At 70.2% G+C, this 54,078-nt stretch carries 58 protein-coding genes and 3 tRNA genes (1 of these 61 only partly in view); 24 read left to right on the top strand and 37 right to left on the bottom strand.

Annotated elements, in window-relative coordinates; genetic code table 11:
- The 6 genes from efeB to AQJ46_RS27510 form a co-directional block, all read right to left on the bottom strand.
- Positions 1–281, bottom strand: the 5' portion of a protein-coding gene (gene efeB, locus AQJ46_RS27535; protein ID WP_059208137.1) for an iron uptake transporter deferrochelatase/peroxidase subunit. The gene continues 997 nt to the left of window position 1, outside the view; the window shows 281 of its 1,278 coding nt (coding positions 1–281); it begins with the start codon at positions 279–281; the stop codon falls past the left edge of the window.
- 8 nt (positions 282–289) lie between these two features.
- Positions 290–2,191, bottom strand: coding sequence for a copper resistance CopC/CopD family protein (locus tag AQJ46_RS27530; RefSeq protein WP_059208136.1), 1,902 nt, complete (start codon positions 2,189–2,191; stop codon positions 290–292).
- Positions 2,192–2,204: 13 nt separating this feature from the next.
- Complete coding sequence (locus tag AQJ46_RS27525; protein ID WP_059208135.1) at positions 2,205–2,657, bottom strand: copper chaperone PCu(A)C; 453 nt, start codon at positions 2,655–2,657, stop codon at positions 2,205–2,207.
- Complete coding sequence (locus AQJ46_RS27520; RefSeq protein ID WP_059208134.1) at positions 2,654–3,310, bottom strand: SCO family protein; 657 nt, start codon at positions 3,308–3,310, stop codon at positions 2,654–2,656. The genes AQJ46_RS27525 and AQJ46_RS27520 overlap by 4 nt, the downstream gene beginning before the upstream one ends.
- Positions 3,311–3,387: 77 nt before the next feature.
- Positions 3,388–4,134 (bottom strand): YcnI family copper-binding membrane protein, encoded by a 747-nt coding sequence (locus tag AQJ46_RS27515; protein ID WP_059208361.1) that lies wholly within the window; start codon positions 4,132–4,134, stop codon positions 3,388–3,390.
- 136 nt (positions 4,135–4,270) lie between these two features.
- Positions 4,271–5,098 (bottom strand): hypothetical protein, encoded by an 828-nt coding sequence (locus AQJ46_RS27510; protein ID WP_059208133.1) that lies wholly within the window; start codon positions 5,096–5,098, stop codon positions 4,271–4,273.
- A gap of 230 nt (positions 5,099–5,328) precedes the next feature.
- On the opposite strand from AQJ46_RS27510, the gene AQJ46_RS27505 reads away from it, so the two are divergent.
- The 3 genes from AQJ46_RS27505 to AQJ46_RS27495 all read left to right on the top strand — a co-directional run bounded on the left by AQJ46_RS27505 (position 5,329) and on the right by AQJ46_RS27495 (position 7,630).
- On the top strand, positions 5,329–5,769 hold the full coding sequence (locus tag AQJ46_RS27505) for an ATP-binding protein (RefSeq protein WP_057609202.1): 441 nt from the start codon (positions 5,329–5,331) through the stop codon (positions 5,767–5,769).
- An 88-nt stretch (positions 5,770–5,857) separates the two neighbouring features.
- Positions 5,858–6,787 (top strand): intradiol ring-cleavage dioxygenase, encoded by a 930-nt coding sequence (locus AQJ46_RS27500; RefSeq protein WP_059208132.1) that lies wholly within the window; start codon positions 5,858–5,860, stop codon positions 6,785–6,787.
- Between the two features lie 9 nt (positions 6,788–6,796).
- A complete protein-coding gene (locus AQJ46_RS27495) occupies positions 6,797–7,630 on the top strand; it encodes a triphosphoribosyl-dephospho-CoA synthase (protein ID WP_059208131.1) in 834 nt (277 codons plus the stop codon).
- Between the two features lie 6 nt (positions 7,631–7,636).
- Here AQJ46_RS27495 and AQJ46_RS27490 read toward each other — a convergent pair whose 3' ends face one another.
- From AQJ46_RS27490 to AQJ46_RS27475, 4 genes are all read right to left on the bottom strand, one after another.
- Positions 7,637–8,869 carry an MFS transporter gene (locus AQJ46_RS27490; protein ID WP_059208130.1) on the bottom strand — a complete coding sequence of 411 codons (1,233 nt, stop codon included), beginning with the start codon at positions 8,867–8,869 and terminating at the stop codon, positions 7,637–7,639.
- 43 nt (positions 8,870–8,912) lie between these two features.
- The gene (pdxR, locus tag AQJ46_RS27485) at positions 8,913–10,262 is read right to left on the bottom strand and encodes a MocR-like pyridoxine biosynthesis transcription factor PdxR (protein WP_059208360.1); all 1,350 of its coding nucleotides are present in this window, start codon (positions 10,260–10,262) and stop codon (positions 8,913–8,915) included.
- A gap of 49 nt (positions 10,263–10,311) precedes the next feature.
- Positions 10,312–11,778, bottom strand: a complete 1,467-nt coding sequence (locus AQJ46_RS27480; RefSeq protein ID WP_059208129.1) for an aminopeptidase P family protein — start codon at positions 11,776–11,778, stop codon at positions 10,312–10,314.
- A gap of 82 nt (positions 11,779–11,860) precedes the next feature.
- Entirely contained in the window at positions 11,861–13,372 is a 1,512-nt protein-coding gene (locus AQJ46_RS27475) for a PP2C family protein-serine/threonine phosphatase (protein WP_208616992.1), read from the bottom strand.
- Positions 13,373–13,824: 452 nt separating this feature from the next.
- Between AQJ46_RS27475 and AQJ46_RS27470 the strand changes: the two genes are divergently transcribed.
- Both AQJ46_RS27470 and AQJ46_RS27465 read left to right on the top strand, forming a co-directional pair.
- On the top strand, positions 13,825–14,490 hold the full coding sequence (locus tag AQJ46_RS27470) for a bifunctional DNA primase/polymerase (RefSeq protein WP_059208127.1): 666 nt from the start codon (positions 13,825–13,827) through the stop codon (positions 14,488–14,490).
- A gap of 56 nt (positions 14,491–14,546) precedes the next feature.
- Entirely contained in the window at positions 14,547–15,161 is a 615-nt protein-coding gene (locus AQJ46_RS27465; protein ID WP_059208359.1) for a hypothetical protein, read from the top strand.
- A gap of 244 nt (positions 15,162–15,405) precedes the next feature.
- On the opposite strand, the gene AQJ46_RS27460 is transcribed toward AQJ46_RS27465, so the two are convergent.
- The 3 genes from AQJ46_RS27460 to AQJ46_RS27450 all read right to left on the bottom strand — a co-directional run bounded on the left by AQJ46_RS27460 (position 15,406) and on the right by AQJ46_RS27450 (position 18,018).
- Positions 15,406–16,371 carry a DUF5926 family protein gene (locus AQJ46_RS27460; RefSeq protein ID WP_059208126.1) on the bottom strand — a complete coding sequence of 322 codons (966 nt, stop codon included), beginning with the start codon at positions 16,369–16,371 and terminating at the stop codon, positions 15,406–15,408.
- A gap of 125 nt (positions 16,372–16,496) precedes the next feature.
- Positions 16,497–17,132, bottom strand: coding sequence for an ATP-binding protein (locus AQJ46_RS27455; protein WP_059208125.1), 636 nt, complete (start codon positions 17,130–17,132; stop codon positions 16,497–16,499).
- 58 nt (positions 17,133–17,190) lie between these two features.
- Positions 17,191–18,018 (bottom strand): glycerophosphodiester phosphodiesterase, encoded by an 828-nt coding sequence (locus tag AQJ46_RS27450; RefSeq protein ID WP_057609222.1) that lies wholly within the window; start codon positions 18,016–18,018, stop codon positions 17,191–17,193.
- A gap of 257 nt (positions 18,019–18,275) precedes the next feature.
- Here AQJ46_RS27450 and AQJ46_RS27445 point away from each other — a divergent pair, with 257 nt between their 5' ends.
- On the top strand, positions 18,276–19,772 hold the full coding sequence (locus AQJ46_RS27445; RefSeq protein ID WP_059208124.1) for a S1C family serine protease: 1,497 nt from the start codon (positions 18,276–18,278) through the stop codon (positions 19,770–19,772).
- A gap of 62 nt (positions 19,773–19,834) precedes the next feature.
- Positions 19,835–19,919, top strand: a tRNA-Ser gene (locus AQJ46_RS27440).
- Positions 19,920–19,984: 65 nt separating this feature from the next.
- On the opposite strand, the gene AQJ46_RS27435 is transcribed toward AQJ46_RS27440, so the two are convergent.
- Together AQJ46_RS27435 and AQJ46_RS27430 are read right to left on the bottom strand one after the other, a co-directional pair.
- Positions 19,985–20,416 (bottom strand): hypothetical protein, encoded by a 432-nt coding sequence (locus AQJ46_RS27435; RefSeq protein ID WP_059208358.1) that lies wholly within the window; start codon positions 20,414–20,416, stop codon positions 19,985–19,987.
- A 48-nt stretch (positions 20,417–20,464) separates the two neighbouring features.
- On the bottom strand, positions 20,465–21,337 hold the full coding sequence (locus AQJ46_RS27430; protein ID WP_059208123.1) for a bifunctional DNA primase/polymerase: 873 nt from the start codon (positions 21,335–21,337) through the stop codon (positions 20,465–20,467).
- A gap of 347 nt (positions 21,338–21,684) precedes the next feature.
- Here AQJ46_RS27430 and AQJ46_RS27425 point away from each other — a divergent pair, with 347 nt between their 5' ends.
- From AQJ46_RS27425 to AQJ46_RS27400, 6 genes are all read left to right on the top strand, one after another.
- Entirely contained in the window at positions 21,685–21,999 is a 315-nt protein-coding gene (locus AQJ46_RS27425; RefSeq protein WP_057609228.1) for a hypothetical protein, read from the top strand.
- Between the two features lie 375 nt (positions 22,000–22,374).
- On the top strand, positions 22,375–23,334 hold the full coding sequence (locus AQJ46_RS27420) for a bifunctional MaoC family dehydratase N-terminal/OB-fold nucleic acid binding domain-containing protein (RefSeq protein WP_059208357.1): 960 nt from the start codon (positions 22,375–22,377) through the stop codon (positions 23,332–23,334).
- A complete protein-coding gene (locus AQJ46_RS27415) occupies positions 23,331–23,720 on the top strand; it encodes a MaoC family dehydratase (RefSeq protein ID WP_059208122.1) in 390 nt (129 codons plus the stop codon). The genes AQJ46_RS27420 and AQJ46_RS27415 overlap by 4 nt, the downstream gene beginning before the upstream one ends.
- Complete coding sequence (locus tag AQJ46_RS27410; protein ID WP_059208121.1) at positions 23,717–24,883, top strand: lipid-transfer protein; 1,167 nt, start codon at positions 23,717–23,719, stop codon at positions 24,881–24,883. The genes AQJ46_RS27415 and AQJ46_RS27410 overlap by 4 nt, the downstream gene beginning before the upstream one ends.
- A 146-nt stretch (positions 24,884–25,029) precedes the next feature.
- A complete protein-coding gene (locus tag AQJ46_RS27405) occupies positions 25,030–25,587 on the top strand; it encodes a SigE family RNA polymerase sigma factor (RefSeq protein ID WP_057609235.1) in 558 nt (185 codons plus the stop codon).
- Positions 25,588–25,708: 121 nt separating this feature from the next.
- A complete protein-coding gene (locus tag AQJ46_RS27400; RefSeq protein ID WP_063803849.1) occupies positions 25,709–27,388 on the top strand; it encodes a long-chain fatty acid--CoA ligase in 1,680 nt (559 codons plus the stop codon).
- A 79-nt stretch (positions 27,389–27,467) separates the two neighbouring features.
- On the opposite strand, the gene AQJ46_RS27395 is transcribed toward AQJ46_RS27400, so the two are convergent.
- Both AQJ46_RS27395 and AQJ46_RS27390 read right to left on the bottom strand, forming a co-directional pair.
- Positions 27,468–32,216 (bottom strand): PAS domain-containing protein, encoded by a 4,749-nt coding sequence (locus AQJ46_RS27395; RefSeq protein WP_107117342.1) that lies wholly within the window; start codon positions 32,214–32,216, stop codon positions 27,468–27,470.
- A gap of 171 nt (positions 32,217–32,387) precedes the next feature.
- Complete coding sequence (locus AQJ46_RS27390; RefSeq protein WP_059208118.1) at positions 32,388–32,816, bottom strand: SSI family serine proteinase inhibitor; 429 nt, start codon at positions 32,814–32,816, stop codon at positions 32,388–32,390.
- A gap of 153 nt (positions 32,817–32,969) precedes the next feature.
- Between AQJ46_RS27390 and AQJ46_RS27385 the strand changes: the two genes are divergently transcribed.
- Both AQJ46_RS27385 and AQJ46_RS27380 read left to right on the top strand, forming a co-directional pair.
- A tRNA-Ser gene (locus AQJ46_RS27385) sits at positions 32,970–33,060 on the top strand.
- A gap of 189 nt (positions 33,061–33,249) precedes the next feature.
- Positions 33,250–33,322 (top strand) — tRNA-Arg (locus AQJ46_RS27380).
- Between the two features lie 80 nt (positions 33,323–33,402).
- On the opposite strand, the gene AQJ46_RS27375 is transcribed toward AQJ46_RS27380, so the two are convergent.
- The 6 genes from AQJ46_RS27375 to AQJ46_RS27350 form a co-directional block, all read right to left on the bottom strand.
- The gene (locus AQJ46_RS27375) at positions 33,403–34,686 is read right to left on the bottom strand and encodes a tyrosine-type recombinase/integrase (RefSeq protein ID WP_059208117.1); all 1,284 of its coding nucleotides are present in this window, start codon (positions 34,684–34,686) and stop codon (positions 33,403–33,405) included.
- Positions 34,686–34,883 carry a helix-turn-helix domain-containing protein gene (locus AQJ46_RS27370; RefSeq protein ID WP_059208116.1) on the bottom strand — a complete coding sequence of 66 codons (198 nt, stop codon included), beginning with the start codon at positions 34,881–34,883 and terminating at the stop codon, positions 34,686–34,688. The genes AQJ46_RS27375 and AQJ46_RS27370 overlap by 1 nt, the downstream gene beginning before the upstream one ends.
- Positions 34,884–35,062: 179 nt before the next feature.
- Complete coding sequence (locus AQJ46_RS27365) at positions 35,063–36,208, bottom strand: DUF3631 domain-containing protein (protein ID WP_059208115.1); 1,146 nt, start codon at positions 36,206–36,208, stop codon at positions 35,063–35,065.
- Positions 36,205–36,561, bottom strand: coding sequence for a hypothetical protein (locus tag AQJ46_RS27360; RefSeq protein WP_059208114.1), 357 nt, complete (start codon positions 36,559–36,561; stop codon positions 36,205–36,207). The genes AQJ46_RS27365 and AQJ46_RS27360 overlap by 4 nt, the downstream gene beginning before the upstream one ends.
- Complete coding sequence (locus AQJ46_RS27355; protein ID WP_079072463.1) at positions 36,558–37,436, bottom strand: bifunctional DNA primase/polymerase; 879 nt, start codon at positions 37,434–37,436, stop codon at positions 36,558–36,560. Before AQJ46_RS27355 ends, AQJ46_RS27360 begins: the two co-directional genes overlap by 4 nt.
- A gap of 11 nt (positions 37,437–37,447) precedes the next feature.
- Entirely contained in the window at positions 37,448–38,182 is a 735-nt protein-coding gene (locus AQJ46_RS27350) for a DNA cytosine methyltransferase (protein WP_059208112.1), read from the bottom strand.
- A gap of 156 nt (positions 38,183–38,338) precedes the next feature.
- On the opposite strand from AQJ46_RS27350, the gene AQJ46_RS27345 reads away from it, so the two are divergent.
- Positions 38,339–38,845, top strand: a complete 507-nt coding sequence (locus AQJ46_RS27345) for a hypothetical protein (RefSeq protein ID WP_159064052.1) — start codon at positions 38,339–38,341, stop codon at positions 38,843–38,845.
- 36 nt (positions 38,846–38,881) lie between these two features.
- On the opposite strand, the gene AQJ46_RS27340 is transcribed toward AQJ46_RS27345, so the two are convergent.
- The 9 genes from AQJ46_RS27340 to AQJ46_RS27300 form a co-directional block, all read right to left on the bottom strand.
- Positions 38,882–39,346, bottom strand: coding sequence for a hypothetical protein (locus tag AQJ46_RS27340; protein WP_059208110.1), 465 nt, complete (start codon positions 39,344–39,346; stop codon positions 38,882–38,884).
- A 204-nt stretch (positions 39,347–39,550) separates the two neighbouring features.
- Entirely contained in the window at positions 39,551–41,668 is a 2,118-nt protein-coding gene (locus tag AQJ46_RS27335; protein WP_059208109.1) for an FtsK/SpoIIIE domain-containing protein, read from the bottom strand.
- A gap of 135 nt (positions 41,669–41,803) precedes the next feature.
- On the bottom strand, positions 41,804–41,980 hold the full coding sequence (locus tag AQJ46_RS27330) for a hypothetical protein (RefSeq protein WP_059208108.1): 177 nt from the start codon (positions 41,978–41,980) through the stop codon (positions 41,804–41,806).
- On the bottom strand, positions 41,977–42,297 hold the full coding sequence (locus AQJ46_RS27325; RefSeq protein WP_059208107.1) for a hypothetical protein: 321 nt from the start codon (positions 42,295–42,297) through the stop codon (positions 41,977–41,979). Before AQJ46_RS27325 ends, AQJ46_RS27330 begins: the two co-directional genes overlap by 4 nt.
- Before the next feature lie 2 nt (positions 42,298–42,299).
- On the bottom strand, positions 42,300–42,647 hold the full coding sequence (locus tag AQJ46_RS27320) for an RRQRL motif-containing zinc-binding protein (protein WP_059208106.1): 348 nt from the start codon (positions 42,645–42,647) through the stop codon (positions 42,300–42,302).
- Entirely contained in the window at positions 42,647–43,549 is a 903-nt protein-coding gene (locus tag AQJ46_RS27315; protein WP_059208105.1) for a DUF2637 domain-containing protein, read from the bottom strand. The genes AQJ46_RS27320 and AQJ46_RS27315 overlap by 1 nt, the downstream gene beginning before the upstream one ends.
- Positions 43,546–43,740 (bottom strand): hypothetical protein, encoded by a 195-nt coding sequence (locus tag AQJ46_RS27310; protein WP_059208104.1) that lies wholly within the window; start codon positions 43,738–43,740, stop codon positions 43,546–43,548. Before AQJ46_RS27310 ends, AQJ46_RS27315 begins: the two co-directional genes overlap by 4 nt.
- Entirely contained in the window at positions 43,737–44,183 is a 447-nt protein-coding gene (locus tag AQJ46_RS27305; protein ID WP_059208103.1) for a Pycsar system effector family protein, read from the bottom strand. The genes AQJ46_RS27310 and AQJ46_RS27305 overlap by 4 nt, the downstream gene beginning before the upstream one ends.
- Positions 44,180–44,449 (bottom strand): DUF6284 family protein, encoded by a 270-nt coding sequence (locus AQJ46_RS27300; protein ID WP_059208102.1) that lies wholly within the window; start codon positions 44,447–44,449, stop codon positions 44,180–44,182. The genes AQJ46_RS27305 and AQJ46_RS27300 overlap by 4 nt, the downstream gene beginning before the upstream one ends.
- Positions 44,450–44,888: 439 nt before the next feature.
- On the opposite strand from AQJ46_RS27300, the gene AQJ46_RS27295 reads away from it, so the two are divergent.
- The 3 genes from AQJ46_RS27295 to AQJ46_RS56580 all read left to right on the top strand — a co-directional run bounded on the left by AQJ46_RS27295 (position 44,889) and on the right by AQJ46_RS56580 (position 47,166).
- Positions 44,889–45,683, top strand: a complete 795-nt coding sequence (locus AQJ46_RS27295) for a GntR family transcriptional regulator (RefSeq protein WP_059208101.1) — start codon at positions 44,889–44,891, stop codon at positions 45,681–45,683.
- The gene (locus AQJ46_RS27290; protein ID WP_059208100.1) at positions 45,680–46,384 is read left to right on the top strand and encodes a YdcF family protein; all 705 of its coding nucleotides are present in this window, start codon (positions 45,680–45,682) and stop codon (positions 46,382–46,384) included. The genes AQJ46_RS27295 and AQJ46_RS27290 overlap by 4 nt, the downstream gene beginning before the upstream one ends.
- A 455-nt stretch (positions 46,385–46,839) precedes the next feature.
- Positions 46,840–47,166, top strand: a complete 327-nt coding sequence (locus AQJ46_RS56580) for a hypothetical protein (RefSeq protein WP_063803848.1) — start codon at positions 46,840–46,842, stop codon at positions 47,164–47,166.
- Between the two features lie 222 nt (positions 47,167–47,388).
- Here the strand turns inward: AQJ46_RS56580 and AQJ46_RS27280 are convergent, their stop codons facing one another.
- The gene (locus tag AQJ46_RS27280; protein WP_059208099.1) at positions 47,389–48,141 is read right to left on the bottom strand and encodes a TRADD-N-associated membrane domain-containing protein; all 753 of its coding nucleotides are present in this window, start codon (positions 48,139–48,141) and stop codon (positions 47,389–47,391) included.
- A 129-nt stretch (positions 48,142–48,270) separates the two neighbouring features.
- On the opposite strand from AQJ46_RS27280, the gene AQJ46_RS27275 reads away from it, so the two are divergent.
- The 3 genes from AQJ46_RS27275 to AQJ46_RS27265 all read left to right on the top strand — a co-directional run bounded on the left by AQJ46_RS27275 (position 48,271) and on the right by AQJ46_RS27265 (position 50,417).
- Positions 48,271–48,744 (top strand): hypothetical protein, encoded by a 474-nt coding sequence (locus AQJ46_RS27275; protein ID WP_159064051.1) that lies wholly within the window; start codon positions 48,271–48,273, stop codon positions 48,742–48,744.
- Positions 48,716–49,354 (top strand): hypothetical protein, encoded by a 639-nt coding sequence (locus tag AQJ46_RS27270; protein WP_059208097.1) that lies wholly within the window; start codon positions 48,716–48,718, stop codon positions 49,352–49,354. The genes AQJ46_RS27275 and AQJ46_RS27270 overlap by 29 nt, the downstream gene beginning before the upstream one ends.
- A 496-nt stretch (positions 49,355–49,850) precedes the next feature.
- A complete protein-coding gene (locus tag AQJ46_RS27265; RefSeq protein WP_059208096.1) occupies positions 49,851–50,417 on the top strand; it encodes a GNAT family N-acetyltransferase in 567 nt (188 codons plus the stop codon).
- Positions 50,418–50,443: 26 nt separating this feature from the next.
- On the opposite strand, the gene AQJ46_RS27260 is transcribed toward AQJ46_RS27265, so the two are convergent.
- Positions 50,444–50,998 carry a DUF4760 domain-containing protein gene (locus AQJ46_RS27260; protein ID WP_059208095.1) on the bottom strand — a complete coding sequence of 185 codons (555 nt, stop codon included), beginning with the start codon at positions 50,996–50,998 and terminating at the stop codon, positions 50,444–50,446.
- Between the two features lie 143 nt (positions 50,999–51,141).
- The gene (locus AQJ46_RS27255; protein WP_059208094.1) at positions 51,142–51,327 is read right to left on the bottom strand and encodes a hypothetical protein; all 186 of its coding nucleotides are present in this window, start codon (positions 51,325–51,327) and stop codon (positions 51,142–51,144) included.
- Between the two features lie 204 nt (positions 51,328–51,531).
- Between AQJ46_RS27255 and AQJ46_RS27250 the strand changes: the two genes are divergently transcribed.
- On the top strand, positions 51,532–52,017 hold the full coding sequence (locus tag AQJ46_RS27250; RefSeq protein ID WP_059208093.1) for an NUDIX hydrolase: 486 nt from the start codon (positions 51,532–51,534) through the stop codon (positions 52,015–52,017).
- 189 nt (positions 52,018–52,206) lie between these two features.
- Here the strand turns inward: AQJ46_RS27250 and AQJ46_RS27245 are convergent, their stop codons facing one another.
- Both AQJ46_RS27245 and AQJ46_RS27240 read right to left on the bottom strand, forming a co-directional pair.
- Positions 52,207–52,764 carry a GtrA domain-containing protein gene (locus tag AQJ46_RS27245; RefSeq protein ID WP_079072439.1) on the bottom strand — a complete coding sequence of 186 codons (558 nt, stop codon included), beginning with the start codon at positions 52,762–52,764 and terminating at the stop codon, positions 52,207–52,209.
- A 155-nt stretch (positions 52,765–52,919) separates the two neighbouring features.
- Positions 52,920–53,408 carry a MarR family winged helix-turn-helix transcriptional regulator gene (locus AQJ46_RS27240; protein WP_059208092.1) on the bottom strand — a complete coding sequence of 163 codons (489 nt, stop codon included), beginning with the start codon at positions 53,406–53,408 and terminating at the stop codon, positions 52,920–52,922.
- 136 nt (positions 53,409–53,544) lie between these two features.
- Here AQJ46_RS27240 and AQJ46_RS27235 point away from each other — a divergent pair, with 136 nt between their 5' ends.
- Positions 53,545–53,916 (top strand): HGxxPAAW family protein, encoded by a 372-nt coding sequence (locus tag AQJ46_RS27235; protein ID WP_059208091.1) that lies wholly within the window; start codon positions 53,545–53,547, stop codon positions 53,914–53,916.
- Positions 53,917–54,078 lie beyond the last annotated feature (162 nt).

Raw genomic sequence — 54,078 nt, 5'->3', positions numbered from 1 at the left:
GCCAGGTCGAAGGCGACGAGATGGCCGCGGGCCTGGAGGCCTTCGGTGATGCCGGGCTGATGTTTCCCGTGAAACATCACTTCGTCGCTGCCCACAGAGGTCAGCGGAGTCGCCGCGGCGGGCGCGGAGGCGTACCCCACGGCGCCGCCGGCCGCGCCCAGGACGAGTCCGGTGGCACCGGCGGTGCCGAGCAGGGCGCGGCGCGAGATGCCCTCCCGCGAAGAGGGACTCTCTTTCGCGGAGGCGCCTTCGTCGACGACGGGGAGGGACTGTTCAGCCATGGTGCGGTTCAGCCGATCTGCGCGTTCTTGGAGACGGTCGTCTGGTCGATGTCGGAGGTCCGCACGGTCACGGCGACCTTCCAGTCACCCGCCATGGGGATCTGCACGTTGCTCGCCGACCAGTGGCCCGTGGCGATGCGGTCCGGGGTGATGGCCAGCGGCCCGATCTTCTTGGCCTCCAGGGTGAGGGCGACCTTCACCTCGGGGATGTCGAAGGCGCGGCCGTTGGACCGCTGGACGTAGACGTGCATCTCGTTGCCGCCCACGCGCGCGGGGTCGAAGTCGACGGTCACGACACCCTTGCCGTCCGTGCCGCCGGTGTCGAAGGACATGTCCAGGGTCACCGCCCCGGACCCGGCCGACGCTGAGGAGGAGGACGAAGAAGAGGAAGCCGCCTTGGCCGCCTTGGCGTCCTCCTCCGTACGGCCGGGCTCGGTCTGCGTCAGCACGGTCGTGACCGCCAGCAGCACGACCGCGACACCGGCCTCGGCGAGCACCGAGCGGCGCAGCCCGAACCGGTTCGGATCGGCGTCCCGCGTCCGCTTCTGCCGCGCGGTGTCCATCGCGGCCTGCTGCCGGGCGAGTTGAGCGGCTCGCTTGGAGCCTGCGCCCTTGGACTTGCCGGAGCCGGACGCACTCGCAGCGACCCGCTCCTTCTGAGGTGCCCGCTTGTTCTGCCGTACGACGGTGTCGGCCAGCTGGGCCGTCCACCGCCGTGAGACGAACGCGACGCCGACCAGCAGCGCCACCAGCCCGATCTTGACCAGCAGAAGCTGTCCGTACCGGGTCTCGGTGAACGCCGACCAGGAGCCGAGCTGCCGCCAGGACTGGTAGACGCCGGTCGCGACCAGTGCGACCACGCTGCCGAAGGCGACCTGGGAGAACCGTCGTACGGCGGCCGACTCGATCGGCGCGTCGGAGCGGTACAGCGCGACGAGCAGCGCGGTCAGTCCGCCGAGCCAGGTGGCGACGGCCAGCAGGTGGACGACGTCGACGGGCATCGCGATGCCCGCCTGGAGCCCGACCGAGGCGTGCTCGGCCATCGCCCAGCTCGCCGCGAGTCCGGCCGCGACGACGGTCCCGCCGATGGCGAGCCCGAAGGTGAGGTCCCGCTTCTCCTCGTCCTCGCGCTTGTCGTAGGCACCGAAGAGCACGGAGATGAACAGCGCCGCTGCCGCGAGCAGCAGCAGCCGGGACACGAGGGCCGCGCCCGCCTTGGTCTGGAGCACGTTTCCGAGTAGGTCCAGGTCGAAGACGTCCCCGACCTTCCCGGAGCCCGTGTAGGAGCCGCGCAGCAGGAGCAGCAGCAGCGTGGCCGAGGTGAGCGTGAGCCAGCCGCCGACCACGAGCCGCTGCATGGGCTTCACTCCGGCGCCGCGCTGCCAGCAGCCGAGCACGAACGCGGCGCCGCCGACCAGCACGATGAAACCGGCGTACGACATGTACCGCCCGAAGCCGTACAGCCAGCCGACGACCCCGCCGCCCGCCGTCTCCCCGGAGACCGAGACAGAGGTGGTCGAGGGGGCGCCGACGGAGAAGGTGTAGGCGCCGGCGACGGGATGGCTGTCGGCGGAGACGACCTGGTAGGTGACGGTGTACGTGCCGTCGGGCAGGCCGCTGTGGAGCTTCACGCCGTACGTCGTGCCGTCGACCTCGAACGGCTTGCCCTCCTGGACGGCCTTGCCCTTGGGGTCGAGAACGCGCAGCGAGTCGTTCGACAGGGCGACCTTCTCGGAGAAGGTCAGTGAGACCTGGTCGGGCGCCTTGTCGACCACCACCCCCTGCTGGGGGTCGCTGCCGGTGAGCGCGGCGTGCGCGGAGGCAGGCCCGGCCGTGGTCAGCAGCAGGCCGCACGCGGCCAGGAGCAGCAGTACCAGGGTCCGGACGCGGGGGGCGATGGTCTGCGTCAAGGTGATCCCTCCCTCAGTGTCCGGTCTTCGGGACGTACGTCGCCGACTTCACCGGCATCTTCACGACGACGGGGTCGGACTGGGCGAAGTGCAGTTCGACGGTGACCGTCTGCCCCTGCTTCGGAGCCTGCTTCAGCTTGTCGAACATCAGATGGTTGGCGCCGCTTTTGAACACGAGTTGACCGTGGGCGGGGACGGAGAGGCGGGAGACCTCCTCCATCGCGCCGCCGTTCGTCTCGTGCATGGTGACCTCGCCGTCGTCGCTGGTGACCGAGGTCAGCTCGGCCTTCGACGAGCCGGAGTTGGAGATCGTCATGAACCCGGCGGCCATGTCGGCGGAGACGGGCTGCGGGATGTAGGCGCCGGAGACGGTGAGGCCTCCCGAGGAGTCGTCGGAATCCGAACAGCCCGCCAGCAGCAGGACCGCCCCCGTCAGTACGGCGAGCCCGGTGGGGGAACGTTTCACGGGTTCTGCCCCTTGATGAGCTTGGGCAGGTCCTTGGTGTAGTCGTCGACGGTGGCGTCCTCGCCGTACAGGACGTACCCCTCGTCGGTCTTCGGGGAGAAGGCGACGACCTGGGTGCCGTGCACCGAGACGGTCTTGCCGGTCTTCTTGTCCTTGTGGGACGGCTCGATGGAGATGCCGAGGGTGCGGGCGCTCGCCTGAATGGTGGCGAAGTCGCCGGTCAGACCCACGAACGAGGTGTCGACGCCCTTGAGCCACTTGCCGAGTTCGGCGGGGGTGTCGCGGGCCGGGTCCGTGGTGACGAACACGACGGTCAGCTTGTCCTGCTCGGACTTGGGCAGCTGCTTCTTCGCGACGGCGATGTTGTTCATCGTCAGCGGGCAGATGTCGGGGCAGTGGGTGTAGCCGAAGTAGATCAGCGTCGGCTTGCCGGCGGTCTCCTTGCGGAGGTCGTACTTCTCGCCCTTGGTGTCGGTCAGGACCAGGTCCGGCTTCTCGAACGGCTGGTCGAGGACGGTGGCGGCCTTGTCCGAGCCGGCCTCCTCCGAGACCACGGAGACGGGCGAGCTGCTGTCGTCACCGCTGCCGCAGGCGGAGAGGGTCAGGGTGGCGGCGGCGATCAGCGCGGCCGCCGCGAACGTCTTCTTGCGCATATCAAAATGTCCCAGAGGTAAGAATTTCGGTACGCGCCGGGGCTGTTCGACCCCGGCGCGCGTCCCGCGAAACAGGGTCAGGCGTCGCTGCGCCGACGGCCGGCGAGCACGCCGTAGGCCACGCCCAGGGCGCCGACGACGATGCCCACCACGCCGAGGACGCGGGCGGTGGTGTCACTGCTGTCGCCGGCGTCGGCCTCGGTGGTCGCGGCGGCGTTCTCGGTCTTCGCGTCCGCCTCCTCGGCGGCCGTCGAGCCGTGGTGCCCGTCCTCGGAGGCCGCGGACAGGGCGAGGACGGGAGCCGGCGTCTCGGGCTCCTCCGCGCCGTCCTCCTGGACCTCGATCCAGCGCACGACCTCCTTGTTGGAGTACGTCTGGATCGCCTTGAAGACCAGTTCGTCGGCGTTCTCGGGCAGGGCGCCGATCGAGACCGGGAACTTCTCGAAGTAGCCGGGCTGGATGCCGCTGTCCTTGGTGGCGGCGGTCCAGGTGACCTTGGAGACGGCCTCGGTGATCTGCTCGCCGTGCAGTTCGAGCGGCTTGGCGAGCTTGGACTTGGTGACCTCGATCTTCCAACCGGGCATCGGCTCCGGCATGACCGAGGCCAGCGGGTGGTCGGTCGGGAAGTTGACCTCGAGCTTGGTGGTGGAGGCGTTGTCGCGCTCGTTGGGGACCTTGAAGTCCACGACCGCGTAACCGCCCTTGGCGGCGGTGCCCTCGGCCTGCACGCTGACGTGCGCGAACGCGGGTGAGGACAAGACGATGACGGCGCTGACGGCGGTGGCGGCGACGGCACCGGTGGCGGCGAGACGAGAAGCCTTCATGAAGAGCACTCCGCTTCGAAAGGGGGTTCCGTGAAGAGGGATACGCGTGAGCACACGCGCGTGCCGCACGACGGCGGCCCCTCCCACACGTCCCTCGGGAATGTCCTTCAGGAAGTGGCGTGGTGATCGCGTCGCGTCAGGCGGCGAGAACGAGTCCGGCGGCGGCCGGGGGGCCGCGCCTGATCACCGTGTGCTGGAGTGCCGCGGTACGCGGCCGGGGCGGCGCGAGCGACGCCGCCAGTGGGGCGCGTGGTCCGGCCTCGGGCGCTCCCGGCAGTCCCGCACGCAGGGCGCGCACCAGCGCGAGGGCCCCCCGCAGGGACCGTACGAGCGCCCCTTCCGCGACCGAATGCGCCGAGCACGTGGACAGTTCGGCGAGCCGCAGCAGCGCCAGGTCCCCGTGCCGCAGCAGCCACCCGGCGGCGACGGCCGCGAGGACGTGCCCGAGGACCATCGGCAGGGACGGCCAGACGGAGGAGCCGGCCATGGCGTCCGCGGAATGGTGCACCGCGGTGGTGCCCGTCCCGGGCCGGAGCCGCGCGTCGGTGAGGATCTTCTGTGCCTGCGCAGGGCTGATCGCCGCGGCGGTGGTCCCGCACAGCAGCCGTGCGGCCTGCTGCACCAGCGTGGCGTCGGACGCCGACTGAGCGGACGACATGGACGACATGGACGACATGGACGACATCGCCGTCGTGCCGTGCTGCCCGAGCCCGAACAGCACATGCAGCACGGTCTGTCCGACCGCCAGCAGCGTCGCGATCCCCGCCAGTGAGCGCTCGCGCCCGGCAAGAGGTGCCACGACCAGAACGGCCCCGACGAACCCCGCAGCGAGTGTCCACCACGGCACCGTGGCACAGGAGGCGATCGAGTGACCGGCCGCGGCCAGCACGACGCAGACCGCGGCGAACACCGCGGCCCGCAGAACCCGGAGATCCCCTCCGGAGCGCGCGTGGGGGGCAGTCATGGCGGGCTCATCATCGCACTGGGCTGATGAGCGCCATACGGCAGGTCCACAAGATGACGTACGGGGGGTACGACCGGAAGGTCACTTCTGACCCGGGCTGCCCCACATACACCGGTCATTGCTCCCGGCGCATCCCCCGTATGGGCGGCATCACGTCAACGTTGTGCTTACACCGGGGCACGCGCGGCAATACGTAACGGTATGTCGAGCCGCGGCCAGGAGGCTGGAGCATGAGCATCTGGTGGTCACTCCATCTGCGGCGCGAGGCTGCGAGCGTTCCGCTCGCCCGGCGCCTGCTGCTCGGCACCATGGAGACCGCGGGCGTCGACCCGGACGTCTCCTACGATCTCTCCCTCGCCCTCAGCGAGGCCTGCGCCAACGCCGTGGAGCACGGCGGGGAGAGCGGGCTGCCGGACTCCTCGGCGGCGTACCGGGTCACCGCCTACCTCGACGGTGAGAAGTGCCGTATCGAAGTCACCGACTCCGGCCCGGGTTTCCCGCCCGTGCGGCCCCGCCCCACCCCCATGGAGGCGGAGAACGGCCGCGGTCTCTGTCTCATCCGCGAACTCGCCGACCACGTCCAGATCGGCAACAAACCGGGTCGTGGCGCCGTGGTGAGCTTCGACAAGATCCTCAAGTGGAGGGAGGACGCGCCGCTGATGGCGGTGTGAACCGGAGGCTTCAGCTTTTTCAGCATCCTCAGGTTGCGCACAGCGTCCTCTCAAGGTCCTGACGGCCAGGATTCCTACGGTCCTGGCCATGACGGGAAACCACAGGAACTCCAGCATCACCCGGCGCCGCGCCCTGGCGGTGACCGGCGGAACGGTCGCGGCGGGCGGGCTCGCCGTCACCGGGTACCAGTCGGCTTTCGCCGACACCACCGAGGCGACGGCCACCGCCTCGGCGACGAGCACCGGCGCGTGCATGACGCTCATGTCGAGCGTCACCGAAGGTCCGTACTACCTCGACGGTGCCCTGGTCAGAAAGGACATCACCGAGGGCAAGAGCGGTGTCCCGCTGACGCTGCGGCTGACCGTCGTGGACGCCACCGACGGCTGCACCCCGGTCAAGGGCGCGGCCGTGGAGATCTGGCACTGCGACGCCTGGGGCTACTACTCCGGCTACACCACCGCCAACCCCGGCGGCTCCGCGCCCGCGGAGAGCGAGGACGGCTCGACCGCGAACGACAACACCTACCTGCGCGGCTACCAGATCGCGAACGCCAACGGGGTCGTGAAGTTCGAGACGATCTTCCCGGGCTGGTACACCCCGCGCACCTGCCACATCCACGTCAAGGTGCACACCGGCGGCGAGAAGGAGGACGGCACCTACGAGGGCGGCAAGGTCAATTACACCGGCCAGCTGTTCTTCGACGACACGATCGCCGAGGAGATCTTCGCTCTGGAGCCCTACTCCCGGCACTCCGGCAGCTACACGACCCTCGACGACGACATGGTCTACGACGGCGGCGGCGCCGCGAGCGGACTGCTCACCCTCAAGGCCGTGCACAAGGCCGACCCGTCCCAGGGCTACAAGGGCTCCCTGTCCCTCGCCATCGACCCGGACGCCGAGAACACGGGCGCGGGCAGCGGCGGTGGCGGCACGCCTCCGAGCGGGGCCCCGTCGGGCGAACCGCCGAGCGGCGCTCCGTCCGAAAGTGCCAGTCCCTCGGCCTCCGCGTCCTCATAAGGTACGGCCATGAGCAGCCGCCAGGACGAGGCGCTGGCACTGGCCGCCGTGGACGCGCTGACCGGTCAGCTGGCCCTGGCTCCCAAGCCGGGCCTGCCCGATCCGCGTGACCTCGGAGCCCGCGCCACGAGCCCGGACCACTGTTCCCTGCGCTGGTCGGCCAAGGCGCTCGCGCCCGGCCTCGCGGCGATGGCCGCCGCCGCCCGTCGCACCGGCGAGCCCAGTCCCCAACTGCGTGCGGAGCTGGGCGCGATCGGCCGGTGCACCGAGCACTCGGTGGGCCTCGCCGGCGGCGGCCACCGCGGTGCCCTGTGGACCCTCGGTCTGCTGGTCGCCGCGGCCGCCCTCGACCCGGGGGCGCGGTCCAAGGACGTGGCCACGGCCGCCAAGAAGATCGCCGCGCACAGCGACAGACGGGCCCCGCGCCGGCCCTCCCGGGGCTCCTCGGTGTCCGCGAAGTACGGCGCGGCGGGCGCCCGGGGCGAGGCGCGGGCCGGATTCCCGCACGTACGGCGGGCGTTGGACGCGCTGGCCGCGTCCCGCAGGGCGGGCGCCGACGAGGCCGAGGCCCGCCTGGACGCCCTGCTGACGGTGATGTCCACCCTCCAGGACACCGAACTCCTCTACACGGCAGGCCCGTCGGGCCTGCGCCACGTCCAGGCGGGCGCCCGCGGGGTCCTCGAGGCGGGCGGTACGACGACCCACGCGGGTCGCGAGGCCCTGCTCGCCCTCGACACCGACCTCCACGCGCGCGCGTGGAGCCCCCGAGGCAGCGCGGGGCTGCTCGCGGGGGCCCTGTTCGTGGACACACTCCCGGTGCGGGCCTGTCCACGGGCGGCCTGACATCGGCTAGGCGACGAGCACAGCCCGCCCCGCGGCCGGCTCCGAAGCACGGCCCGCGGCCCTCCTGGTCGCCGGTCCCATCGCGTACGACGCCACCAGCGTCGCCCCGCCGAGCAGCAGCCACCCCGGTGTGCCCCACTCCACGAGCAGGGTGGTCAGCACCAGTGGACCGAGGGTCCGGGCCACCGTCACCCCGGTCCCGAAGAACCCCTGGTACTCGCCGACCCGCTCGGCCGGAGCCAGGTCGAAGGAGAGCTGCCAGGACCCCGCCGACTGCCCCATCTCGGCGACCACCTGCAGCACGGCCCCGACGACCAGGGCGCCCCCGGCCACCCACGGCGAAGCCCCCGCCGACAGCGCGAACACCGCGCAGGCCGCCAGCATGACCCACCCCGACCGCCGCACCGCGCGCGTGGCCGACGCGAGCCCGGTCACCCCGCGGGCCATCCGCACCTGGAACACCATCACGGCCCCGGTGTTGAGCACGAACAGCGCGGAGACCAGCCAGGTCGGAGCCGCGGTCCGCTCGGCGATCCACAGCGGAATCCCCAGGCTCAGCAAGGGCATCCGCAGCAGCAGGACGGTGTTCAGCAGGGTGATCACGGCGTACGGCCGGTCGCGCAGCACCCCCGAGCCGTGAAGTTTCTCCACCGGCACGCGAGGCGCCACCGACGGCAGCCGCAGCAACAGCCCCGCACACACCACGAAGCTCACCGCGTCCACCGCGAACACCCCGAGGTACGCAGCCCGCGTCCCGGCGTGCAACGCCAGCCCGCCGAGCCCCGCACCGACCGCGAGCCCGGCGTTGAGCGTCGCCTGGAGGTGGGCCAGCAACCCGGTCCGTTCCCCGGCGGACACCAGCCCCGCGAGCAGTGCCTGCCGGGCCGCGGCGAGCCCGGACTGCGCGGAGGCGTAGGCGCAGGCCGCCAGGACGAACGGCGCGAAGTCCCGCACCACCAGGAAGGAAGCCACCGCCAGCCCCGTGGCCAGCGCCAGCAGCACCGCCGTGCCGCGCGCTCCACGCCGGTCCGCGAGCCGCCCGAGCGGTACCCCCACCACCGACCCGACCGCCCACCCGACGGTCAGCCCGAGCCCCACGCGCGCGGGGTCGAGCCCGACGACGTGCGTGAAGTAGAGCGCCGCCGTCACGTAGTAGGCGCCGTCCCCGACGGAGTTGCTCAACTGGGCGAGCGCCAGGACGCGTTGCGGCCCCGCGGGCGGCACGAGTGAGTTCGTCATGGAAACGACACTAGAAGCGTGGTGGACCGATCGGCAGACCCAATCAGTGCCCTTGGGAGTGGCCCAATTCCAGAACCCGGACGAGCGTCTCCAACGCCTGCGGATAGGCACGCTCCCGGGGCGTCCCGTACCCCACGACGAGCCCTTCGCGCGACCCCGCCGCGTGCCAGTGCTCCCGCAGAGACCCCACCGCGAGCCCCTCGGCCGCAGCTTGCGCCAGCACCGCGGCCTCGTCCCCGACCTCGACCAGCGCGTGCAGCCCGGCCGCGATCCCCTGGACCGGCCACCGCGCCCCCAGCCGCTCCACCAGCCGGTCCCTGCGCCGCCGGTATCCGATCCGGCACGCGCGCACGTGACGGTCGTAGGCATGACTCCCGATCAGCTCGGCGAGCGCCAACTGTCCGATGGTCTCGGTGCTGTGGTCGCTGTGCAGCTTGGCGTCGGCGACGGGCCCGACGAGGTGTGGCGGCAGCACCATCCACCCGAGCCGGAGCGCGGGACCGAGCGTCTTGGACGCCGTTCCCAGGTAGACGACCTGCCCCGGCGCCATCCCCTGCAGAGCTCCGACGGGCTGCCGGTCGTACCGGAACTCCCCGTCGTAGTCGTCCTCGACGACCAACGCCCCACGCGCGCGTGCCCAGTCGGTGAGCGCCCGCCGCCGCGAGGGGTGCAGCGTCACGCCGGTCGGGTACTGATGGGCGGGAGTGACGACGACGGCGTCGGCGGACCCCAAGTCCTCCGGGCAGGCCCCCAGTTCATCGACCCGCACCGGCACCACCCGTCCCCCGCCGTGCCGTACGACGTCCCGGTGGAAGGGCAGCCCGGGGTCCTCCATGGCGACGACCCCGCCCTCCAGAACCCGGGTGAGCAGCGCGAGTCCCTGCACGGCCCCGGAGGTGACGACGATCCGTTCGGGAGGGGCGACGACCCCGCGGGCCCGCCCCAGATACTCCGCCAGGGCGGTCCGCAGTTCGATGTGCCCCAGGGGATCGCCGTAGTCGTACGCGGAGACGGGGGCGGTGGCGACGGCCCGCCGTACGGCCTTGAGCCAGGCGGCGGCGGGAAAGGAGCCGACGTCCGGACTCCCGGGCCGCAGATCGAAAAGCGGCGCACGCGCGCGTGGACCGCTTTCGGGCGGTTCGGCCTCGGCGGCGGGCAGCGGAGCGACGACCGTCCCTGATCCCTGCCGAGCGGTCAGATAGCCCTCGGCGATCAACTGGTCGTAGGCCGCCTTCACGGTCCCCCGGGACACCCCCAGCTCCTCGGCGAGCCGCCGAGTGGCGGGCAACCGGGCCCCAGGGGCGAGCCTGCCGTCCCGAACGGCGTCGCGCAGGGCCCGTTCGAGCCCGACGCGACGCCCTTCGACAGAGCCGGCTTCTAGATGGAGGTCCACGGAACCCACCCGGAGGCGCGACCGGCCACGATCCACCCGCAGCCGGGACTCAACCCTTGAGCCGGGCCATCCACGCCTCGACCTCGTCGGACTGCCGAGGCAGTCCCGACGACAGATTCCGGTTCCCGTCCTCGGTCACCAGGATGTCGTCCTCGATCCGCACGCCGATACCCCGGTACTCCTCGGGCACGGTCAGATCATCGGCCTGGAAGTAGAGGCCGGGCTCGACGGTCAGTACCATGCCCGCCTCGAGAACCCCGTCGACGTACGACTCCACCCGCGCGGCGGCGCAGTCGTGGACGTCCATGCCCAGCATGTGCCCGGTGCCGTGCAGCGTCCACCGCCGCTGGAGCCCCAGCTCCAGCACCCGCTCCACAGGCCCCTCGACCAGCCCCCACTCCACGAGCCGCGCGGCCAGCACCCGCTGGGACGCGTCATGGAAGTCCCGGTACTTGGAGCCCGGCTGCACGGCCGCGATCCCGGCCTCCTGGGCGTCGTACACGGCGTCGTAGATCTTCTTCTGGATCTCGCTGAAGCGGCCGTTGATCGGCAGGGTCCGCGTCACGTCGGCGGTGTAGTACGTGTGCGTCTCGACACCGGCGTCGAGCAGCAGCAGCTCACCCGACCGCACGGCCCCGTCGTTGCGCACCCAGTGCAGCGTGCACGCGTGCGGCCCGGCCGCGGCGATCGTGCCGTAGCCGACGTCGTTGCCCTCGACCCGCGCGCGGAGGAAGAACGTGCCCTCGATGTACCGCTCGGAGGTGGCCTCGGCCTTGTCGAGGACCTTCACCACGTCCTCGAAGCCGCGGACCGTCGAGTCGACCGCCTTCTGCAGCTCGCCGATCTCGAACGCGTCCTTGACGAGCCGCGCCTCGGACAGGAAGACCCGCAGCTCCTCGTCCCGCTCGGCGGTGACCTTGTCGGTCAGCGCGGCCTCGATGCCGGCGTCGTACCCGCGGACGACCCGCACCGGTCCGGTCGCCTCGCGCAGCGCGTCCGCGAGCTCGCGGACGTCGGAGACGGGGATGCCGTACAGCTTCTCGGACTCGGTGAGGGAGTGGCGCCGCCCGACCCACAGCTCGCCCTGCCCGGAGAGCCAGAACTCACCGTTCTCGCGGTCGGAGCGCGGCAGGAGGTAGAGCGTGGCGGTGTGGCCGCCGGCGGCGGCCGGCTCCAGGACGAGCACGCCGTCCTCGGTCTGGTTGCCGGTGAGGTAGGCGTACTCGACGGACGCCCGGAACGGATACTCCGTGTCGTTCGAGCGCGTCTTCAGGTTGCCGGACGGGATCACCAGCCGCTCGCCCGGGAACCGCGCGGAGAGCGCCGCACGGCGGGCCGCGGTCTCGGCCGCCTGCGCGATCGGCTCCAGGTCGTGCAGCTCGGTGTCGGCCCAGCCGGACTTCATGCTCTCGGCCAGCTCGTCGGAGACGCCCGGGTACAGGCCGTTCTTGCGCTTCTTGATCGGCTCTTCCGACTCTTCCGGGGTCTCCGGGGTGAGCTCGTCGGCCACGGTCATCCTCCTAGTTACGGCACTGGACCCCCTCCATCGTACGGTCGTACGGAAGGGGGCCCAGGGCGGGAAGACCCGTTACCACCTGCTACTCGAAGTGAGCCGCGAGTAGTACGACGTCCTCCTCGGAGTCCGCTTCGTCCTGCCCGTCCGGCAGCACGGTCCGCAGCACGTGGTCGGCGACGGCGCCGGGGTCGCCGCGCAGCGCCTTCGGCACCCCGGCCGCAGCCGCGTGCAGGCGTGCGAAGGCCCGGTCGGTGGCGTCGCCGGTGCGGTGCAGCAGCCCGTCGGTGTACAGCAGAACCGTCTCTCCCGGCTCGGCGCTCAGCTCCACGCTCGGCGCCTCCCAGCAGGCGAGCATGCCGAGCGGCGCGGACACGGTGGTCTCCACGAAATCGGTGCGCCGCTCGCCGATCAGCAGCGGCGGGCAGTGTCCGGCACCGGCCAGCGTGATCTTGCGCAGCGCGGGCTCGCAGTAGGCGAACAGGGCGGTGGCGGAGCGGGCCGGCTCGGTCAGCCTGAGCAGCAGCTCCAGGTCGGACAGGACCGCGACCGGGTCCTCGCCCTCCATGACGGCGTACGCCCGCAGGGAGGCTCTGAGGCGTCCCATCGCGGCGATCGCGCTCGCGCCGCTGCCGGTCACCGAACCGACCGCGAGGCCCAGCGCCGCGTCCGGCAGCGGCAGCGCGTCGTACCAGTCGCCGCCGCCGCGCGGACCGGTGCGGTGCCGGGCGGCGAGCCGCACACCGGCGACGCGGGGGAGCCGGGACGGCAGCAGTTCCTCCGCCATCGTCGCCATGCACGCGCGCGTGCGCTCGACCTCGAGGAGCCGGGACAGGTGCTCGGTGGCGTGGCGGGTGTACAGACCGACGAGGTGGCGCCGACGCTCGGACGGCTCGGCGGGCTCGTCGTAGAGCCACACGGCGGCACCGAGGCGGCCGGCGCCGGCGGTGGACAGGGGAAGCGCGTAGCTGGCCGCGTAACCGAGGCGGGCGGCCACCTCGCGGTGGCGCGGGTCGAGACCGTCCTCGGCGAGCAGGTCGGGCTGGGCGATCTCGCCGTCGCCGCCCGGTAGCCCGTCGAGGATCCTTCCGTACGACATGGAGCTGCGCGGAACGGTCTCGATGTGCCCGAGGTCGGCGCGGGCGAGTCCGAGGCCGATGGTGGTGTCGGGGCCGAGGCCGTCGTCCGGTTCGAGGACGACCAGTCCGCGCCGGGCTCCCACGAGAGCGGCTCCGGCGCGCAGGAGTTCCTGGAGAGCGTCGGACAGGGCATCCGTGCGGACGAGGCGTTCGGTGAGTTCGTGGAGGGTCGTGAGGTCGGAGACCCAGCCGGCGAGCCGGTCCTGGAGCAGGGCGCCGGGTGCGTTCGGCGAGGAGACCGAAGAGGTGGCCGGGGCGGCTGGCGCGGGCGCGACAGTGTGTGCGGGTGCGGGAACCGTTGAATCGATTCCAGCCACTTTCGGAGGGTGAGGGGCGTTCATGGCGTCCGGCTTTCCGACCGGTGCGTATTGCTCAAAAGCATCGCAAACCCCCATGTCATTCTGCGCCGCTAGCAGTGTCTCCACATCTACACGCACTCGTAAGGGGATGTCCAGCATTGTCCTGCCGGGATTCCTGGTGTCCGTGGGTGACCGGTGGAGAGTGGGTCGAAGGGCAAAGTTGGCTAAAAACCGCCTCGGGTTACGGTGTATTGAGGTCGACTGGCCTTGCTCCACAGAGCGTCACAGCGGTCGTGATGGGTACGTACTCGGTAAGGGCCAGGGGTGGCGGACAGCCACCCGGAACCTGGTGACCGACCCGGGCGTCTTAGCCACCGACGACCGAGCCCCATCCTCCCGTGGCGGAGGCGGAGAGAAATACGCGGGACGGCAAAACGCCAGACTTCGCCACCCCCCGCCACGCCCAGGCTTTTGATAGACGCAGTATGGGGTTCCCCTTGTCTCGGACAAGGGTGTGATGCGCCAACAGGTACGCACAGTGAAGTGATCGACACATGGTGTGATGTGGTCCACGGTGTTGCCAGCGGTGCAACGGAAAGGAACGAGCGCTCATGCGCGAGATCCTCGGAAGGCGACGCAGGCTCCTGTCCCAGCACAGCGACGGAAGGCCTGAATTGCTCGGCGCGGCCCTGACCTTCGCGAAGGAATGGCAGTGGCCCGTACTCCCGGGCGTGGCACCGGACCCGGAGGGCCGGGCCCGGTGCGGATGCCCCGACCCGGAGTGCACGGTCCCCGGCGCCCACCCCTTCGACCCGGGCCTGCTCGCGGCCACCACCGACGACCGCATGGTGCGCTGGTGGTGGACCAACCGCCCGGCCGCGCCGATCATCCTGGCCACCGGTGGCAAGGCCCCCTGCGCGGTCAGCCTGCCGGCCCTCCCGGCCGCCCGCGCCCTGGCCGCGCTCGACGCCGAGGGCATGCGCCTCGGCCCGGTGATCGCCTCGCCGACCCGCTGGGCGATCCTCGTCAAGCCGTACTCCATGGAGCAGCTGGGCGAACTCCTGTACGCCCAGGACCACGTCCCCGGCTCTCTCCGCTTCCACGGCGAGGGCGGCTACCTCGCCCTGCCCCCGTCCGAGACCGGCCACGGCGACATCACCTGGGAGCGGGCTCCGCTCCCAGGCTCGGCCTCTCCGTGGGTCCCCGACGTCGAGGCCGTGGTGGACGCCGTGGTCGAGGCCCTCACCCGTACGGGTGTGAGCGCACCCGAGTTGTAGGGGTGTCGGGCGCGGGCGGAACCGGGTGCCCGCGCCAGGTCGTTATCGTCCGCTTCATGAACCTTCGTCTGCTTGCCCTGTCGGGAGTCGTGGCGTGCGCGGTCGCGCTGCCGCTGGCCGTGGCCTCCGCGGGCCAGGTGGGCGACGGAGGCCGCAAGGTCGTACGCGATCTCGTGCGTCCTTCCGCGGAGCCTTCCTCGGTACGGCGTTCCGCCGCACGGCCTCCCGCGGAGCCTTCTGCTGTACGGTCTTCCGCCGCCGACGACTACAAGGCGCCGCTCGCCGATGCCGGCCGCTCCCCGCTGCTGCTCGGCCTGGGGCTGGCCACCGCCGCGCGCTGCGGTCCCGAACTGATCTCCCCCGAGGGCATCGAGGCGCAGACCTGTGTGCTCACGCAGGGCGAGGAGACCTGGGCGCGCACCTACTACCGCAATGCGACCGGCACGGTGCTGGACGCCGTGCTCAGCTTCATGGGACCCGACGGACGCACCGTGCAGATGCACTGCCCGGTCGGCGCCGGGGACGAGCCGGACAGCTGTGAGACACCCCGGGGGCGCACCCGGGGGACGCCGGCCGGCTACACGGCGGTCGCGGAGTTCGCCGCCCGGCGGGGCAGCGGACCACTGCTGCTGCGGGCCGGGAGCAACTCCGGGGAAACTACGGGCAGTTGACGCGAGGCGGCGTTCTGTAAAGGTGCCCGGACACAGAAAGACCCGGTTGCTGGCGACGGGGGATGCACCAGCAACCGGGCTATTGGAACCGTAACAAGAGATCGCCCGTTCGCAAATTCGACCGTGACGCTTCGTGGCTTATTCGGACACCGATTCGCCTTCTCCTGGGGGGAGTTGTGAGCGGACCCGGTCGTTCCGTGAAGATGCGGTGCGGCTGACCGAGCGGTCAGCCGCACCGGCTCTGTCAACTCAGCGTGACCTGGCGGTTGGTGAGGCCGCCGCGGGCGCGGCGCTCGTCGGCGGTCAGCGGTGCGTCCGTGGCCAGAGCACCTGCGAGCCGCTCGGCGAACTCGGCGGCCGGCTTCTCGACATCCTCCGCGGTGACCCCGCTCGGCAGGTCCCAGACCGGCACGGTGAGGCCGTGGGCGCGGAAGGAACCGACGAGCCGGGTGCCCTCGCCGAGGCTCGACTTCCCGGCCGCGTGCAGTCGCGCGAGCGCGTCCAGAAGTTGCTCCTCGGGGTGCGGCATGACCCAGCGCAGGTGGTTCTTGTCCGGCGTCTCGCACCAGTAGGCGGCGTCGACACCGGTCAGCCGGACGGTCGGGATGGCCGCGGCGTTGGCACGCTCCAGCGAGGCGGTCACCTCGGGCGTGGCGTTCTCCGCGTCCGGCACCCAGAACTCGAAGCCCTCGTGCACAACTGGCTCGAACGCGCCTTCGGGATCGAGCAGGTCCTGCAGCCGCGGGCCGTCGGCGGGAGCGCGCCGGCCTTCCACCGGGGTGCCCGGAGCCGCGGTGAGCGCGCGCTGGAGGGTGTCGGCGAGGTCGCGGCTGATGTCGCCGGACGCGGTGTCGTTCTGCAGGCCGAGCAGCACCGAGCCGTCGTCGCGGCGCAGGGCGGGCCAGGCCATCGGCAGGACCGTGGCCAGCGTGACCGACGGGACGCCTTCGGGCAGGCCGCTCTTGAGGGTCAGCTCGACCGTGGCGGCGGGGACCAGCTCGCGCAGGGCCACCCAGTCGCCCTCGCCCGCGAGGCTCTCGAAGGGGCGGTGCACCAGCTCGGTCGCGGCCTGTGCGGCGGCCCGGCCGTGGCAGGCCTTGTAGCGGCGGCCACTTCCGCACGGGCAGGGTTCACGGGCGCCGACGACCGGGACCTCCCCATCCGTGAGCTGCGGGCGCTTGGCCTTCGTCTGGGGTCGCTTCTTGGCCATCGTGGCTGTCTCCCGGTTACGGCTCGTCTCGTACGGGCGCGAGCCTAGCCGCTTGCGACTTGGCCGACGGGAGCCTGTGGACAACCCACCCGGGTGTCCTTCACGGACGCTCGGTCCAGGTCGCCTCAGCCGCGATCGTCGAACGCGTCCGAGAACTCCAGGTCGGGTATCGCCACCGACGGGGCCACGACCCGCGTGGCGAAGTCGTCCCGGCGGCGGCCGGCGTCCGGATCGTGAACGTCCGAGTGGACGATCACCCAGACCGTGACCTCGCCCCGGGCGTCGTCCCTGACGCCCCAGTCGTCGGCCAGCGCGGTGATGATGTTCAGCCCGCGGCCGCCGTGCGCGGTGACCGAGGGCGTGGCCGGAGCCGGTCGGGTGGGCCCGCCGCCGTCCGTCACCTCGACCGTGAGCCTGCCGCCCGTGTCCACCCGCCAGGCGGCGCGGACGTCACCGTCCCCGGCCAGGGCGTCGCCCAGCGGCCGGCCGTGTTTGCACGCGTTGCTCAAGAGTTCGGAAAGAATCAGTACGGCGTCGTCGATGACCGATTCCCTCACGCCACCCCTGCGCAGCTGCACGCGCATACGGTGTCTCGCTTCCCCCACGCCCGCAGGGCCATGGGGTACGGCCATGCTCGACGACGTGGGCACCTCCTGTGCCACCACCAACGCCACCCCCGAGACCTCCTTCGCCCCACGCCACGGTGTGGATGCCCCAATGGCCTGTACCGGAAACCGGCCAATCACGTTCCGCCGACGCATTCGTCACCATCGAACACGCACCGAACGCGCCGGGGCACACCCTGTGACGGAGGGGACGTCAGCGGCCCAGTCGGTCGAGCACCGCGCGCGGGCGATTGGTGATGATGGCGTCGACGCCCAGCTCGACGCAGAGGTCCACGTCCTCGGGCTCGTTCACCGTCCACACGTGCACCTGGTGACCCGCCCGCTTCAGGCGCTCGATGTAGCCGGGGTGGTTGCGCACGATGCGGATCGAGGGACCCGCGATCCCCACCCCCGCGGGCAGCCGGCCGTCCCGTAGCCGGGGTGAGACGAACTGCAGCAGATAGACCGTCGGAAGGGTCGGCGAGGCGGCACGCACGCGATGCAGCGACCGGGCCGAGAAGCTCATGACCCTGATCGGCGACTCGGCGGCCGAGGCGGGGGCGTCCAGGCCGAACCGCTTCAGGAGCACCAGCAGCCGCTCCTCGACCTGGCCGGCCCAGCGCGTCGGGTGCTTGGTCTCGATGGCCATCTCCACCCGTCGCCCCGCGTCGGCGACGAGTTCGAGCAGTCGCTCCAGGGTGAGGACGGAGGTGTCCTCCCGGTCCTCGGGCCGGTACACCCAGTCCGGCTCCTCGTCGCGGGTGCGCCAGAACTCCCGGGTCTTGCGGGAGCCGAAGTCCAGGGCGGCGAGGTCGGAGAGCTCGAGGGCCGAGACCGCTCCGCGGCCGTTGGACGTACGGTTGACCCGTCGGTCGTGGACGCACACGAGATGACCGTCGGCCGTGAGACGTACATCGCATTCGAGGGCGTCCGCACCGTCCTCGATCGCCTTCCGGTACGCGGCGAGAGTGTGCTCGGGAGCGTCTTCCGAGGCTCCGCGGTGGGCGACGACTTGAATCAGCTGCTGCCGTGCGTGGGTCACTGCGTCATGGTGCCACCGCTCTGGGGTACGCGTGCGAACGGAGGCATATGGATTGCGCCTCATTTGTCTTACATGGCCTATATAAAGAGCAGCCACGAACCCACAGGCACCGCTTATGGTGCCCTGACGGCCCGTGGGAAAAGCTGACGGCATACAAAAGGACATGCACAGCTGACGCACGCCGGACACCGAGCGGCACTGGCCGAGCGTGACCGAGTGCGACCGACAACCGACAGCCGTGACCGAGGAGAGAAGCTGTGAGCACCGAGAACGAGGGCACCGCGGTACCCCCGGCCCCGTCTGCACCCCCCGTGCCGGTGGACGCTCCCGCGGCTTCGACGCCTCAGGCCTCCGAGGCGGGCGCACCCACCACCCCGATCCCGCCGGTGCCGCCGCACGCCTCCGGCGGCGCACAGGGGCCGGAACTCGTGCATGCGGGACCGGCGCGGGCGTACGCCTCGGCGGAGAGTGGTGCTCAGCAGGGCGCGAGCGGCGCGCCGCAGCACCCCGGTCCGGGCCCCGAGGGCGCCTGGCCGCCGCCGCAGGCCCCGGGCACCCCGTTGTACGCCGACGGCGGCGCGGGCGGGGTGGGCGGAGCCTGGGGTTCGGGTTACCAGCAGCCCGCGCCGAAGCCGAAGAACGGCCGTGGTGGTCTCGTCGCGGCGGTCCTGGTGGCGGCGCTCGTCGCCGGCGGCGTGGGCGGCGGTCTCGGCTACACCCTGGCCAAGGACAACGACAACGGCTCCTCGACGACCCTCTCCGCCTCCGACAGCGGCGGCAGCGTCAAGCGGGACGCCGGCACCGTCGCGGGCGTGGCGCAGCGGGCCCTGCCCAGCACGGTCACCATCGAGGCCGAGTCCACCAGCGGCGAGGGCGGCACGGGCACCGGATTCGTCTTCGACACCCAGGGCCATATCGTCACCAACAACCACGTGGTGGCCGACGCGGTCGACGGCGGCAAACTGACCGCCACCTTCCCGAACGGCAAGAAGTACGACGCCGAGGTGGTCGGCCACGCGCAGGGCTACGACGTGGCCGTCATCAAGCTCAAGAACGCGCCGAGTGACCTCAAGCCCCTCACCCTGGGCAACTCCGACCAGGTGGCGGTCGGTGACTCCACGATCGCGATCGGCGCCCCCTTCGGCCTGTCGAACACCGTCACGACGGGCATCATCAGCGCGAAGGACCGCCCGGTGGCGTCGAGCGACGGCAGCGGCAGCAACGCCTCCTACATGAGCGCGTTGCAGACGGACGCGTCCATCAACCCGGGCAACTCGGGAGGCCCCCTCCTCGACGCGCAGGGCAACGTGATCGGCATCAACTCCGCGATCCAGTCCACCAGCGGCGGCGGCCTCGGCGGCACCAGCCAGTCCGGATCGATCGGCCTCGGCTTCGCCATCCCGATCAACCAGGCCAAGTACGTCGCCCAGCAGCTGATCAAGACCGGCAAGCCGGTCTACGCCAAGATCGGCGCGTCCGTCTCGCTGGAGGACTCCACGGGCGGCGCGAAGATCACCACCGAGGGCGCCGGCGGCTCGGACCCGGTCGAGGCGGGCGGTCCCGCGGCCAAGGCCGGCCTCAAGCCCGGCGACGTCATCACCAAGCTGGACGACCACGTGATCGACTCCGGCCCCACCCTGATCGGCGAGATCTGGACCCACAAGCCCGGTGACAAGGTCAAGATCACCTACGAGCGCGGCGGCCAGACCCACACGGTGGATCTCACCCTGGGCGCCCGCACGGGGGACAGCTGACCGGCACGCGCCCGTCCTGACCCGTTACTCTGGTCCCCGCGCCACGGTCACCGGCGGCGCGGGGTGGGTTGCCCGAGCGGCCTAAGGGAACGGTCTTGAAAACCGTCGTGGCGCGAGTCACCGTGGGTTCAAATCCCACACCCACCGCGGTAGTTCGTCAGTGCTGTTCAGGAAGGGTGCCCCTCGGCGAGGGGCACCCTTCCTGTTGCGGCCTACAGCTCGTAGTCCCGCGCGAGTTCCTCCCAGGCGATCTCCCTCAGCCCCTCCTGCGCGTCGCACTCGGAGGGCACGCGTGCGTGCGGCTGGAACCAGATGATCGTGAGGTGGGAGCCGTAGAGGATGGGATCGCGGGTGGGTGTCAGGGCCGTGGAGCGGAAGACGCCGACGCAGGCCACCGCCGGGAGCATCTCGACCGGGCCGAAGGCGCCCGGGTAGTGGTCCGGGTACTCGTGCGGGGGCGGTACCAGGTGCACAGGGGCGGTCGGGTAGTCGTGTTCGGCCGACCTCAGCAGGCCTTTGATCCTCAGCTCGTTGACCGGTCTGCACGGGTAGCCGTCCAGCATCCCGCCATACGTCGACGTCAGGCGCAGCTCCCCGAGGTCGACCCTGCGGCCGGAGGTCAGGACGAGCCGGGACAGGGTCATGATCGGCACTCTGTGGCGCTCCCATGGTGCTGGTGATGCTGTTCCGTTCTATGGCCGACGCCCCGACATCCGCGCCGCCGACGCGATCGTGGCTCGTGCCTCCCGTTCCGTGAGCCCCGTGGTGAGAGCCGCGTCGACCAGGGGCGCGACCAGGGCGGGGCCGATGCCGTTCTCGTAGGCGCGGCAGGCGGCCCAGAAGAGGCGGGTGTTGCGCTGGCCCTCGTGGGCGGCGAGGACGAACTGGACCAGACCCTGGCCCTGGTCGCCGGCCGAGGGGTGGGTCGCGGGGTGGGTGGGGCGCGGTGGCGGCAGGAGCAGGCGGAGCAGGGCGGGTGGGCAGGCCGCGGGGGCGAGGTGGGCGGTGCCGGGGGCGGTGGCGTAGACGCCGTGGTCGGTGCGGGAGCCGGGGCCGACGAGGTAGCCGCCGGCGCCCCGGATGTCGATGCCGGGGGCGAGGCGGCCGGCCGAGTTGGGGACGGCGGCGTCGGGCGGCCCTGTCAGCCACAGGTGGCGGCCGCCGCTCGGGGTCAGGACGACGACCGTGTCGGGGATCGTGAAGAGGTGGCGCAGGGCCAGTTCGCGCAGGGCCGCCGACGAGTCGGTGCCCGACTTGGTGTCGAGGTCCAGGCCGATCAGATGGTGGGGCGGGAGACCGCACGCGATGCCGTAGCCGGTCGCCCAGGGGGCCGCCGTGAAGAGTTCGCGGATACGGACGGGGTCGGTCGAGGCGTCGTAGACCCCGTGGCCGAACGAGCCGCACTCGCCGTGGCAGGGCGCGGCCAAGGAGCCGTCGTCGCGGTGGGGGGAGCGCAGGGCCGGGAGCTTGGTGCGGGACAGGGGGATGACGGCCAGCCCGCGCTCGGCGGCTGACAGGGCGTGTGCGAGGGCCAGCGTCGTGGCCTGCCGGTCGGTGGTGGCCATGTCTCCATGTTCGTACGTACGTTCGAAAAAGGGAAGGGGTGGCGGGGTCGGCGCGCCGGGGTCGAGGGATTGGCTGGAAAAGTGCCGGAACGCTTCCTCTGTTGTCCCACTTGGTGATTAAGCGCCCTTATCGTCCCGTTCTGCTGCCTGAAGTCGCGAAGGGGGTTTATCGACTTGTCCTCACGCTTCAGGGGGAATAACCGCTTCCGCTCTGGTTCACCGGGGCTTCGGTGGGCAACTCTGATCTCGCGACGTCGTGCACAGCACCGGGGCGGTCGGCCAACTGCCCTGGAATCAGCCTCACTTGACGTACTACCGGCAACAAGCCGGGTTCTGGAGGAAACACCATGGCAAGCATCCGTACCGCCCGCGTCATCGCCGCCGTCTCCGCGCTGCCGCTCGCCGCCGCACTCTTCACCGGCGTCGCGGCGGCGGACAACGGCGGCTTCGCGGACAACGGATCGAACGCGGGTGTCGCGAGCATCGTGGGCAGCGGTGTCGGGCACGACAACAACGGCAACTCGTCGACCACGCAGCAGAACGCCGTCGGCTCCGGTGCCTCGGCCCAGAGCAACACGGCGCAGGTCAAGGGCTCCGCGTTCACGGCCGTCAACCAGGGGAACAACAACACAACCGTCAACTTCACCCCGCTGTGGTGGTGATGCGCGAGGGCTGACGGGCCTCGACGGGGGACTTCTCGGGGGGGGCTTCATGGGGTGGGCTTCACAGGGTGGGACACGTCCGCGCGGCGGTGCTTCGGCGCCGCCGCGCAGGCGTGTTCGCGTGCGCGGCATCGGTCTTGACACCGCACTGGATCTGACGGACAGTCAGGAAATCTTGCGGACAAGGAGGTTGTCGTCATGGGCGACGATCCGGACACTCCGCCGCCTCGTCCGGACTTCTACGATCCGGACGACTCTGCGGCCCGGCCGAAGCCTCACGGTGCGAACGACTCGACGGCCCCGGGTCCCCGGGACCCTGACGCCGTGGCGGCACGGCCGCAGTCCGGCGACACGGGCGGCCCGGCAGTTCGGCCGTTGGCCGGCGACACGGACCACCAGACGCCCCGGCCCCACGCCCACCACCCGCCAGACGACCTGCTGACCCGGCTCAAGGCCTACGAAGGGCACCCCGCCGCCGTTGCCGGGGTTGGCAAGGACCCCGTCAATCTGCCCATGATCCGGCACTGGTGCGAAGCCCTGGGCGATGCCAACCCGGTCTACACCGGCCCCGGCGCCGTCGCTCCGCCCACCATGCTCCAGGCCTGGACGATGGGTGGGCTGACCGGGCACACGGGCAGGTCATCGGCGTACGACGAACTCCTCGCGCTCCTCGACGAGTCGGGCTGCACCTCGGTCGTCGCCACCGACTGCGAGCAGGAGTATCTCCAGCCCCTGCGCCCCGGTGACCGGATCACCTTCGACACCGTCATCGAGTCGGTCTCGGACCGCAAGACCACCAAGCTCGGCACCGGCCACTTCGTCACGACCCGCACCGACGTCCGCGTGGGCGAGACCCTCGTCGGCACCCATCGCTTCCGCATCCTGAAGTACGCGCCCGCACAACGGAAGAAGCCCCCCGCCCGGCCCCAACGCCCCCGCCCCGTCGTCAACCGCGACAACGCCGGCTTCTGGGAAGGCGTCGAACAGCACCGACTCCTCCTGCAGCGCTGCACCTCCTGCGCGACCCTCCGCTTCCCCTGGCTCCCGGGCTGCGCCCACTGCGGCGGCCCCGACTGGGACACGGTCGAGGCGAGCGGCGAGGGGACCGTCCACTCGTACGTCGTCATGCACCACCCGCCCTTCCCGGCCTTCGACCCTCCCTACGCCGTCGTGCTCGTCGAACTCGCGGAGGGCGTGCGGATGATCAGCAACGTGGTCGGGACGCCGTACGACAAGGTGCGGATCGGGATGCCGGTGCGGCTCGTCTTCCGGACGTACGACGGTGATCTCACCCTGCCCGTCTTCCGCGCCGCCGCCGAGGAGGCCGCCGTATGAGAAAGGGCGACGAGCTGCCACCCCTCGAGATCCCGATCACTCGCACGCTCATCGTCGCGGGCGCGATCGCCTCCCGGGACTACCAGGACGTGCACCACGACCCGGAACTGGCCCGGCAGAAGGGCTCCCCGGACATCTTCATGAACATCCTCACGACGAACGGCCTGGTGGGCCGCTACATCACCGACCACTTCGGACCACGGACCGTGCTCAGAAAGGTGGCCATCAGGCTGGGAGCGCCCAACTACCCGGGGGACACGATGGTGTTGACCGGAACCATAGAAGCTCTCGAAGACACCAGCGCCACCGTCCGGATCGTGGGGACCAACGGCATCGGCAACCATGTGACCGGGACGGTCACCTTCTCGATGAGGGACGCCGAATGACCGCACGCGCGCGTGACGCGCTCGGAGGCCGGGCCGCGATCGCCGGGATCGGGGCCACCGAGTTCTCCAAGGACTCCGGCCGCAGCGAACTGCGCCTGGCCGCCGAGGCGGTCCGCGCGGCGCTCGACGACGCGGGGCTCACGGCGGCCGACGTGGACGGCATGGTCACGTTCACGATGGACACCAGCCCGGAGATCACCGTGGCCCAGGCCTGCGGGATCGGCGAGCTGTCCTTCTTCTCCCGCGTCCACTACGGCGGCGGCGCGGCCTGTGCGACCGTCCAGCAGGCGGCACTCGCGATCGCCGCGGGCGTGGCCGAGGTCGTGGTCTGCTACCGCGCCTTCAACGAACGTTCCGGCCGCCGCTTCGGCTCCGGCGTCCAGCACCGCGAACCCTCCGCCGAGGGAGTCGCCCTCGGCTGGTCCCTCCCCTTCGGCCTGCTCACCCCGGCCTCCTGGGTGGCGATGGCGGCCCAGCGCTATCTGCATACCTACGGCCTCGACCCGGAGGCCTTCGGTCATGTGGCGGTGACCGACCGCGCGTACGCGGCCACCAACCCGGCCGCCTGGTTCCACGGCCGCCCCATCACCCTCGCCGACCACGCGGCCTCCCGCTGGATCGTCGAGCCGCTCAGGCTCCTGGACTGCTGCCAGGAGACCGACGGCGGCCAGGCGATCGTCGTCACATCCCTGGCACGCGCGCGTGCCCTCCCCCGCCGGCCCGCCGTGATCGCGGCCGCCGCCCAGGGCGCGGGCCGCGCCCAGGAACAGATGACCAGCTTCTACCGCGACGACCTCACCGGCCTCCCCGAGATGAACGTCGTCGCCCGCCAGCTGTGGCGCACCTCCGGCCTGAGTCCCCAGGACATCGACGTGGCGATCCTGTACGACCACTTCACCCCGTTCGTCCTGATGCAGCTGGAGGAGTTCGGCTTCTGTGCCCGGGGCGAGGCCGCGGACTTCGTACGCCGGGCCGAGCTCCCCCTCAACACCCACGGCGGCCAACTGGGCGAGGCCTACCTCCACGGCATGAACGGCATCGCGGAAGCCGTACGCCAACTGCGGGGGACGGCCGTGAACCAGGTGCCGGAGGCGGAGCGCGTGCTCGTGACGGCCGGGACAGGGGTACCCACGTCCGGGCTGGTGCTCGCCTCGGACGGGTAGCCCCCAGGGGTGATCCCGCAGTAGATGCGCCCCCCTCGTCCACCTTCAGGAGGTGCAGTCAGCCCCACCTCTACAACCTGAGGGGGAGTCGTCTTCGGGACCTGTGGCCGATGAGCGGGGGGTGGTCGCGAATCTAGCGTGGAGCCATGACCACACCCGTCTGCACCAGTGCTTCGAAGGCCGCCGTACCGGCGACGCAGACCCTCGCGTACCCCTCGTTCGCCTCGTACGTGAAGGCACGCCAGCCGGTGCTGCTGCGTACCGCCCGGTCGCTGACCGCGAACCCGAGCGACGCGGAGGACCTGCTGCAGACCGCCCTGACCAAGACCTATGTCGCCTGGGAGCGCATCGAGGACCACCGTGCCCTCGACGGCTACGTCCGCCGCGCCCTGCTGAACACGCGCACCTCGCAGTGGCGCAAGCGCAAGGTCGACGAGTTCGCGACCGACGAGATCCCCGAGCCCGACCCGGTGCCCGGCGACGACGACCCCGCCGAGCAGCAGGCGCTGCACGACGCGATGTGGCGGGCGATCATGAAGCTGCCGGCGCGGCAGCGGGCGATGGTCGTCCTCAGGTATTACGAGGACCTCAGCGAGGTGCAGACCGCCGAGGTGCTCGGGGTCTCGGTCGGGACCGTGAAGTCGGCGGTGTCCAGGGCGCTCGGCAAGCTCCGCGAGGACCCCGAGCTGGTGCTCGCCCGGTAGGGAACCGTGAGTGACGGTCGGCCGTTGTGAGGGCATCGTGACGTGATCGATCGCCCGGCTCTAGTGACATACCGAGCGGTATGTGCGCAGAATCGGCGCAACCCTTACTACCGCGTAGGCAATGTCGCCCCGGGAGGACGCCGTGCTGAGCACGATGCAGGACGTACCGTTGCTGATCTCCAGGATCCTGACCCACGGGTCGTCGATCCACGGCACCTCACAGGTGACCACCTGGACCGGCGAGCCGGAGCCGCACCGCCGCTCCTTCGCCGAGGTCGGCGCCCGCGCCGCCCAGTTGGCGCACGCCCTGCGCGAGGACCTCGGAGTCGCCGGGGACGAGCGGGTGGCGACCCTGATGTGGAACAACGCCGAGCATGTCGAGGCCTACTTCGCGATCCCCTCCATGGGCGCGGTCCTGCACACCCTCAACCTCCGCCTCCCGGCCGACCAGCTGACCTTCATCGTGGGCCACGCGGCCGACCGGGTCGTCATCGCCAACGGCTCGCTGCTCCCCCTGCTCGCCCCGCTGCTCCCGCACCTCAAGACGGTCGAGCACGTGGTGGTCTCCGGCCCCGGCGACCGCACGGCCCTCGAAGGCTCCCACGCGCGCGTGCACGAGTACGAGGACCTGATCGCCGGCAAGCCCACCACCTACGACTGGCCCGAGCTGGACGAGCGCCAGGCCGCCGCCATGTGCTACACCTCCGGCACCACGGGCGACCCCAAGGGCGTGGTCTACAGCCACCGTTCGATCTATCTGCACTCCATGCAGGTCAACATGGCCCAGTCGATGGGCCTGACCGACCAGGACACCTCGCTCGTGGTCGTCCCCCAGTTCCACGTCAACGCATGGGGCCTGCCGCACGCCACCTTCATGACCGGCGTCAACATGCTGATGCCGGACCGCTTCCTGCAGCCCGCGCCCCTCGCCGAGATGATCGAGCGCGAGCGGCCCACCCACGCGGCCGCGGTCCCCACCATCTGGCAGGGTCTGCTCGGCGAGCTCACCGCCAAGCCCCGTGACGTCTCCTCCCTCACCCAGGTCACCATCGGCGGCTCGGCCTGTCCGCCCTCCCTGATGGAGGCCTTCGACAAGCTGGGCATGCGGGTCTGCCACGCCTGGGGCATGACGGAGACCTCCCCGCTCGGCACCATCGCGCGCCCGCCGGCCCATGTGGCCGGCACCCCCGAGGAGTTCGCCTACCGCCTCACCCAGGGCCGCTTCCCGGCCGGCGTCGAGGCCCGCCTCAGCGGGCCCGGCGGCGAGCGCCTCCCCTGGGACGGCGAGTCCGCGGGCGAGCTGGAGGTCCGCGGCCCCTGGATCGCGGGCGCCTACTACAACGGCCCGGACGCCGAACCCCTGCGCCCCGCCGACAAGTTCAGCGAGGACGGCTGGCTGAAGACCGGCGACGTCGGCACGATCTCCGCCGACGGCTTCCTCACCCTCACCGACCGCGCCAAGGACGTCATCAAGTCCGGCGGCGAATGGATCTCCTCGGTCGAGCTGGAGAACGCCCTGATGTCCCACCCGGACGTCACCGAGGCCGCCGTCGTCGCCGTCCCCGACGACAAGTGGGGCGAGCGCCCGCTGGCCACGGTCGTCCTCAAGGAGGGCTCCACCGCGGACTTCGAGTCCCTGCGCGCCTTCCTCGCGAGTGACGTCTGCAAGATCGCCAAGTGGCAGCTCCCGGAGCGCTGGTCGATCATCGAGGCGGTCCCGAAGACGAGCGTCGGAAAGTTCGACAAGAAGGTGATCCGCAAGCGGTACGCGGAAGGGGAGCTGGACGTCACCCAGCTCTGAGACAGCGAGGGGTACGGGGAGCAGGGCCCTGCAGCCGGACCAGGGGTCCTGCTTCCCCGTACAACAACGGCGAACGGCCCTAGTTGGTGCCGATCCGCGCCAGCAGGTCCACGATCCGTGACTGCACCTCGGCGCTGGTCGACCGTTCGGCGAGGAACAGGACCGTCTCACCGGAGGCCAGCCGAGGCAGATCGGCCTGGTCCACGGCCGCGGTGTACACGACCAACGGGGTGCGATTCAGCTGCCCGTTCGCCCGCAGCCAGTCCACGATCCCGGCCCGCCGACGGTGCACCTGCATGAGGTCCATCACCACGAGGTTCGGCCTGAGCTGCCCCGCGAGCGTCACGGCATCCGTGTCACTCGCGGCCCGCGCCACCTGCATCCCCCGCCGCTCCAGCGTCGCGGTCAGCGCCAGCGCGATCTCCGCGTGCTCCTCGATCAGCAGCACGCGCGGCGGGTGCTGCTCGCTGTCCCGCGGGGCCAGCGCCTTCAGCAGTACGGCGGGATCGGCGCCGTACGCCGCCTCCCGCGAAGCCTGCCCCAGCCCGGCGGTCACCATGATCGGCACCTCGGACGCCACCGCCGCCTGCCGCAGCGACTGGAGCGCGGTCCGCGTGATCGGCCCCGTCAGCGGGTCCACGAACAGCGCGGCGGGGAACGCCGCGATCTGCGCGTCGACCTCCTCGCGCGACTGCACGATGACCGGCCGGTACCCACGGTCGCTGAGCGCCTGCTGGGTCGTCACGTCCGGCGCGGGCCACACCAGCAGCCGCCGCGGATTGTCCAGCGGCTCCGGGGGCAGTTCGTCGTCCATCGGCTGCGGCCGGGGGGTGTGCGGGATCTCGACGGCCCCGCCGGGACCGTCCAGCGGCTCGGGTCCCTCGGCGGCGTTCTCGTCGGGCGCCCCTATGGCGTACGACCGTCCGGCCGCCTCGGTGGCGTGCGCGAGCCGCGACTGCCCGGCCAGCGACGGCTGCGGTGTCTGCGCCGGTGCGGCTGCGACCTGCTCGGCCGCCGGATGCGGACGGGCCCCCTGGTCCGGGGCCGCGGGGGCAGCGGGGTCGGGCCGGGTACCGAGCTTGCGCCGCCGCCCCGAACCGCCGGGTTGCTGCGGGGGAGGCGTGGCCGTCCCCGGCTGCTGCACCTGGGCCGCCTGCCGGGTGAACGGGACCCCCTGACCAAGGGTGCGCACGCTGATCGCCCGGCCCTGGGTGGAGTTCGGGTCGACGGGTGCGGCCGCGGCTTCGGCGGGCAGCGGCTGCGCGACCCGGGCCTGCAGGGGCGTCCCGGGCGGCGGAGTGGCCTGACCGGCTTCGGGGGCCTGCGCCGGCTGGGGGGCGGGCTGGTTCGGGGGTACGGCGGTGGCGGCGCCGTTCGCCGGTACGGGTGTGGCGGCGCCGGCGGCGTCGTGGCTGGTGGGCCACGGTTGGGGAGCGGGCGTGGCCTGCGACTGGTCCGGTGCCGGGACCTGGGGCTGAGGTGTCTCGGCGGGGAGGGGCTGGTTGGGGGCGAGGCCGGGCTGGGCCGGGGCCGCCTGGAGGGGCGACGCCGGGGCGGGTGCGGTCTGCGGAACCAGGCCGACCTGTCCGGTCGCGTTCTGTACGGGGACACCCGGGAACTGGGCCGACGGCACCGCGCCCGGGGCGGCTGCTTGGACACCCTGTCCGGGCGCCTCGGCGGGCTGGGCCACGGCCCGTCGGCGACGGCCCGTCGGCGCGTTGGTGGGGTGCGGCTGCGGCGGGGTGTGGTCGTCGGCCTGGTCGTGCGGCACGGCGTCGTGCCGACCGTCGTCGGCGGGGACGGCGTGACCGGGGGCCTGGGCGAGACCGTTGGCCGGGACGGGGGAGGGGAGGGGAGCGGCCGGCGAAACGGGGGCCTGGGTCTGTCCGGGGTGCTGCATCTGACCCGGGATCTGAGCCTGCCCCGGTGCCTGGATCTGCCCGGGTACCTGTACCTGACCCGGGAGTGGTGCCGAGCCCGGGGCCTGACCTTGGCCGGGGACCTGAGTCTGACCCGGGGCCTGAACTTGCCCGGGGACCTGTGCCTGACCCGGTCCATGGATCTGGCCGGGCACCTGGCTTTGCCCAGGTACCTTCGTCTGGTCCGCGAGCTGCCCCATGCCCTGGCCCGGCAGGTGAGCGGGGGCTGCGACCTGAGCCGGGCCTGCGACCTGGTTCGGCACCTGACCCTGGCTGTGGGCCTGCGCCTGCCCCGGGATCTGAGCCTGGCCCGGAATCTGCCCCGACGCCGGCCCTGTCGTCTGTCCCTGTGCCTGCCCCGGCGCCTGGATCTGCCCGGGTACCTGCATCTGGCCCGGGAGCTGCCCCATGCCCTGGCCGGCGAGGTGAGCGGGTTCTGCGACCTGGTTCGGCATCTGACCCTGGCTGTGGGCCTGCGCCTGCCCCGGGATCTGAACCTGGCCCGGAATCTGCCCCGACCCCGGCGCCGGCGTCTGTCCCTGTCCCTGCACCGGCGTCAGTCCCGCCGCGGCCGCCTCGTCGGACGGTCGGTCCGCCTCGGCGGGCGGGAGGGCGAACACCGCGCGGGGGGCCGCTTCCTGCGCGGCCGCGCGCTCCGACGCGGCGGCGAGGGCGCGCCGTCGACGCCCGTCCTGCTGCGGGGTGCCCGTGCCGGAGGAACCCTGCCCGGCGACCTGGAGCTCCGCCTGCGCCTGGCCCGGTTCGGCGGAGCCGCCCGCGGGCAACGCCGCCGGCAGCGCGTGCTGTTCGCCGCCGTCGTTCAGCGCCCGACGCCCGGCCGGCACCGGCACGCCCTGCGGCGGCACGGTCCCGCCGAGACCGGTACCCGCGGCGGCGGACCCGGCGCCGTGCTCGCCGGCCATCACCACGGCACCCTCGGACACACCGGCCTCGGCGGGCCGAGCACGGCGCCGACCGGTACCCCCGGAGCCGTCCCCGTCGTCGCCGGAGGCCTGCGCCGGTACGGACACGGGCTGCTCCCGTTCGGCCTCGGCCCGCCGCCTGCGCCGCCCGGTGGGCGCCACGGATTCGTCGGTCTCGGCCGGGACGTCGGCGTCCAGGAAGGAGTCGGTGGAGGAACGCCGTGCCCGCCGCCGCCCGCCGCCCTCGGCAGGGGCGGTCTCCACTGGGGCGGTTTCCACGGGGGCGGCCTCCAGCGCGGCCGGACCGGGAGCCGCGACAGCCCCTGCCCCACCGCCGATGGGCACTTCGAGGACGTACGCGCTGCCGCTCATGCCCGGCACCTCGTGCGTCTGCAGCACACCGCCGTGGGCGCGCACGATCCCGCGCACGATCGGCTCGTGCACCGGGTCTCCCCCGGCGTACGGCCCGCGCACCTCGATCCGTACGCCCTCGCCGCGCTGCGCGGCCGCCACCACGACCGTGTTGTCCATGTAACCGCCCGCGGACACGGGAGAGTTCCCGGTCGCGTCGACCCCGGCCACGTCCGCGATGAGATGCGCGAGCGCGGTCGCGAGGCGCTGGGCGTCGACCTCGGCCTCGATGGGCGGTGCGTGCACGGCGAACTGGACGCGCCCCGGCCCGATGAGTTCGACCGCGCCGTCCACACCGGCGGCGACGACCGCGTCGAGCATGACGTTCGTACGGACGATGTCGTCGGTGCCGGCGTCGAGGCGCTGGTAGCCGAGGACGTTGTCGATGAGGTTGGTGATGCGGGAGTAGCCGGCCGAGAGGTGGTGCAGGACCTGGTTGGCCTCGGGCCACAGCTGGCCGGCGTCGTCGGCGGCGAGCGCGGACAGTTCGCGGCGCAGTTCGTCGAGGGGGCCGCGCAGGGAGCGGCCGAGCAGGGTGAGGAGCTGGTCGTGGCGCCCGGCGAGCGCCTCGTAGCGGTCCTTCTCGCGCTCCCCGAGCGCGGCGTACCGCTCCTCACCGGAGGCGACTTCCTCGTCGTGCTGCTCCTGGAGCTCCTCCAGTTCGGTGATGTGCTTCTGGCGCAGCGCGGTGAGTTCGGAGGCGTGCTCCTCCTCGAGCCGCTCCAGCTCCGCCGCGTGGGCCTGCTCGGCGGCGGTCTTCTCGTCGGCGAGCGAGTCGTAGGGCCGCCGGTCGGTGAAGGTGAGCACGGCGCCGACGAGCTGGTCGCCGTCGCGCACCGGCGCGGTCGTCAGGTCCACCGGGACCTTCTCGTCCTTCTTCGACCACAGCACCTGTCCGCGCACCCGGTGCTTGCGCCCGGAGCGCAGGGTGTCGGCGAGGGGGGACTCCTCGTACGGGAAGGGGGTGCCGTCGGCGCGGGAGTGCAGGATGAGGTCGTGGAGCTCGCGGCCGCCGAGGTCGCTGGCCCGGTAACCCAGTATCTGGGCGGCGGCCGGGTTGACGAGCACGATCCGCCCGTCTGTGTCGGTCCCCACGACGCCCTCCGAGGCGGCCCGCAGGATCATCTCGGTCTGCCGCTGCGACCGTGCCAGCTCTGCCTCGGTGTCCACGGTCCCGGTGAGGTCGCGTACGACGAGCATGAGCAGCTCGTCGCCGCTGTAGCCGTAACCGTCGTAGGCCTGCTGGCCGTTCTCCAGGTTGGCGCTGGTGACCTCGACGGGGAACTCGGTGCCGTCGGTCCGCCGGGCGACCATCCGGGTCGGCTTGGTGCGCCCGCGCGGGTCCATGTGATCGGGCCGCCGCATGGAGCCCGGGATGAGCCGCGAGTCGAAGTGCGGCAGCAGATCGAGCAGCCCGCGCCCGACCAGCGCGGTGCCCGGCGCCTCGAACGCCTCCAGCGCGATGGTGTTGGCGTTGACGACGGTCCCATTGGCGTTGACCAGCACCAACGCATCGGGAAGCGCGTCGAGTATGGCTGCGAGGCGAGCAGCGCCTCGGGATGGCCTGCTGCTCACGAGACGCTTCCTCCCTGTTACCGCACCTTGCCGACCGTTCGGGCCATCTTGCCAAGGGGCCCGCGACGTGTCACGCGAGGGAGTCTAAGCGCAGCCGTTGCGCGGGGGGTGCTGGATGAGAGGGAGGTCGCACGACGAAGTGAAGTAGAACGTGTGACCGCCCCTCGGTGGCTAGGTGCCCATGCTGGGGAGGAGCGGCACGAACCGGTCCCAGCGCGCGGTGTCGCACCCGTCGCTCCGGTCGAACCAGGTGTCCACGGGGCGCCCGGCCCAGGTCCCCGTGACGTGGGCGGTGGCGGGACCGCCGTAGAGCATGGTGCAGAAGCCGCCCTCGGGGACGGGGGCGAAGGTGTCCTTCCCCCACCGGGTGTTCCGCTCCAGGACGGCGCAGGCGCCGGCCGGGTCGGGGTGGGTGCCGCGGGCCGGGTGACAGTCGACCTCGAAGATCCCGTCGGCGCCGCTTCCCGCGTCCTGGACGGTGACGATGAGATGGTCGCCGCCGTCGGTGTACGCCGACGCGGGCGTGGGGGCCAGGGCGGCGAGGAACAGCGGGAGGGGACTCAACCGGACGAGCCGGCCGAGCCGGGTGACGTATGACATGCCCTGACTAACGCCGGACGGCGCCGTACGTTGCGCCGAAGCACTTTGCCCTGTGCCCCGCCCGCCTAGTACCGTGGGAACCGATTGGTGGCACGACCTCCGGCTGTGTCATCATCTGCACGCACCACTCGCGCTCGCGCGGGCGGCTGTGCGGGAGGCGTCGCCTAGTCCGGTCTATGGCGCCGCACTGCTAATGCGGTTTGGGACTTAAATCCCATCGAGGGTTCAAATCCCTCCGCCTCCGCGCAAGATCACCGAAGCCCCGGTCCGAGCGACCGGGGCTTCGTCGTTGTTCTCCCCGCCCTGATGGGTGTTTCCGCAGCTCACAAGGGCTACGGCAAACGGATTTCACATGGGAGCGGCAGTCATGTAATGTTCTTCCTGTCGCCGCGAGCGGCCCGGAAGGGCAAGGAACGGCGAGAAAACAGAACAAGCACTCGTAGCTTAACGGATAGAGCATCTGACTACGGATCAGAAGGTTGCAGGTTCGAATCCTGCCGAGTGCACACAGGTCAAAGGCCCCTTGGGATGATCCCAAGGGGCCTTTGACATCAACGGGTGACATCAACGCGGTCGGATCGGGCGCTTAGCTCTCGGAGTCCGGTTCCGTCTCGCCCTCCGAATTCTCGTCGGGCTCGTCGAGGTTCAGGGCGTCGTCCATCTGATCGGCTGCTGCCCTCAGCGTCGTGTCCATCACGTGCGCGTAGGTGTCCAGCGTCATGGTGATCGTGCTGTGCCCGAGTGTCTCCATGATCGTGCGAGCGTCGACACCTTGGGCGAGAAGGAGCGAGGCGCAGGTGTGCCGGAGGTCGTGCACCCGGACGCGGTGCACGTGGGCATCCCTGCACAGGATGGTCAGCATGCGGTTCAGGCTCCGGGGGTCCGTGACGCGACCGGTCGACGTGGTGAAGATCAGCCCGTCCGGCTGTCCCGGCGTGGACTGCCACTTCTTCCCCGCCACCATGCGTTCGCGCTCCTGCTGTTCACGGTGCTGGGTGAGTGCCCGCACGCAGTGCTTCGGCAGGGGGACCGTCCGGATCGACCGCATGGTCTTGGGGGTGCCGAAGATCAGCTCTCGCCGGATGCGCTGCACGTTCCGGCGGACACGGAGTTGACCGTTCGTGAGGTCGACGTCTGACCAGGTGAGCGCGAGAGCCTCGCCACGACGCAGGCCGGTCGATACGAGCAGCAGCCACAGGGCGTAGAGCCGGTGGGACCGCGCGGTCTTGAGCAACAGGCGGGCTTCGGCGGCGTTCAGAGGGCGCACCTCCTTGCGGGTCACGGTGGGTGTCTCCACGATCCGGGCGACGTTGCGAGCGATCAGTTCCTCGCGCATTGCCTGCTGAAGGGCGGACCGGAGTACGGCGTGGATGTACTGAACGGTGCGGGCCGACGGGCGGCGCTCGCAGCACTTGCCGATGGCGCAGCAGGAACGCTTGCCTTCCGGGCGCTCCTTGTCCGCGCCCCGGAGGCAGCACAGGCAGGAGCTCTTGAACTCCGCCAGGAAGCGGCGCACGTCCGCCGGCGTAAGGCGGTTGAGCTTCTTGCTGCCGAGTGCGGGACGGATGTACAGGCGGGTGAGTCCCTCGTAGCTGTTCAGGGTGGAGGGCTTGAGCCGTTCCGGCGCGATGGCGGCGAGCCAGTAGGTCAGGAACTCACCGAACGCCATCGTCGACGATGCGGCCGGGATGCCCTGGCGGGTCTTCTCCTGCAACTCCGTGAGCTGGTTGGCGACTTCCTCGCGGGTCTTGCCGTAGACGAACTTCCGTGTACGTGTCCCGTCGGGGCGGTAGACGTACGCGGCGGCCTGATAGCGGCCGTCCTTCCGCTTGGTGATGGTTCCCTCACCGTTGGCGCGGCGCCTCGCCATTACGCGGCCTCTTTCAGTCGGTCCTGCATGAAGTTGTGGAGCGCATCGGCGGGAATCCGGCGGGCTCGGCCGATGGTGAAGCTCTTGAGCTGGTTCGAGCGGATGAGGTCGTAGACCTTGAAGCGGCTGAGTCGCAGGGCCGTCATGACCTCGGGGACCGTCAACGCCTCATGGGTGGTGGGCAGCGCGGTGCTCATGCGGTGACTCCTCGGGGCGATCCTTCGGGGGGCCTCTCTGAGGGGCGCTACTTCCGCTACCGCCGCTACCTCGCAGGTCAGGGGCCTGTTGAAGGTAGCGGGAAGGGGTAGCGGTAGCGGATGGGTAGCGGGGCGGTAGCGGCAACCGGGGCGGGTTGCCGCTACCGCGTTGTTGCTGGTCAGGCGGCGTTTTCGGTGCCGGGTAGCGGAGGTAGCGGACTTTCCGGGGGTGGGGGGCAGTAGCGGGCCCACGCATCCCACAGATCGGCGCTGTAGTAGCCCTTGAGGACACTCCCGGCGGTCTTGATGTTGCGGGAGGCGATCGGCTCGTTGTCCGCCGTCATGTACTCGGCGAGCATCTTCGACAGGCGCCGGTTGTCGAGTGGCTTGCCGTGCAGGTCGGCCCATGGGGCGTCGTCGAGGGCGTTGAGCCGGTCGAGGATGGCGACGGTGGGAAGGCGGTCGATGCCGACCATGACGTGATCGCGGAGGTCGGTCAGCAGCCGGACACCGAGGCTGCCTTTGTCGTTGGCCTTGGACGCGGTCACCAGCGTCACGCATGCCGCCCGTGCCCGCTCAGGCCAGTCGCCCCCGATAGCGTCGGCGATGGCGAGCAGGGGTTCCCACACGTCCGCCGGCCGGTCGCTGACCCCGTCGGGCATCTCGGGCCAGGCGCCCATGACGAACCCTCGTGCGTGTTCCGCCCATTGGGCGAGCCGGTCGCGCAGTGCGTGTCCCTCGGCCTCATGCAGGCGGGCCCGGAAGGCTTCCACGCGTTCGTTGCGGGCCCGGCGGCGCATGCGGATGATGACGGAGCGGGTCATGATCGTGTCGGGCAGGTTGCCGAGTCCGGCGACCGCGACCGCGCAGTACGAGGGGAAGGCCTGCACGGTCTGGTTGCCGCCGTCGCCGATGCACCGGTAGGTGACGCCGGTCCGGCGGTGTCCGGCGTTGAGGAACCCGCGCAGTTCCTCGTTGTCGCCTGCCTTGGGGCCGAAGATCGTGTCGATCTCGTCGAACAGGATCGTCGGGCGCCCGTTGGGGTTGGACACGGAGCGGAACAGGGCGGCGGCGGACGCGTTGACGGCCGTCATCGGCGCGGGCACGAGGGTTTCGACGACTTCCAGCGCCCGTGACTTGCCCGAGCCGGGCTCCGGCGAGAGGAACGCCAGACGCGGGGTGGAGTCGAAGCAGTCGAGCAGGTGAGCGTGCGCGTCCCACAGTGCGACAGCGACGTAGGCGGCCTCGTGGGGGAAGACGTTGAAGCGGCGGTGGAAGGCTTCCACCTCGTCGAGCAGCGCGGCCCCGTTGATGGTGTCGGTCATGCGGCGGCCCTTCCTTCCTGGGGAGTGCGCAGGGGGCAGGTGTCGCGGTGGGCGGTGTGGTCGGCGATCAGGGCAAGCACCCGGCGGTTGCCGACGGCGCTGCGGTCGCGGCCGCACAGGCACGTCGACGTGGCCGTGGGCACTGCGCCGCGCGGGGCGCTGATGGTCAGCCACGCGACGGGGTAGCGCCCGTCTCCGGACTGTGGGTCAGGGCCAACAGCAGTGCGGACGCCCTTACGGGCGGCGACCTTCGGTTCGCCCACGGCCGTCGTTCCCACAGCCTGTGGAGCGGCCTGCGGGTCGGTCGGGGTGTCGGTGATGCTCTTCAGGGAGGGGCGGGAGGGGGCGCTCATGCCGCCTGCCTCCGTCCCTGGTTGTGGGTGATGGACCAGTTGAGGGCGCTGCGGAGGGTGGAGCGGCATTCGGCGACGGTGAGTCCGGCGGCCTCGCCTGCCTCCTGAAGAGCCTGCTCAACCACGTGCCGGGGGAGGTCGCCCCATGCGACGAACCGTCCCAGGGCGCGCGCGGCACGGAACAACGCGGCTTCCCGCGCCCCGAGTTGGGCCGTGGCGACGTTCCGGGCCTCAGCGGTGAGCGCTACATCCGCATATCGGTGCGATTGCCCCGATACGGCCATTGAGGGGGCCTGAGGCACCCTGGGGGCCGGTTCCAGGATGCTTTGGAGCCAGGAGGGCAGAGGGGCCGCCACGGAGCCGCACAGCGCTTCGTAGGCTCCGGCGGGGGTGCGCGACCCGGCGGCCACGACGTAGCCGCCCCAGGCCCGGGTGTCGACCAACTCGCCAATGGTGCCCGCCGTGTTGGCGAGGCGGATGCCGTCGGGGGCGGTGAAGTACAGGTGCTCACCGCCGCTCGCGGTCCGGGTCCGGTAGGTGTCGGGCACCTGCTGTCCGGCGCGCTCGCAGAGCGCTGCGAAGGTTGCCGCGCCGCTAGGCGCGTCCGAACTGCTGTTGTTCTTGGGCATGTCGAGGTCGACGACGACCAACCCGGAGGGACCGGTGGCAATGCCGACGTTGAACGGGGCCCGGGACCAAGTCGCACGGATGCGGTCGGGGTCGATGGTGGCGCGCTGCTCCCACTTGCGGTGGCCGCTCGCGCAGACTCCGGTGCGGGGGCAGGCGGCCTCGCCGTGCAGCGCGGGCCTCTTGGTACCGGGCCGCAGCGGGAAGACGTGCCAGCCACGCGCGGCGGCCTCCAGGGCGGCACGCATCAGGTCCTCGCTCACGCGGCCACTCCCCACGCAGAGATGGGAGCGGCGAGGTAGGCGCGGCCGATGAACTCTGTGAAGGCCGGCGGAATGGCTTCGGTCAGTTCCGCGCGCACGCCGGTCCAGTCGATGCCCATCGCGGCCTGAAGCTCCGGGACGGACGGCTTGCCCCCGCCATTGCCGTACGCGGCCACATACGGGCCGTCGTAGAAGCGGCCGTGACGGTAGCCGCGCACGCGGCCCCGGTGCGGGACGTGCGCGGGCTGCTCGATGGTCCAGCCGCCCAACTCGAAGTTGCGGTGGCGGATGACCCCGAGTCCGAACATCTCGCCGCATAGGGTGAGGTCTTTGCGGATCTTCGCGCGGCCGTTGGGCTGCTCGATGACGTAGGGCAGGCCGGTCGCATCCAGCAGCGCGCGGGTGGGCGCTACCAGGTCGAGGTGCGTGCCGCCCCATCCCTGGGAGGCGTTCGTGCCGACGGTGAGGGCGCATCCGTGCTGGCACGGCGGGGAGGCGTGGACGAACGCGTACCGGCGGATCTCGCCCGTCGTGATCAGGTGGGCGAGGTAGGCCAGCGCGTCACCCCAGTGGTAGGGGAAGGGGTAGTTGGGTCGGTGGGCGATGTCGCAGCCGTGCACGGTGAATCCCGCGCGGTGGTAGCCCATGGCGGCGCCGCCGGCGCAGGAGAACAGATCCAACAGGCGCGGCCGTGCGGTGCGCACTCGCCGGATGTTGGTGGGGTCGGTCATGCTGAAGGTCTCCAGTTCCTTGATGGGTTCTGGTTGGACAAGGGCGGCCCCGCTTCTTTGGCGAGACGGAGGGGCCGCCCTTGGCTTGACTGCACACGAAACGATTCGAAGGCAGGACACATGCGTGGGGTGGGAGTGGCCGTGACCGCGATAGCGGTGATGACGGCGCTGACAGGTTGCGGCGGCGGTGACAGCGTCGGCACAGCAGGCGAGCGGGCGACGACGACTGCTCGTGCGGCCGAAAAGAAGGCCAGGGACGAGCTGACCCCCGATGCCGTACGGGGCGATGTCCGGTCTGCGGCCGCTGCTGCGAGGATCGGGCACCTGGGTTTCCTCGACACGAGCAAGGCCGGCAATCCGTGCCGCGTGATCGCGTCCTTGCGGACTGGAGACGCGCCGAAGCGTGAGTCCGTGGACTCGGTGCTTGCCGTGCTCAAAGCACGGGGCTGGGGACAGGTGGAGCAGATGCTGGCCGACGACACCGACCAGGCTTGGCGCCTGAAGAAGAACGGCTGGGAGATGATCCTGGGCGCGGGGAAGGTCCCCGAGGGCGCGGGGATCGTATTCGACGCGGACGCGTCGGGAAAGGCGTGCGGGGTGCCCATGCCGTCGCGGCCCGCAGCCTCCGACATCGTGCCTCCTGAGGCGCCCGTCCTTCCCTGAGAACGCAGGAAGGGTTCTCGGAAGGGCCATTGATGGTCAGCCGTGGAAGTGGTTGCGCTTGAAGATCGCTTTGCGGATGTTGACCGTGGTCCCGCCCTGGTGGCCGTGCGGCTTGAAGACCTGCACAGCGATCCAGCCGCCGAAGATGACGGCGGCGAGGGTGATGAGCTGGGTGATGAGCGCAGTCAGGGCGGTGATGAAGGTGGTGAGCAGGAGTAGGCCGCCGCACACCGCGAGGAACCCGACGCCCCCGAGAGCGACGTTCACGGCCGCGCGGGAGACGGGCGGCTTGGCCGCGACGGGTTCGGCCTGTGCAGGGTTGATGGCGTAGCCGGTGACGACACGGCCGTCCGGCAAGACGATGCTCGCGACCGACGGCACGGCGCCCGACTGCACGGCGACCATCGGCACCGGGGTCATGACGGCGGGCGGAAGCGGGGTCGGCTGGTGGACTTCCACGGCCCGCTCAGCGGACGTATGGCGGGTGGGTTCGGGGTGCATGCGGAATCCCTTCCGAAGGTGGGCCAGGGAGGCAGAAGCACCCCCTTGAGGGGGTGCTTCTGAGGGGGCTTTCGGGGGCTGACCTGGGATGCCTCCCTGCCTCCCTGGTTGATCCTTTGTGCAGGTCAGGGCCAGGGAGGTGAGGCAGGGAGGCATTCAGGGAGTTCTCCCTGCCTCCCTGCCCCGGGCGGGTGCGCCTCCCTGCTATCCGGCGGCGGAAGCGGAACCTTCGTCGTCGCGGTTGGCGAGGGCGCGGGCGAGGCGGTCGCGGCCCACGACCATGACGCCGTCGGACTTGTAGGGCTCGGCTCCGGTGCCGTCGAGGACGCGCTTGAGGTCGATGAACGACCAGCCGCCGTATGCGTCGGCGTTGAGCGTGCCGAGCCGGGACAGGACGTCCTTCGTGCGCACCCGCTCCGCAGTGCCGACGACGGAGGCGATGTCGGCGAGCGGGTCGCGGTCCTCGCCCCGCTCGATGACGGTCAGTGTGGTGACGCCGTCGCGCAGGGCCTTGGCGCGGTCGGTGATGGCCACGGCGCCGTCGTCGTCGATGTAGTGCGTGCGCACGGTGATGGACGCCTGTCCGGCGGGGATGGCGATGCCGTCGGATGCGACGACCAGCGTTCCGCGGTCCAGGCCGGGGCGGAGCAGGTTGGGGGCGGCGCCGCCGTCGACCGCCTTGTCCCCCAGCGCCATCCGCGCCTGAGACTCCGTGCCCAGGGCGAGAGAGGCGCGAGTGTGGGCGCCCTCGCGGACCAGCTTGGGCAGGTTCTCGTTGGTGGGGTCCTGGGTGCCCTGCCACATCAGCACGTTCACGGCACGGCCCTGGTTGTGGATCTTACGGACGGCCATGTAGTAGCGGGAGTTGGCCTTGGAGCCGCCGTAGGGGCGCTTCTCGTCGTCCTTGACGGGGCACATGAACGCCACCTGTGCCTCGTCGACCAGCACGATCAGGGGCGGGAACTGCGTTCCGGGCGGGGCCATGATGCGGCGGTTCATCTCGTCGACGGCGCCTTCGACCATCTCGGTCACCTGGATCACGTGCTCATCCGTCGGCCCCTGGATGAGGGTGTCGGCGAGGCCGTCGAACATGGCCCAGTCACCCACACCCTTGAGGTCGCCCATCAGGAAGCGCACCGACTTGTCCAGCGCCAACCACAGCGCGAGGGAACGCAGCGCGACCGTCTTGCCCTGGTTGGACAGGCCGGTGATGAGCAGGTGCCGCTGATACAGCGACAGGGCCGCCGCATCACCACGCAGATCCTGACCCCAGGGGGCACGGCCCTTGGCGTAGTCGGCGGTCATCGACTCGTCGGTGACCAGCGGGGACGGGCCGATCGGCTCGTCCAGCGCCCCGGAGTCGGCAACCCACAGCCGGACCGTGCGGGCGGCCTGCGGGATCGTGATGAACACCTCGTGTTCGTGCCGGGTCAGGTTCTCCGCGAGCTTGCGGCGGCGCTGCTGCACCTCGTTCGTCGACACCCCCGAGGGAAGCGTGACGTCGACCTCGACACCGCATCCGGCGATCCGGATCGGACCCAGCATGGATGCGCCGGCGTCGCCCATCTCCGTGATCGCCTTTCGCATCGCGGGGATGCCGAGATCGCGCAGGGCCTTGATGACGATGGACGGGGTGATCGGCTCCCCCTCGCTGTTGCGGACGTTGGCGGGCATGACCCAAGCGGGGGCGGCCTGCTGCTTGCTGCCGACCGCCCACATGCCCAACAGGGCCAGGAGCGGGCCGATGGTGAGGGCGGGACCCCACACGACCTGCACGATCCTGATCAGCAGGCCGATGAACTCGATGGTGGCCGCAAGGGGGGTGATGACGTCGGTGATGTCGTGGTTGTTGATGGCCATCACGACCCCGAGCGCGACCAGCACGCCGATGCTCATGCCGACGCCGACCCCGACGCCCTTGGCAACGTCCACCGGGGAGTGGAGTAGGTCCATGCGGCGGCGGTGGCGTGCGTCGCGGAAGCGCTGGAGACGCTCCTCCCACTCCTCCGCCACCTCGTAGTTCCCGGCGGCCTCGGCGGCCCGAAGCATGCGCTCGTAGCGAGCTCCGGTCTTACCGTCCCAGGTCCGGCGGGCCACGATCCGGCCCCCGTTGACGGTGTAGAGACCGTGACGGGCGGCGGCCCGCACGACGGTCTTGGTGGTCTCGTGCGTGACGACGGTCTTGACGGCCCGTCCGGAGCGCACCCACAGCGGTATGGGCGTGGCCGGGGCCGGGTCCGGTACGACGGTCAGGGTGGTCACCGACGCGCCCTCATCAGGGGTTTCGGTGGCCTTGCGGAGGCTTACGGCGTGCTCGGTCATGCTGGAGTTCTCCTGACTGCCCCGAGCAGGGGCACACATTGCGGGAGGGTGCCGGGGCGGGCCGGGTCCGTGGCAGGGACGGCCCGTCCCGGCAGGCCGCGCATCACGCGGCGGGAAGGACGCGGGTGGGCGCGGTCACCACCAGCTCGACTTCTTCTTGGGCACGAGGTACGGGCAGCCGTTGACCATGTGGTCCACACACGGCTTGCAGTCCTCGCGCGGCTTGAGGCGGCGGTGGATGCGCTTGTTGTGGGCGTGCTCCCAGCACTGCGGGCACTCGCCCGGCGGCGTGACCAGGGCGGCCACGCTCACCACATCCAGCCGGAGGACTTCTTGGCGGCCTTGGCGGTGGCGGCCTCGTTGACGATGCGCTGACGCTCGGTCTGAAGCGCGGTCATTTCGGCGATCAGTCGGGTCTGCACCGACTGCCACATGCTCTCCAGCTTGCGTTCCGCGCGGCCCGGGTTCTTGCTGCGCAGGACGCGGTACGAACCGCCGACCAGGGCGCCCATGACCTGACGCCGTTCCGAGCTGGTCAGGGGCCACATCTCCTCGTTGCGGACCGCTTCCAGCTTGCGCTCTGTCAGCCTGATCTCTTTGTCCAGGCGACGGGTGTTGGGCTTGCTCATGGTCAAGCACTCCTCAGGGAGGGGGAGTTGTCGGGGAAGGCGCAGGTCACGCACATGCCGAGCGAGGGCGGGATGACGTATCCGGCATCCCGCCGGCACTCGGGGCAGGTGCGGCGCGCGGTGTTGGCTTTGGCCAGGGCCGCCCACCGTGCCGGGGTCATCGGGCGGACCGGTTTGGCCAGGTCGACGCGGTAGAGGTAGGCGACCAGCGGGCCCCGGCGGCGGCGCGGCCGTTCGAGCTGTGCGGCCACGTCCTGACCACCGGGGCGCAAGTCGAGCGCCCGAAGCTGTCGGCGAGTGGCGTAGCCGTCGGGTGCCAGGCGCCACCGGAACACCGGAAGCGAGCCCATCAGGTCGCGGCGCGTTCGGCGAGCAGCGTGTCACGCAGCTTGCGGGCGTTGGCCGGTGAGGTGTGGATCGCGCGGCGGATGCCCTCGCCGGTCACCTTCGCGTCCGGCCAACCAGCCGTCGCCGACCGTGCCTCAGTGAGCAACTGATCGGCGGTGCGCTTGGGCCGGGGCGATCGGGCAGCGTCGGGAACCCGACCAGTCACCCCACGCGGCGGAGTCGCATCGGCAGCGACGGTCCGCCCCGCCGGAACCTCTACAGGCGCCGGGGTCGGGGCGGGGATGGCGGGCATCGGCTTGAGCGGAAGGATCGACTTGCCCAGGTCGATCGCGACCGGTTCCGGCACCGCGAGACGGGACAGCGCCACGACTGGAGCCGGGCTCGATTCCCGCAGCTCAGCCATAGACCGTTTCGTTGTGTTCTCGGTCGATTCCTCCGCATTCATTCCTGGGGTCGGAATCGGCTCCGGGGCCGGGGCGGGGCGGTGATGAAGGACCTTGGCGACCAGGTCGGAACCGAAGTAGATCGACCCGACCGGAAGCGAGGTGGCGAGCAGGACCAGGGCCCAGTTGGCGGGGTCCCAGTCGGCGAGCCGTCCCCAGTCGACCGTGGCGCCGTGCAGGGCGGGGACCAGGCCGTGCACGTAGTTGAGGACCAGCGAGGCGGCGGTGTAGGTGCCCAGCACCCGCAGCGCGAACGTCCGGTCGCGGTCGACCAGAACGAGCGTGGCGACTAGGGCGAGCGCCATCAGTCCGTCGACCACGAACGGGTAGAGGGTGGCGGCGGTCTGGTCCGCTCCGACCGCGTTGGCGATGTCCCGCAGCGCGTTCCAAGAGACCCGGAACGCCATGCCGACCACGACCACCAGGGCCAGGACGAGAGCGATACGGCCCGTGCGGTTCATCGGGCACCACCCCTCAGGCGCCGGCCGTGCCGGACCCAGCCGAGGAACTGCGCGAAGCAACCGGCCGCGATCAGGTAGCGCCATGCCTGCTCGTGCGTGACGAACGCGGCCGTCGTACCGGCCATCGCCGCTAGCGCCCCCGCCATGACGAACAGGAGCTCCCAGCCACGCGGGGAAGGGGTCGTCGTCATGCCGCACCGCCGATCACGATCAGGAGGGCGAGGGCGAGCAGCGCGCCGCCGGTCAGGGTGAGGTCGACCGCACGGCGCAGGCCGGTGAACTTGACGACCGCCAGGCGGGACAGGCCCGCGATGTCGGCGGCGAGGTCGCCGGAGACAGCCTGGCCGATCTGCTCGGGGGTGAGCGTGGCCCACAGCGGGAAGCCATGCCGGCCGGACAGGTTGGGGCGCACGGAACGCAACAGCAGACCAGCCGCCGCGATCAGCAGCGTCATGCCGAGTCCGCCCACGGCGCAGGCGAGCGGGTTCAACGGCAGGTCGCGGGCGATCGTCCACGCCCCGGCCAGCACCGCACCGACGAACGCCAGCAACAACGCCGTCTTGTTGTCGGTCCGCGCTATCTCCGCCTTCACCTCAGCGTGCGCGGCCGTCAGGCTCTGCTCAAGGGTGCTCATGCGACACCCCCGGGCGCTGCGACGTCGCCGGTGCGGTTGACCAGGGCCAGACCCTCGACCAGCACCCGGCGCCGCGCGCGGCGGATACGGCGGGTGTCCAGCTCGGTCGGGGTGCGGTCCAGGGTGATGATCTGCGCGTCGAGCAGGTCGACGCGCGCCAGGATCAGCGGCATCTCCTGCTCGATCGCGTCCAGCTCCGCATCCGTCGGCTCCATGAAGTCGGCGAAGGCGGTAACAGCGTCCTGAACAGTGACGATGTGGTCCATTGGGTCGTGTTCCTCTCAGCGTGGAACGGCCCGAACAGCGGCCCCGGGTCTAGCCACCCGGGGCCGCGCGCCGTTGAAGTCGGTTGATCCGGCTCCCCTCAGCGCCGCTCGTACGAGACGAGCGGCGGAGGCAACCGGCCGCAGAGCCACATAGGCGCTGCGGAAGTTGAGAAACGTGCGCGAGTGAGACCGCGCGGCCGTCTTTTCGACTCGGGGAGACGGGGCCCACCTATTCAGTTCTCAAGGAACGACCAGTTCAGGGCCCCACATGGAGGCGAGCTATCCCGAACCGACATGGCCTGGAAGCAGCCCAAAGAAGACCCTTCCGACTCGCTGTCCTAGGACTGCGAGCGGCCTGAGAAGAAGATGGCACGCAGTCCTGGGACTGTCAACAGTCCTAGGACTGTGTTTCACTAGTTCGCGTCGAGAGGAGTTCTGCGTGGCACCGAAGTGGCGCGACCTGGCGGACAGGTTCGCGGAGCAGATCAAGAGCGGTGAGTATCCGCCGGGCGCCCAGTTGCCCCAGATCAGAGAGCTAGTCGAGGCAGGGGAAGGCTCAAAGGAGACCGTCCACAAGGCTTACAAGGCCCTGGAGGCTGAGGGCCTCGTGACGTCCACGCGTGGACACGGCACCGTTGTGCGGCCGCGTACTCCGCTCAAGCGGCTCGGTATCGCCCGCTACGACAAGACGAAGTGGCGCGATGGAGACGAGGTTGCGTTCATTGCGGATCGCGTCGCATCGGGCCGTGCGTACAAGCGCAACGAGCAGACGCAGACCGTGAGCCGGGTACAGGCGAACAGCCTTGTAGCGGAAGGGCTCGGCGTCCCAGTCGGCTCCGAGGTCTACGCGCGCGCCCGACTCGTGAAGGAAGGGACGCAGCCGACTCACACCCTGACCAGCTACTACAGGCCGGAACACGTCGAGGGAACCCGCATCGTTGACCCCACCCCGGGCCCCGCCGGCCGCGGCGGCGGATATCGGGTCCTGTATGACGCCGGATACGAGATCGACCACATGAGAGAAGCCCTGTTCGCCCGCATCCCGACGGCGGACGAAGTGCAGCTCCTACAGCTCCCCGTTGGTGAGCCCGTAGTTGAGCTCCACCGCACCACATACACCGCAGATGGCACGGCGGTGGAGTTCGCGGTGGGCGTTCACTCGGCTTCTCGCTTCGCGTGGGAGTACGACTTCAAGGTTCCCGACTCGGCACAGGACAGGAAGGAGCAGGAATGATCTCGGCACAGGCATGGGCTGATGCTCGGCTCCTGTGGGACTACCACTTCATGCACCACGACCCACGGCCATGCTCGGTGGCCGTGGGTCTCGGCAGTCACGACCTCGGTGTGGCCGACGTGACGGCGGAGCTGTACCACCAGGGCATGGCGCCGGTCATCGTCTTCACAGGGGCGACCAGCCCCACGACTCGTGCGCGCATGCCGCGCGGTGAAGCCGTCCACTACCGCGAGCGAGCGTTGCAGCTCGGCGTTCCCGACTCGGCTGTACTCCTGGAACCGCGTGCCACGAACACGGGGGAGAACATTGAGTTCACGAAAGCGGTGTTGGCGGACGCCGACGTCACTGTCTCGTCCGTCCTGCTCGTGAGCAAGCCGTACGAAGAGCGACGCTCGTACGCCATGATGCGGAAGCTCTGGCCTGAGGTCGAAGTCGTGTGCGCATCCACGCGGATGAGCTTGGAGGAGTACGCCGACTCCATCGGAGACGCCCGCATGGTGATCGACATGATCGTGGGCGCCCTGCAACGAGTGTTGGTCTTCCCGAGGTTGGGCCTGGCCATCGAGCAGGAGGTACCAGACACCGTTGTAGTCGCCTTTGAGCGGCTGTGCGTCGAGGGCTTCACTAGCCGACTCATGCCGGCGGATGTTGCCCCGCGCCCGACAGGGGCGACTGCCGGGGGCCTGAAGCCGGAAGCCTGACGATCATCCTCGCCTGTTTTTGGGGAAAAGCTCTCAGGATAAGGGGTGGCACTGACAACGCCGGGTGATCGGGATTTTTGATTCTTCGGTTCGGGCGAAAAACCTTCAGTATAAGGGGCGGCACTGACAACGCCAGGCGTTCATCAAACCCTAGGTGAAACGCGCATGCGGTTGTGACTTCGGTCACCAGATCCAAAATGCAAAAGTGCACGTCAGCGCATTACTGAATGGTCAGTTTGGGTGCTGAGGCGTTCATTTACCCCCGCTGATTGCTTGGAAGATTGGCGTTGGCGTGGGGCGGCGCCGATGACGGTCTGTCATGCTGCTGAGGCAACTCCCGCTCAGTGCTGGCGAGTCAGTGCCGGGCGTTAGGGTTGCAGCCGTCAGAAAACGACTGAGGTGCCCGTCCTCCCGCCAAGAAGTTGGGGCACCTCACCGATGAACCAAGGAGATCGATGAACGAAGCCGAGGCTCGGAATGCGCTCCACCTAAGCGGAGGCATGCTGTCTCGTACTGTCGCACACGGCAGTGGCAGCCGCAACCGCGATTTGATCTTGCTCGGAGTCATTCTGAGCTGCGTGATCAACGGCGACACCGTGTCCGCGATATTGCGACAGGCGACTTGGCTGGTGGTAGCCCTGATCGTTCTGATCGTGGTTCAGGTCTGGGATGGCCGACGAAGGGAGCTGCTCCCTGCCGTGCAGCATTCTTCCCGGCTACACGGCATCGAGGCGCCCGAACCGAGGTCTATCTGCTCAGGCCTCATCGTTCGCCGGCCTTAAGTAGCCGGTTGGATGGCGGCGTGGGTAAGCCTGGTTGAGGTGAACCCACGCTGCTTCCGTGGCATCGATAGCTGAATCAACGTCAGTGCATGAAGGATCTATCGGCCAACGCCTGCTACGCGCGTCCTTCGAGGGTGACGCTTTTCCGGACTCGATGAACTGGGTCGACCGAGTACCGGAAGCTCGTCCGCCAATCTCGATGTCGGCGAGGTGGAGTTTTGGCTACGCAGACGAAGGCGGCAAGGACTCTGGCGGCTGCTCCCGGTTGAAGTCCGTGAGGCCGTTCAGTGACACTTTCGACAGGTCCCCCGGGGCCACCAGACCGGACTCCCGCAACCACTTCAAGAGATCGACTCGCGTCACCACATTGCCGAGGTCAGGAAGCTCGGACCCTGAGAACTTAAGGATCAATGCCGCTTGGAGGTGGGATCTCAAGTGGTCTTCGTTGACCGTGCTAAGTAGTCGAATGGCCTGGTCCGTATCCCTCTCGGCCTTCATATCTTCACGGAGCCCCCTGCTCTGGGACTCCATATGGCGCAGGGCAGCATCAGCGCGTTTGTGGAACAAGGTGCCGATCCCAACGGTCAGTAGTCCGGCAACGCTGGAAACGACCGAAGCGTACTGATCACCGATGGTGTCGGCGTGGAAAATGGCAAGACCGATTCCGACGGTCAGAATGACACCGCCGGCGATCGACGCGAACAGGCTCACATAGAAGCTCGCCCGCGCCTGTGTGAGCCCATAGCTGTAGTACCGGATCAGCAGCTTGGTGAACTTCTCGCTGTCCTTCTCCTGAGGTGTGGGGGACGCAGGGGCAGTGTCCTCCGGCAGGAGTTCTTCGGTCAGCTCAGCTCGCTCCTGATCAACAGCCTTTGTGAACCACCTCCTCGTGGCAACCCAGGCTGAGGTCAGGGTGGCTGCGGTCCCGAGTGTTGTTCCGATGACTGCCGCTTCGGCGGGTGTAATTGCTGCCACGCGAGTCATCCTGCCAGGGGCGTGGCACCCCTGTAGGCCCTTTGTCGCGCTGAGTCGTCCGAGCGCCACCATCAGGCGGACCTAGTTGTGGAATCATGGCAACTGAGAAGAAACCTGAGGGGGTTGACCTTGGCTGACGTGCTGATCAGGCGCGGAGTTGCCGGACTGCCGAGCGTGTCCCGCTCGGATGTCCCCGGGAACTACCCGTACGAAGCGATCAGGGTGGCGAAGCTCATCCGAGCCGCCGGCTTGACCGTCGAGTTCGAGGACGAGAAGCCTGATCGCACCTACCTGACCCACGACGCCGCCGAGTTCTGGTTGCCGATCATTGAGTTCGCCAGGGACGTCGGGAAAGAGACCCTGATCGCAACGCTGACCGGCTTGATCTCCTCTTACACGACGATGAAGATCCTCAGGAGGGGCGATTCGTCCGGCGAAGAGGTGACTGTTCCGTCCCCCGTTCTGCACGTGGAGGTAACCCGGCAGGGTGACCTGACCACCAAGCTGGTGCTGGACGGCCCGGCCGACTCGGTCCTCGAAGCGATCACCAGGATCGAGAGGTGGGGTTCTGAGGATGAGCGCCGTCAGCTACCCGAGGGATGAGAACGAAGTCTTCCAGCAGTGCCAGGCCGACCTTGAGCAGGCCAAAGCTGCACGCCACCCCGATCCAGCTGCGCTAGAGATCCTGCGGCGGCTGAGAGGGGAGCTGCGGCAGGTAATGGACCGTTCCGAGGGGTACGACCTTGCCCTCTTCGACCGGGCTCATGAGCTGCTGGACGAGGTAGGCGGATTGCTGAGGCGAACCTATCCGAAGGCTTGCACCATGGCCTATCGCGACGGCGTCTACTACCGGGAGTGTCCAGTCGATCTTGGGCATCTTCGAGTCGGGTTTAGCGTGGAGACACGCGTGGACGAGCAGGAGTGCTCGATTTGCGGACTTGATCCTGACGAATGCGATCACATCCCCGGTGAGTCGTACGAAGGCCGTGAGTGCCTCGTCATCATCACGAAGGCCCAGATCCTGGCAGTGGCCCTCGTAGCTAACCCGAGGTTCCGGGATGCGCGCTTCGGCAGCCTGTCGCTCGGCACATCTACCGAGCTGCGTGCTGCTCTTGGGCCGAATTTTCGGCCGGGAGTGAGGCTCAGCTGCGATAAGTGCCTCGCGGGATGCCACGGCCTCAACCGAAACTTCGATGGGTCGACCCACGGCTGATCGACAGTAACTGGCCGGACGAGACTCGGCGCTGCCGCAGAGTCGCGCTTCCGCGTGCTGGTCGTTCTCGTGGTGCACCCACGAGCTGCTTCACCCCCGTGCCGGTGACACCAGCTCACCGCCACTTCAAGGAGACAGCCTCTAGTGGCCCAGGAGCCGGATCCGTCCCACCTAGACTCTCGGGTAAAGCCGCGTTCCGGAGCCTGTGCCTGACATCAGTGTCTGACATCAACGGGGGCGTACAACTACGCACGTTGGAACACCTGCGAGAGGTGAGGGCGACGCGAGGGACCACTAGGCGAGCGGCCATCTAGGATGGTGCACGCGCCTACGGATCAGAAGGTTGCAGGTTCGAATCCTGCCGAGTGCACACAGATCAAAGGCCCCGGATCACTCCGGGGCCTTTGTCGTCAGTTCGTGAGTCGAGCCACCGCGACTTGATCCGGTTGAACTGCGAGATCGGCGATCTGTCCGCCCGAAGCGAGAACGAGCCTCAGTGAGAATCACCTCCGCCCGACCGAGCGATGTGTCCAAGCTGCTGGCCTTCCGATCGGAGGCCGCAGCCTGGCTTTCTCGCCTCGGAACCGACCAGTGGCAACGCCCGTACCCGGCGGACAGGCTGTCGGACACCGTAGAGGGCGGGACTGTGTTCATGGTCCGGGACGGTGCGGCGACGGTGGCGACCATCACCCTGACCCCCGAGGTGGAGTCGGGCCTGTGGACGGAGCAGGAACTCTCCGAGCCGTCGATGTTCATCAGCAAACTCTCCGTCGTGCGCACGCATGCCGGACAGAACGTCGGCGGCCGTCTGCTCGACTGGGCCGGAGACCGTGCCCATCGCGCCGGGGCCACATGGCTCCGGCTCGACGCGTGGACGACCAACGAGGATCTGCAGGCGTACTACCTCCGCCGGGGGTTTGCGTACGTCCGCACCGTCTTGGAGGGGTCAGCGATCAGCGGAGGGCCTCGGGTTTCGGGTTGGCTGGCCCAGCGGCCAACGCACCCGGCCGAGCACGGCTTCGTGGACGAGACCCCGGAACCGGGACGTCTTGGTGGCGGCTAGCCCGGCATCGCCATGCCCCGGGGCCCCTACGCAACGGGTCGTCCCTGCGGGGGCAGGTTTCCGCCGGCTCCAGCGGGAGTGACGGATCGGCGTGGCGTCATTTTGCCGGCCAGCCATTCCAGGTTCTCCCAGACGCGGGGCTCGCCGTGCACCTGTCGCTGCGTCTCCATCCAGGGCCGGTAGTTGTTCCAGACGGCGATGATGAGACCTCCCCACGCCTCGTCGATGACTTCTGGGTCGAAGGCGTCCGACTGCGCGCCGACAGCCAGGAAGTTGAACATGGTGAGGTAAGCCGTGATCAGTTTCGTCGTCGGCTCGTCACCTGCCAGCGAGAGGCTGATCAGAGCTGAAATGGCCTCATGATCCCGCTCGTTGGGTATCCCCTCGTCGAACAGCACCTTTCGCCGCTCCATGTTGGCCGTGAGGTACTCCATGGTCGCCTGCTTGCGGCGCCTGTCGTGATCTTGGCCGGTGCCTCGAGCCAGCAGGAGGAGCTGCCACGCCAGTGCGCCGAAGGCAACGACGCTGACGAGCAGAGAGCTGAACGAAGCAATCAGGGACCACCGCTCATACGACGTCACGGCCGGAACCTTACGGAAGGCGCGCAGCCGGCGGGTCCGTTTCTGGCATCAATGCCTGACATCAACCCGCCCCGGACATACGAGAGGCCCTGGAGCGGGATCTCCGGGGCCTCTTGCGATGGGGGTGATGGCGTGGCATGAGGTCATGCGGCCGTCGTGGCCAAGCCGTGGAAGGCCTGGGTGGTGCGGGGGTGGGCGAGTTCGTCGAGCAGGTGGCGCCAGTCGGGGTCGGCCGCGGCGGGGTGGGCCAGGTCCCAGGCGGTGAGGAGCGGGGCCAACTCGCTCTCGGGGGAGATCTCGATCGACGGGGAGGCGAGCAGCGGGGTCATGGGAGTTCCTTCCGGCGAGGGCGAAGCACGTGAACTCGGGGGTCGGGCCCGGGGATCCGGGATCCGATGGCTTCTACGATGCCGTCGATTCCGGGGCGGCGACATGGAGCCCGCCGCCCAGTCCGGGGTGGGGGCAGCTGCACCCCCAGGGTGTCGCCAGCCTCCGACGCGGCGTTGTCGTACCCCTCTGCGATCGTGACCGTCATGGGCGAACTGGTGGAGCGGGTGGACGAGCAGGACCGGGTCATCGGGGTGGTGGACCGGGCGGAGGCCATCGAGAAGAAGTGGCTGCACCGGATCGCGACCACGGTCTGCCGTGATCCGGACGGGCGGATTCTGGTGCATCGGCGGCCGGAGAACGATTCCCGTTTCCCGGGACAGTACAACTGGCTGGTGGGCGGGGCGGCGGAGGTCGGGGAGTCGTACGAGGAGGCGGCCGCCCGTGAACTCGCCGAGGAAATGGGAGTGTTCGGGACGCCTCGCTTCCTCTTCAAGTTCCTGTGCCGCGGCGAGATCAGCCCCTACTGGCTCGGGGTGCACGAAGTCGTCGTGACCGGAGCGCTCGCGCCCGATCCGGCGGAGATCGCGTGGCACGGCTGGTTCGACGAGGGCGAGTTGCTGGAGGCGGCCGGGCGGGGGACGTTCGTGTCCGACGGGGCGGAGGCCCTACGGCGGCACCTGGCGGCCTGAACGCCCAGAGCCTCGGCAGCGCCTCCCACCAACGCGGCGCCCGTCTCCGGTCGAGAGATCTGGCGCAGGGCGTCCAGGCGGCCCAGCATCGTCGAGTCGGGGGCGGCGCCGTAGAAGGGGCCGGGCACGTTGCGCCAGTACCCGCGCACGACGGCTGCCTTCGGGGCGAGCGGCCGCGGTGACCGTACGTCAGCAGGTGGTGGCGACGGCGGCCTGGGTGAGGACGGGGCGGGGCAGGGGGAGCACCGGGCGCCGGGGCCGGAGCGGGCTCTTGCGGCCGCTCGTGAAGACGAACAGGCGCAGGACCAGGAAGCGGCCTATGCCGGCCAGACCGGAAGCGGTGAGGTAGACGGCCTGTTCCGTGAGCATGCCGGGCGCCGACTGGATGACGTGGAGGAGGAACATCGCGGCGCAGGTGACGGCGTACGCGGCCGCCGCGGAGCCGGAGGACTGGAGGTGCCGGCGCCAGCCGGGGCGGCGCCCGGTGCCGAAGGTGAACAGGGCGTGGAGCTCGGTGCACAGGAGCGTGGAGGCCACGGTGATCACCGCGTTCGCGACCGCCCACGGCATCGTTATCGCCACCAGCGGTACGGCGAAGCTGGAGAGGACGCCGATCCCGCCACCGCAGACGACGAAGCGGACGAAGGAGGCGAGGGGGCCCGGGGCGGCCGGGGAGTCCAGGGAGTCCAGGGAGTCCAGGGAGGGCGAGGACGGGGACTGGGTCCTGTCGGCCGTCTGCGGCTCCATGGTGTTTCCTCCGGCTCGGCGCGGGCTTCTCGATCCGCCTGATCCGGGGTGGATCGGCTGAGATCAACGATGCCGTCGCGGGCTCGCCGGAACGATGGAGTGCCCTCCCGAATGGGAGGTGGGGCTAGCTCCACCCCCGGGGTGGGGCGGTCCCGCTACTTGCCGTCCGCGTCCTTCGCCCGCAGCTCCTCGATATACGCGAGCGCGAGGTTCGTCGAACGGCTGAACCAGTCGTGGAGTACGGCGATCTCCTCGGCGGAGTAGCCCGCGAAGACGGCGTCGAGCCGGTCGTAGTACGGCTGGTAGAGGGCGACGACCTTGGCCACGGCGTCGGGCAGCGCGGCGACCCGGACGCGGCGGCGGTCGGTGGGGTCGGGGACGCGGGTGACGTAGCCGCCGCGTTCGAGGCGGTTGAGGATGCCGGTGACCGCGCCGGTCGTGACATGGGCGTGCTCGGCGAGGTCGCCCGCGGTGAGGAGGTCCTCGCCGGCCTTCAGGACGCAGGCGAAGGACAGCAGGTCGGTGACGTTCAGACCCAGCCGCTGGGCCATCTCCTGCTGGCCGAGGTGGGCGGTGGCGATGAAGAGGTCCATCGCCTCCCGTGTCTGGGCCGGAGTGGCGGTGGGGCGGGGCTCGGCGGACATCGGGTTCCTGTTTCTCTGAGGGCGTTTGGCAGGGTGCGAGGCGTTCGCAGGGCGCGTCCTGCGGATTTCTCTTAGCGTGTGAGAGGTTTCTGCGCTAAATTTCTTAGGGAGTGAGGGATCGGGTCGAGGAGGATCTGTGAGTGCACATCAGTATGACGAGGGGCACACGGTCGCGGGGTGGACCGGATTCGGCATCGCGACCGTCGGGACCGCCGTGCTGGGGCTGGGGGTGTGCACGGTTTCCGGTGTCGCGATGGCCGGTGGTCTCGCGATCACCGCGGTGGGTGCCGTCGTCACCTGGGCCCTGCACCTGGCCGGTTGGGGCAAGCCGCCGGGGCGCCGGCCGCGCGAGCAGTGGGGGATGCGGGTGCGCGACACGAGCGCACGGCAGGGGCACGCCGATTGTGTCGGCTGCCGGATGGCGGGGCGGGGAGGCACGCGGACGCCGGTGGTCGAGCCCAGCGCGGGGGCGACGGCGGAACCCGTCCCGGTGGAGTCGGTGGGCTGAACTCCTCGCCCGGGAACCCTCGCGTGACGGCTTCCGCGACTGGTCTTGGGATTCTGCGGACGGGTCGCCGGCTCCTGCGACCGGTCTTCGGCGCCCGCGAAGAGTCTCCGGCTTGTGCGGATCGGGTCTCGGGCTCCTGCCGACCGGGTCGCAGGATTGTGC

Origin of the sequence: Streptomyces canus (genome assembly GCF_001514145.1) — a bacterium.
GTDB lineage: Bacteria > Actinomycetota > Actinomycetes > Streptomycetales > Streptomycetaceae > Streptomyces > Streptomyces canus.
The sequence above is the reverse complement of the archived record's forward strand: the minus strand, read 5'-3'. Positions and strand labels throughout refer to the sequence as shown.

Bases quoted from the DNA above. Each gene is read 5' to 3' on its own strand.
- AQJ46_RS27520 (WP_059208134.1), bottom strand. From the start codon at position 3,310: ATGCGCAAGAAGACGTTCGCGGCGGCCGCGCTGATCGCCGCCGCCACC.
- AQJ46_RS27515 (WP_059208361.1), bottom strand. From the start codon at position 4,134: ATGAAGGCTTCTCGTCTCGCCGCCACCGGTGCCGTCGCCGCCACCGCC.
- AQJ46_RS27510 (WP_059208133.1), bottom strand. From the start codon at position 5,098: ATGACTGCCCCCCACGCGCGCTCCGGAGGGGATCTCCGGGTTCTGCGG.
- AQJ46_RS27505 (WP_057609202.1), top strand. From the start codon at position 5,329: ATGAGCATCTGGTGGTCACTCCATCTGCGGCGCGAGGCTGCGAGCGTT.
- AQJ46_RS27500 (WP_059208132.1), top strand. From the start codon at position 5,858: ATGACGGGAAACCACAGGAACTCCAGCATCACCCGGCGCCGCGCCCTG.
- AQJ46_RS27495 (WP_059208131.1), top strand. From the start codon at position 6,797: ATGAGCAGCCGCCAGGACGAGGCGCTGGCACTGGCCGCCGTGGACGCG.
- AQJ46_RS27490 (WP_059208130.1), bottom strand. From the start codon at position 8,869: ATGACGAACTCACTCGTGCCGCCCGCGGGGCCGCAACGCGTCCTGGCG.
- AQJ46_RS27480 (WP_059208129.1), bottom strand. From the start codon at position 11,778: ATGACCGTGGCCGACGAGCTCACCCCGGAGACCCCGGAAGAGTCGGAA.
- AQJ46_RS27475 (WP_208616992.1), bottom strand. From the start codon at position 13,372: ATGCTGGACATCCCCTTACGAGTGCGTGTAGATGTGGAGACACTGCTA.
- AQJ46_RS27470 (WP_059208127.1), top strand. From the start codon at position 13,825: ATGCGCGAGATCCTCGGAAGGCGACGCAGGCTCCTGTCCCAGCACAGC.
- AQJ46_RS27465 (WP_059208359.1), top strand. From the start codon at position 14,547: ATGAACCTTCGTCTGCTTGCCCTGTCGGGAGTCGTGGCGTGCGCGGTC.
- AQJ46_RS27460 (WP_059208126.1), bottom strand. From the start codon at position 16,371: ATGGCCAAGAAGCGACCCCAGACGAAGGCCAAGCGCCCGCAGCTCACG.
- AQJ46_RS27455 (WP_059208125.1), bottom strand. From the start codon at position 17,132: ATGCGTCGGCGGAACGTGATTGGCCGGTTTCCGGTACAGGCCATTGGG.
- AQJ46_RS27435 (WP_059208358.1), bottom strand. From the start codon at position 20,416: ATGACCCTGTCCCGGCTCGTCCTGACCTCCGGCCGCAGGGTCGACCTC.
- AQJ46_RS27430 (WP_059208123.1), bottom strand. From the start codon at position 21,337: ATGGCCACCACCGACCGGCAGGCCACGACGCTGGCCCTCGCACACGCC.
- AQJ46_RS27425 (WP_057609228.1), top strand. From the start codon at position 21,685: ATGGCAAGCATCCGTACCGCCCGCGTCATCGCCGCCGTCTCCGCGCTG.
- AQJ46_RS27415 (WP_059208122.1), top strand. From the start codon at position 23,331: ATGAGAAAGGGCGACGAGCTGCCACCCCTCGAGATCCCGATCACTCGC.
- AQJ46_RS27410 (WP_059208121.1), top strand. From the start codon at position 23,717: ATGACCGCACGCGCGCGTGACGCGCTCGGAGGCCGGGCCGCGATCGCC.
- AQJ46_RS27405 (WP_057609235.1), top strand. From the start codon at position 25,030: ATGACCACACCCGTCTGCACCAGTGCTTCGAAGGCCGCCGTACCGGCG.
- AQJ46_RS27400 (WP_063803849.1), top strand. From the start codon at position 25,709: ATGTCGCCCCGGGAGGACGCCGTGCTGAGCACGATGCAGGACGTACCG.
- AQJ46_RS27390 (WP_059208118.1), bottom strand. From the start codon at position 32,816: ATGTCATACGTCACCCGGCTCGGCCGGCTCGTCCGGTTGAGTCCCCTC.
- AQJ46_RS27375 (WP_059208117.1), bottom strand. From the start codon at position 34,686: ATGGCGAGGCGCCGCGCCAACGGTGAGGGAACCATCACCAAGCGGAAG.
- AQJ46_RS27370 (WP_059208116.1), bottom strand. From the start codon at position 34,883: ATGAGCACCGCGCTGCCCACCACCCATGAGGCGTTGACGGTCCCCGAG.
- AQJ46_RS27365 (WP_059208115.1), bottom strand. From the start codon at position 36,208: ATGACCGACACCATCAACGGGGCCGCGCTGCTCGACGAGGTGGAAGCC.
- AQJ46_RS27360 (WP_059208114.1), bottom strand. From the start codon at position 36,561: ATGAGCGCCCCCTCCCGCCCCTCCCTGAAGAGCATCACCGACACCCCG.
- AQJ46_RS27355 (WP_079072463.1), bottom strand. From the start codon at position 37,436: ATGCGTGCCGCCCTGGAGGCCGCCGCGCGTGGCTGGCACGTCTTCCCG.
- AQJ46_RS27350 (WP_059208112.1), bottom strand. From the start codon at position 38,182: ATGACCGACCCCACCAACATCCGGCGAGTGCGCACCGCACGGCCGCGC.
- AQJ46_RS27340 (WP_059208110.1), bottom strand. From the start codon at position 39,346: ATGCACCCCGAACCCACCCGCCATACGTCCGCTGAGCGGGCCGTGGAA.
- AQJ46_RS27335 (WP_059208109.1), bottom strand. From the start codon at position 41,668: ATGACCGAGCACGCCGTAAGCCTCCGCAAGGCCACCGAAACCCCTGAT.
- AQJ46_RS27325 (WP_059208107.1), bottom strand. From the start codon at position 42,297: ATGAGCAAGCCCAACACCCGTCGCCTGGACAAAGAGATCAGGCTGACA.
- AQJ46_RS27320 (WP_059208106.1), bottom strand. From the start codon at position 42,647: ATGGGCTCGCTTCCGGTGTTCCGGTGGCGCCTGGCACCCGACGGCTAC.
- AQJ46_RS27315 (WP_059208105.1), bottom strand. From the start codon at position 43,549: ATGAACCGCACGGGCCGTATCGCTCTCGTCCTGGCCCTGGTGGTCGTG.
- AQJ46_RS27310 (WP_059208104.1), bottom strand. From the start codon at position 43,740: ATGACGACGACCCCTTCCCCGCGTGGCTGGGAGCTCCTGTTCGTCATG.
- AQJ46_RS27305 (WP_059208103.1), bottom strand. From the start codon at position 44,183: ATGAGCACCCTTGAGCAGAGCCTGACGGCCGCGCACGCTGAGGTGAAG.
- AQJ46_RS27300 (WP_059208102.1), bottom strand. From the start codon at position 44,449: ATGGACCACATCGTCACTGTTCAGGACGCTGTTACCGCCTTCGCCGAC.
- AQJ46_RS27290 (WP_059208100.1), top strand. From the start codon at position 45,680: ATGATCTCGGCACAGGCATGGGCTGATGCTCGGCTCCTGTGGGACTAC.
- AQJ46_RS56580 (WP_063803848.1), top strand. From the start codon at position 46,840: ATGAACGAAGCCGAGGCTCGGAATGCGCTCCACCTAAGCGGAGGCATG.
- AQJ46_RS27270 (WP_059208097.1), top strand. From the start codon at position 48,716: ATGAGCGCCGTCAGCTACCCGAGGGATGAGAACGAAGTCTTCCAGCAG.
- AQJ46_RS27255 (WP_059208094.1), bottom strand. From the start codon at position 51,327: ATGACCCCGCTGCTCGCCTCCCCGTCGATCGAGATCTCCCCCGAGAGC.
- AQJ46_RS27250 (WP_059208093.1), top strand. From the start codon at position 51,532: ATGGGCGAACTGGTGGAGCGGGTGGACGAGCAGGACCGGGTCATCGGG.
- AQJ46_RS27245 (WP_079072439.1), bottom strand. From the start codon at position 52,764: ATGGAGCCGCAGACGGCCGACAGGACCCAGTCCCCGTCCTCGCCCTCC.
- AQJ46_RS27240 (WP_059208092.1), bottom strand. From the start codon at position 53,408: ATGTCCGCCGAGCCCCGCCCCACCGCCACTCCGGCCCAGACACGGGAG.